Below are 57,671 nucleotides of genomic sequence, written 5' to 3'. Positions count from 1 at the left end.
GATGCATTATTAGTGGATAAGGCAATTCGCTATATTCACGAACAAAAAGTAAATACAGAGGTGATCAACAATGATTAATGATTTATTTCCAAATGTTGATTGGCCTAAAATGTGGGAAGCAACACTTGAAACATTATATATGACTGCCGTATCAACTATTTTAACGGCAATTATTGGACTAGTTCTCGGTCTTCTACTTTTCTTAACTAGTCCGCATCAGGCATGGGCGAACAAACTGGCTAATTGGTTAACTGGAGCGTTCGTTAATATATTTCGCTCCATTCCATTTATCATTTTGATCATTTTATTGATCCCATTAACGAAGTTTTTAGTCGGTACAATGCGTGGACCCAATGCAGCATTTCCCGCTTTAGTAATCGGAGCAGCTCCATTTTATGCACGTATGGTTTTAATAGCACTACGTGAGATAGACAAGGGTGTATTAGAAGCCGCAAAATCAATGGGTGCTAAAACTTCTACTATTATATGGAAGGTTTTATTACCAGAGTCAATGCCTGCTTTAGTATCAGGAATTACGGTTACAGGTATTTCACTAGTCGGGTACACGGCAATGGCTGGAATCATCGGTGCAGGCGGACTAGGAACTTTAGCTTTCTTAGATGGATTCCAAAGAGGTAGAACAGACGTAACATTAATTGCAACGATCTTAATATTAATCATGGTATTTATTATCCAGTGGATAGGCGATGTAATTACGACTAAAATTGATAAACGATAAATGGTGTTAGCGAGAATACTCGATCACATAGAAATAAAAGATAAAAAGGGAGAGATTTTAGAATGAAGAAGTTTTTAGCTGGAGCTTTATTATCAGTGAGTGCATTAGCACTAGCAGCATGTGGAGAAGAAGATAGTAGCAAGCTTGTAGTAGGTGCATCTAACGTACCTCATGCTGTTATATTAGAAGAAGTTAAACCTATCCTTGAAGAACAAGGAATTGAATTAGTTATAGAAACGTATCAAGATTATGTATTACCAAACAAAGATTTAGACGCAGGTGATTTGGATGCGAACTACTTCCAACATATCCCTTACTTTGAAGGACAAAAAGCTGATTTTGGCTATGACTTCGCTAAAGCTGGTGAAATCCATATCGAACCAATCGGTTTATACTCTAAAAAATATGGTTCTATCGAAGAACTTCCTGAAGGTGCAACTATTTTAATGAGTAACTCCGTTGCAGATCACGGACGTATCCTTGCTATGTTAGAAGCAAAAGGTCTTATTAAATTAGCAGAAGGCGTTGACAAAACAAAAGCAGAAGTTAAAGATATCGTAGAAAATCCTAAAAACCTTGAATTCGACGCAAACTATGAATCAGCATTGATGGTTCAGTTATATGAAAATGATGAAGGCGATGCACTATTGATCAACTCTAACTATGCAATAGACGCTGGTCTTAACCCATTAGAAGATTCAATCGCTATTGAAGAGTCTGATGAATCACCATACGTAAATATTGTCGCTGTAAACTCTGGTGACGAAGATAGTAAAGAGATTAAAGCTTTAGTAGAAGCATTAAAATCTAAAGAAATCCAAGACTTCATCCTAAGTGAGTGGGGCGGATCAGTAGTACCGGTAAAATAATAGTATTTTGAGAAAACAGACATCCTAGGGTGTCTGTTTTTTGGTGGGGTGTTGTGTCGAGGCGCATAGCCCATAAAGTTATGGAAATAGCCCATAAATGAGCAAGGATAGCCCATAAAACACCACATATAGCCCATAAACTTCGAAATAGCCCATAAATACATTAACATAGCCCATAAATGTAGTCGAATAGCCCATAAAACGTGAGTATAGCCCATAAGATATTTCTGGAATTATTATCTAAAAATTCTAACAACTACTTTCTTTAACAATCTATCTTTGGTAATCTATATGGGAGGTGATAATAGAGTGATTATTAAACCGTATTCCAACTCGGTTCATTTAGAAGCAATGGAGTTGTTAGCAAAAAGACTCCCTCTGATGCATCCGTTTTACAACAAACTACTCATCGAAATTCAAACTACACGAGCTGGAGATTATGGTGAGAAAATTGTATTTAAAGAATTAGAAAAACTGCAATTACCATTTAAATGCTTTGTTTTCCATAAAGTTATGCTTCGCACGGAGAAAACTTTTGAAATGGATGTTCTACTTATTACACCATATGGAGCAGTAATACTAGAGATAAAGAATATTACTGGAAAATTGGAATTTAAGGAGAATCCATCACAGTTGATTCAAACTAGGGATTCTGGGGAAGTCAACAATTACCCTTGCCCGGTAACACAGCTTACAGAATATAAATACTTACTCTCAAAATTCCTATCCGCTCATAACTTCTCTATTCCCGTCAATGGAGCTATAGTATTTGCAACACGAAAAAGTTTTGTGGAAACCTCTAGTAGTAAAGCATCCATTCTTTATACAAATGAAATACATTCTTATCTTCGAAATCTGCAAGATCATACTCCGGTTCTTACCAACTCACAAATTGATTTACTCAAGAAACTTATCTTAAAGAAAAACTCTCCTTTTTCTTATTTCCCGCTTACCAAACATTTTTATATTGATGCTAGTGATGTTATACGAGGTGTAGCGTGTCCGAATTGTGGACAAATCGGCATGCAAAAAATTCAAAAGAAATGGTATTGTCCACAGTGTTATTTGAAGGATTCAAAGGCACATATAGAATCACTTCGGACCTATTTTTTGTTGTGCAATAATTATATTACGAATAAAACCTGTCGAGAATTTTTGCTATTAAACAGTCGCTATGAAGCTAAAAGAATATTAATAAATTCTAGTCTAATTAAAATAGGAGATAAAAAATCAACCAAATATATAATGAAAAGCTCAATCCCCCGTGAATATAGCCCATAAATGTCATAGGATAGCCCATAAACCATCAATAATGGCCCATAAAATGAAATATAGCCCATACATTCAACGAAATAGCCCTTAATCGAATACAAATAGCCCATTAAATTGTGGATATAGCCCATAACCACATCAAACCACCCCTCCATTAATAAAATATTCCGTATATTATCCACCCTATTCACTTTAATAAGTGAGTGTGCTAAAGTATACAAATGCTTGAAATAATACATTTGTACGTTTGAGGAGGACAATATATGAAGAGGTTTGGTTTATTACCGAGAATAGTAGTAGCGATATTGGCTGGTGTTTTATTGGGGTTAGTAGTACCTAAAATAGTGGTTGAGGTAATGGCTACTTTTAATAGTATTTTTAGTGCATTTTTAGGTTTTATTGTTCCATTCATTATTATTGGATTTATCGTTCCGGGTATAGCTAAGCTAGGAAAGGGTTCTGGGAGATTACTGGGAATTTCAACCGGTGTTGCTTATTTATCTACAATTGTAGCTGGCTTAATAGCATTTTTTGTAGCTTCGAATTTACTGCCTATGCTTATCGGTGGTAAGGAGAGTGTTAAGTTAGAGAATCCGGAGGAATTTCTAATTGGTGGCTTATTTGAGATGCCGATACCTCCGATGATGGACATAATGACTGCGTTAGTGTTCTCATTTATCATGGGAATTGGGATTTCTAAGTTGAAAGGAAACACTTTGCTAAATGTGTTTGAAGAGTTTAGTGAGATTATTGAGAAGGTAATTTCTTTTATCATCATTCCATTGTTACCAATCCATATTTTTGGGATCTTTATGAATATGGCATACGGGGGACAAGTTGCAAAGGTATTATCTGTTTTTGGAGTCGTGTTTATCATGATTATAGCTTTGCATCTAGTAATGCTTGTTTTGCAATATACTGCTGCAGGTACGTTGACAGGGAAAAATCCTTTGAAGCTATTGAAAATAATGTCGCCAGCTTACTTTACAGCTTTAGGAACACAATCGTCAGCAGCAACTATTCCAGTAACGTTAAAACAGGCACAGAAAACAGGGGCTTCAGCAAAAGTAACTGACTTTACAATTCCCTTATTCGCAACAATCCATTTGTCGGGTAGCACGATTACGCTTGTCTCATGTTCCATTGGTGTTTTGCTTATTAATGGGCAAGGTATTGCGTTATCTACATTTATACCATTTATATTTATGCTTGGCGTAACAATGATTGCAGCTCCCGGAGTTCCAGGTGGAGCAGTTATGGCGGCACTTGGGCTATTGGAAACTATGCTTGGATTTAACGGGGCAATGATAGGATTGATGATTGCTCTTTATATCGCTCAGGACAGTTTTGGAACGGCGACAAATGTCACTGGTGACGGTGCTTTAGCTATAATCGTAGATAAGTTTTCTAAAAAATCTTAAACTATTTTTAAATTAATTGTTTAAAGCTAAAAATAGCGGGTATATAAGTTATGAACTAAAAAACAGAGAGGAATGATTCATTATCAGTTCGGACGATTTACCTTATACAGAACAGATGGACCACGCATTTAGAGGAGTACATGGTTTTGGGTACGATGAATTGAGACAAAGTCAGGAATTACGATTGCAAGTTGAAAATAAGCGACAAGAAGATCATGAAAAGTCTATGCAAATAGCGGCAAAAATTGATGCCCAGGCATTTAGGGGATAATATACAAGAATCCACGGAGAAGTTCTCCGTGGATTCTTTTGTTTTGTTTTCACTACATTCATAGTGAAATCGTTTCTCATTTAGCTTATTCTTATTGAAAACAAAAAGAGAATACTATTTGCCTATTAGTTTAGTGTAAATGTCAAGAGAAAACAGGAAATCTGTATATTCTACAATATTAAATAGAATATGCTCCAAATGATTTGCAAGGTACCTCCGTTTGGGTTAAGATTAGAATGATAATAAATTAGAATGATTATACATTCGTATTTACTTAATGGAGGTTATTAGATGTCGACTTTAGTTATTAAAGATTTACACGTTGCAATAGACGGTAAAGAGATTTTAAAAGGTGTTAATTTGACGATTAATACGAACGAAATTCACGCAGTTATGGGTCCTAATGGTACAGGTAAATCTACTTTAGCTTCTGCTATTATGGGTCATCCAAAATATGAAGTTACTTCTGGTTCAATCGAATTGGACGGAGAAGATGTTTTAGCGATGGAAGTTGACGAACGCGCACAAGCAGGTCTATTCCTAGCAATGCAATATCCAAGTGAAATTACTGGTGTTACAAATGCAGATTTCCTTCGTTCAGCGATCAACTCGCGTCGCGAAGAAGGTAATGAAATCTCATTAATGAAATTTATCCGTGAGCTTGATAGCAAAATGGAATTTTTAGAGATGGATTTAGATATGGCTCAGCGTTATTTAAATGAAGGTTTCTCTGGTGGAGAGAAAAAACGTAACGAAATTCTTCAATTAATGATGCTACAACCAAAATTCGCTATCCTTGATGAAATCGACTCTGGTCTCGATATCGATGCATTAAAAGTTGTATCTAAAGGGATCAATGAAATGCGCGGCGAAGGATTCGGTAGCTTAGTAATTACTCACTATCAACGTCTTCTTAACTATATTACTCCTGACCATGTGCATGTAATGATGCAAGGTCGCGTAGTAAAATCCGGCGGTCCTGAGCTTGCTCAACGTTTAGAGGCTGAAGGCTACGAATGGATTAAAGAAGAGTTAGGAATCGAAGATGAAACAGTTGGACAAGAAGCATAAGAAAGGGGACGAATAAGCATGACGGTTGAAACAAAATTGGCATTAACCGAGCAAGATATCCGCTCCTTTTCAGAAGGTAAACAAGAACCAAGCTGGATGACAGAAATTCGTCTAAAAGCACTTGGTGAACTTGAAGCACTTCCGATGCCAACACCAGACAAAACAAAAATTACTAACTGGAATTTCACAGAGTTTCCAGTTCATACTGTAGATAGCAGTAAATTTACAACTTTAGCCGAGCTTCCTGAAGAAGTGAAAGCAGTTGTAAATGCAGATGAGCAAAAAAATATTTACATTCAACATAATAATACTCCTGCTTTTCTTTCATTATCAGAAGAACTTAAAGCAAAAGGTGTTATTTTAACCGATATTTATACAGCAGTTAGAGATCACTCAGAGCTAGTTCAACAGTACTTTATGACAGATGGTGTCAAAGTTACGGAACATAAATTAACTGCACTTCATGCTGCACTATTAAATGGTGGTGTATTCGTATACGTACCTAAAAATGTAGTTATTGAAGAACCAATTCAAGTTATCTATTTACATGACGATAAAACTGCCTCGCTATTCAACCATACTTTACTAGTAGCAGATGACAATAGTTCAGTAACATATGTTGAGAACTACCTCTCTACTGTTGAGCATGCAGAAGGGCAAGCAAATATTGTGGCAGAAGTGATTGCCAAAGATAATTCAAAAGTTACATTTGGAACAGTTGATGTTCTAGCAAATGGATTTACAACATACGTTAACCGTCGTGGTGTAACAAGCCGTGATGCTGTTATTGAATGGGCATTAGGTATGATGAATGACAGTGATACAATTTCTGAAAACACAACGCATTTAGTTGGGGATAATTCAGAGGGTCATGTAAAAATGGTTGTTGTAGGTCGTGGAAATCAAAAACAAAACTTTACAACAAAAGTAATTCACTGGGGCAAGCATACAGAAGGTCAAATTCTTAAGCACGGCGTTATGAAAGACGAAGCATCATCTATTTTCAATGGTATTGGTAAAATTGAATACGGAGCAACTAAATCTAATGCTGAGCAAACTTCTCGCGTTTTAATGCTTAGTGAAAAAGCCCGTGGAGATGCAAACCCGATTCTTTTAATTGATGAAGATGATGTAACAGCAGGTCACGCAGCATCAGTTGGCCGAGTAGATCCACTTCAGCTGTATTATTTAATGAGCCGTGGTATTTCTCAACATGAAGCAGAGCGTCTAGTAATTCATGGATTCCTTGCTCCTGTAGTAAACGAATTACCTATCGAAGGCGTGAAGAAACAGCTGACGGAGGTTATTGAAAGGAAAGTTCGCTAATGCTGAATACTAAAGAGATTCGTAGCTATTTTCCGATTTTAGATCAAGAGATCAATGGACATCCATTAGTCTATTTAGACAATGGTGCAACTTCTCAAAAACCAATTCAAGTGATTGAAGCTATTAAAAAGTATTATGAATTTGAAAACTCTAATGTGCATCGTGGAGTTCACACACTTGGTAACCGAGCAACGGACAGTTATGAAGGTGCACGCGAAAAGGTTCGTAAGTTCATTAATGCTAAATCAACTAAAGAAGTTATTTTCACTCGTGGTACAACGACTGCTATCAATATGGTGGCGCAGAGCTACGGCCAAGCTAACCTTAAAGAAGGCGATGAAATTGTTATTACGCATATGGAGCACCATTCCAATATTATTCCTTGGCAGCAACTAGCTAAGAAAACTGGTGCCGTATTAAAATATATTGATTTAGAAGCAGACGGTACACTTTCTTTAGAAAAGGTTAGAGAAACAATTACTAACCAAACAAAAATAGTGTCGATTGTCTATGTTTCAAACGTTTTAGGAACAATGAATCCAATTAAAGAAATAACACAAATTGCACATGAACATGGAGCAGTTATGGTAGTTGATGGTGCACAGGCTGCACCTCATCTAAAATTAGATGTTCAAGACTTAGACTGTGATTTCTTAGCATTCTCTGGTCACAAAATGTGTGGACCTACTGGTATAGGGGTACTATACGGGAAAGAAGCATTATTGGATAAAATGGAGCCATTTGAATTTGGTGGCGAAATGATTGACTTCGTAGGTTTGTATGATTCTACGTGGAAAGAGCTCCCTTGGAAATTCGAAGGGGGAACGCCAATTATTGCTGGTGCCATTGGTCTTGGAGCTGCTATAGATTTCTTAGAGGAAATTGGCTTAGATGAAATTGAAAAGCATGAACATGAGTTAGCTGCTTACGCAATGGAAAAAATGTCTGCGATTGATGGTTTATCCATTTATGGACCTGTGGATCCTACAAAGCGTGCAGGAATTGTTACATTCAATTTAGATGATGTACATCCACATGATGTTGCAACAGTTTTAGATATGAGTGGAATTGCAGTTCGTGCAGGACATCACTGTGCACAACCATTGATGAAATGGTTGCAATGTGTGGCAACTGCTCGTGCTAGTTTCTATATATACAATTCAGAAGAGGATTTAGATCGTCTAGTTACTGGGTTGCTTTCAGCAAAGGAGTATTTTAACGATGTCTTCTAATTTAGATCAACTTTATCGCCGTGTCATTATGGATCATTATAAAAATCCTCGGAACAAAGGTAGTATTGAGGATGGCGCTTTGACAATTGATATGAATAACCCTACTTGTGGAGATCGCATTCATTTAACACTTCAAGTGGAAAATGGTAAAATCCAGAATGCAAAATTTGATGGTGAAGGATGCTCGATTTCTATGGCATCTGCATCTATGATGACACAAGCAGTGAAAGGAAAGTCTGTAGAGGAAGCTCTACAACTTTCTACAACTTTTTCCGAAATGATGCTTGGGAAAGATTACGATGATTCTCTAGAGCTTGATGATATAGAAGCATTAAGTGGTGTTTCTCAGTTTCCAGCGCGTATCAAGTGTGCAACATTAGCTTGGAAAGCGATGGAAAAAGGGGTTTCAGAGGAAAAAGAATAACAAACGAACGGAGGAAATACGATGGCTAAAAAAATGCCTGAAATTGGTGATTATAAATATGGTTTCCACGATAAAGACGTATCCATTTTCCGTTCTAAACGTGGCTTAACGAAAGAAATCGTTGAAGAGATCTCACGTATGAAATCAGAACCACAATGGATGTTAGATTATCGCTTGAAAGCGTTAGAAATTTTTTACTCAAAACCAATGCCTCAATGGGGTGGAGATTTAGGGTCATTAAACTTTGATGAAATTACGTATTACGTAAAGCCTTCTGAACAAACAGAAACTTCTTGGGATGAAGTGCCAGATGAAATCAAAGCTACATTTGATAAATTAGGTATTCCTGAAGCGGAGCAAAAATACCTTGCTGGTGTTTCTGCACAGTACGAATCAGAGGTTGTATATCATAACATGAAGCAAGAGCTACAAGACTTAGGGATTGTATTTAAGGACACTGATTCCGCTCTTCGTGAAAATGAAGATATATTCAAAAAACACTGGGGTACAGTAATTCCTTCATCTGATAACAAGTTCTCTGCTCTTAACTCAGCAGTATGGTCGGGTGGGTCATTTATATATGTACCACCAGGCGTAAAAGTGGAAACACCACTACAAGCATACTTCCGTATTAACTCAGAAAACATGGGTCAATTCGAACGTACGCTAATTATTGTTGATGAAGGTGCTTCTGTGCATTATGTAGAAGGATGTACAGCTCCTGTCTACACGACTAACTCACTGCATAGTGCGGTTGTTGAAATTATAATTAAAAAAGATGCTTATTGCCGTTATACAACAATCCAAAACTGGGCAAACAACGTTTATAACTTAGTTACAAAACGTGCTGTTTGTGATGCAAATGCAACAATGGAATGGATTGACGGAAACATCGGCTCTAAATTAACGATGAAATATCCAGCAGTTATTTTAAAAGGTGAAGGTGCTCGTGGTATGACCCTTTCTATTGCAATTGCTGGTAAAGGGCAACACCAGGATGCTGGTGCGAAAATGATGCATCTAGCTCCAAATACTTCATCTACCATTGTTTCAAAATCTATTTCGAAACAAGGTGGTAAAGTAACGTACCGTGGTATCGTTCATTTCGGACGTAAAGCTACAGGTGCTCGTGCAAATATCGAATGTGATACATTGATCATGGATAATCAGTCAACTTCTGATACTATTCCTTACAACGAAATCTTGAACGATAATATTTCTTTAGAGCATGAAGCAAAAGTTTCAAAAGTGTCTGAAGAACAATTATTCTACTTGATGAGTCGTGGGCTAAGTGAGGAAGAAGCTACTGAAATGATCGTAATGGGCTTCATCGAACCATTTACAAAAGAACTTCCGATGGAATATGCAGTAGAGATGAACCGTCTCATTAAATTCGAGATGGAAGGCTCTATCGGTTAATCTACCACTATATATAAAAGCAGCAAGGTGTAAAATTTCACCTTGCTGCTTTTTTAGCATTGTTAGTTTAAGTATACTCATACAGTGGTAATCATAATAGAGGATAAATCTTTAATCGAATGACCTAAGAGGAGCTAATAAAATGATTCTTTTTGAACGAGAAAATAGCTATGTAATGATCACGCAGGATGATCATGCGCAAGTATCGAAGAAAATTGCAGACCATTGTAAAGATGAATATTATTATGATGCTAAACACTTTGACGAAGTAATTTTAGCAATTCAAGAGCATGACCGTGGTTGGATAGAACCAGATAAGGCTCCACTTTGGAACGATAAATCAAAGCTTCCTTACTCTTTTATTGATTACCCTACGGATCTTAAAATTTCCTTTTACCAAAAAGGCTTAGATGAAGTGGAAGAAATGAGTAAATATGCTTGTTTGCTGTGTAGTTTACATTACTCTTCTTTTGTACAGGATGCAGAAGAAGCCGCTGTTCAGGAGTTTTGGGATTTAGAGAAGCAGAGACAGGATCGACTTTCCAAAGAGCTTGGCATAAGCGGTAATGAAGAGAAGAAAGAAGTATTGATGTATCATCTGGATCTGTTAAAATTTTCGGATTTTCTATCTTTGTTTATTTGTTTACACGAACCAGGAAAAAATGGGTCAAAACATCCTTTTTTCAAAAATGGATTTCCACAATTGTTTCTATTTGTGACGGATAAGCCAATTATCGCAAGTTGGGAAAACGAAGAACTCGTTACTTTATCGTTCTCACCATTAAAGAGCGAACTAATTGTAGAACTTCCTTATAAGGAAGTTCTGAAAGACCAGGTTGAAAAGGATGGGCTCTTGCAGGCATTTAAGGATACACCAGTTTCTATAAGAAAAGTTAAATTCAAATAATTTCAAAAAAACCAGTCAAAACACTTTGACTGGTTTTACCTTGCTTTAGGAATTTATAAAATCCTTGGCAGGTGGATAACTTTCTATAAGGTATTCTTCATCCAGACTCCAGCGCCTAACCCCTCGAGGCGCTTCAGACTTGCGAATAAAGGCAAAAAGCGCCTTTATTGCAATTCTTCCAGCGCTTTTCGGGGCTGACATAGGCGCTTGCACTTTTGTTCTTAAACCATTACAACAAATTGCGATGCAAAGGATTGTTCTTTTTCCAACTGTAATGCTTGAATTTTAGCAACTTCTTTTTTCCTAGTCGTTGCACAATCCGATAGATTGATTTGATTAATCGTATGGTGATCAATTAGACTTGCGAGAAAATCGGCATCCTTCAAGGCACTATTTAATCCAAAAGCTCCGGTTGGTGTCATCGTATGAACTGCATCCCCTATTAATGCAACGCCTTTTTTCCCCCAGTGTTCACTACTGCTGCTGTAGACATCTAATAACACGAAATCTTTCCACGACTGAATATTTTCACGAACGGTTTGTTCTAGCTCTGGAAAAGCAACAATCAGCTGTTCGATAAATGGTGTGAAAGGTAACTTTCTAAGTATTGGAAAAGATCCTTCCTCGATATTCCAGCCAATTTGAATAAAGCCGTTTGTTTGGCTAAATAAGGAAATTTGTTTATCGTCAATTAACGCCATTTTAATAGAGGGTTCCCAATTTTCAGGTGCAGGAATTCTTGCCCAAAGCAAATCATAGCCATGCTTGCGAGTTGTCACATCTAGATTTGCTTTTTTGCGAACGGTCGAATTTCGCCCATCTGCACCAATCACCAGTTCACTTTCAATGATTATTATTTCTTCACCATTCACTGCTTTAATACCAGTATACGTACCATTTTCATCCTGTAAAAGTTCATCAACCTTTGTATTTAGCATTAAATGGAATGCTGAGTATTGTTCAGCTGCTGCTATTAATACTTGCAGTAAATGTGCTTGGGGCACATGAATACCGAGATGGCCAACCTCTGGGTCTGGTAAAATGGTTTTAAATAGTTTGCCATTATGCCAATATTCCAGCTGTTCCATTCGTAATAATCCAAGCTGCTCAACTTCGTCAAATAAATTATATTTTTTTAAAATCGTTTCGCCTTCTTCATTTAAATGTTCTCCACGAAACGTTTTACCAATTTGATTTGTTCGCTCTATTAACACAACAGAAACATTTTTCTTTGCCAATAGATAAGCAAGAAGAGCTCCTCCTGGACCAGCACCTACGATACATACATCTACTTTCATTTATAATTCCTCCATTTGTTGCAATAAGCTTTCTGGGCTTTTCGTCAAAACATATACTTATATTAGCTAAACAAAAACATTTAATCCAATATTTCATATTGAAAGGTTTATTTCTATTGGACATCCAAGTAGAAACAGAACAATCTGAATGATATGATTGTATTTATAGGGAGGTGTTGTAAATGATTCAAATCGGCCTAACTGGCTGGGGAGATCACCCCGACTTGTACGTTTCCTCTGCAAAGGAAAGATTGCAAGATTACAGTTCACACTTTCCAGTTGTGGAATTAGACGCAGCATTTTACGCAATTCAGCCGATTAAAAATAGCTTAAAATGGATAAAAGAAACACCCGATAATTTTCAATTTGTTGTTAAATGCTATCAAGGGATAACTGGTCATTTACGTGGCGATTTTCCTTTTGATTCCACTGAGGAAATGTTTGAGTTATATCGGCAGTCGATTATGCCATTTAAAGAAGCGGGGAAGCTATCAATGGTCCTAGCCCAATTCCCTCCTTGGTTCCAGTGCAATAAAGAAAGTGTACAATATATACGGAAAGTAAGAGAAGAGTTGAAGGATTTTGATGTGGTCATTGAGTTTCGTCATCAATCCTGGTATGCTCCTGAATACAAAGCCTCCACACTTGAATTTCTGAAAGTGAATAACTTTCATCATAGTGTTTGTGATGAACCACAGGTTGGTGATGGCAGTATACCTTTAGTTCCTGTTGCCACTTCAAATAAAGTGCTAGTTAGATTGCATGGTAGAAATACTTTTGGCTGGGTTAATCCGGGTAATAATGTGAAGTGGAGAGAAGTAAGGTACTTATATGATTATAATAAAGAGGAACTTTCTTCTATTAAAAGTGTTTGTCAGCATTTAGAGAAACAGGCAAAGGACGTTATAGTATTATTTAATAATAACTCAGGAGGACATGCTGCAAACAATGCAAAGACATTTCAGCACATGTTAGGACTGGATTTTGTAGGTCTAGCTCCAAAACAATTAGATTTATTTGAAGGAGATTTTTAAATGGAATGGATTATACTTGCAATAAGTGGACTTTTCTCTGGAATTGTCGGAGCATTGGTTGGTTTAGGTGGTGGGGTTATTTTAGTGCCCGCTACGCTATTTTTTGGCGCAACTCTCGGGTTGATACCAAATATTACACCTCAGAGTGTGGTAGGGCTCTCTGTTATCATGATGATTTTCACAGGGTTATCTTCAACGCTTTCCTATATGAAAACCAAAACCGTTGACTTTAAAAGCGGATTTATCTTCTTCATTGGTAGTATTCCTGGAACTATACTAGGGGCATTTGTGAACAAAGGGTTGGACTTGCCTTCTTTTAATTTATATTTTGGTATTTTACTTGTTATTTTATCTACTTTGTTACTAGTGCGAGACCGCTTAAGTCCAGTTCGATGGTTTGTGGATAATGGAAAAAAGAAAACCTTTAATGATGGTGAAAAAACATATGTATACGGGTATCCAATTTGGTTTGCATTATTATTAACTTTTGGGGTTGGATTTGCATCAGGTCTATTTGGAATCGGTGGTGGATCAATCATCGTACCTGCCATGATTTTATTGTTCCTATTTCCACCTCATGTGGCTGTTGGTACGTCCATGTTTATGGTGTTTCTATCATCATTAGTGAACTCAGTCACTCATATTTCGTTGGGAAATGTCCCATGGCTATATACGATTCCCGTAATCCCTGCAGCTTATTTTGGTGCGAAACTTGGAGCAAAATTAAATAAAAAGTTGAATTCCGATATGCTCGTGTTGGCTTTACGAATTGTACTTCTATTATTAGGTATACGATCTATTTTAGATGGTCTACTTTGACGGGATAGGTGAAAAATGAGGGAGACTATTTATATTTATCATACAAATGATTTGCATAGTCATCTAGAAAATTGGCCAGCGATTCATCAATTTCTCTCAAGTAGTCGAAAAAACCTTGGGCCACAGGCATCCTTCTTAACATTAGATATAGGTGATCATTTAGACCGGTCAAATATATTTACAGAAGGAACGCTTGGAAAAGGCAATGTGCTTTTATTAAATGAAGCAAAGTATGATTATGTGACGATTGGAAACAATGAGGGGATAACTTTAAGCCATGAAGATTTGGAGAGCTTATACAAAGACGCTAATTTTGAAGTGATCGTCTCCAATTTCACAGATTTAGATGGGGAGATTCCTTCGTGGTTATTACCCTACAAAATACATGTGACCCCATCAGGTATTAAACTAGGGATTGTTGCGGCAACTGCTAATTACGACATTTATTATAAGAAGTTAGGCTGGCATGTTCAAGAGCCAATTCCACGTTTGAAAGAGGTATGTCATATGCTTCGTCCGCAAGTGGATATTATTATTTGTATGTCTCACTTAGGAATGTCGCTTGATGAAATAATTTCGTTGGAAATTCCAGAGATTGATTTGATACTAGGATCGCATACACATCATGTATTTGAAGAAGGCAAGGTGATAGGGAACACCTTGCAAGCCGCTACAGGTAAATACGGAATGAATGTAGGACTTGTTACAATGGAATTTGACCATTTAGCGAGAGGGATTCAATCGAAAAAAGCAGAATTGTTTCGTGCAGAATCCTTACCGAATCCAGCCGACGCCGAGGAACAACAGTTAATTTGGGAAAATGAAGGTATAGCTGAAATGTCTAGAATTGTTTTTTACAATCCTTCTGCACTAAAGAAGGAATGGTTCATGGAATCCGATTTATCTCATTTCTTCGGAAAAGCATTGCTTTCATTCACTAAGGCTGACTGCGCAATGTTCCCTGCTGGTATCTTTTTAAGAGACCTTCAGCAGGGACCAATTACTGCGAGGGACTTACATCAGTGTTTACCGCATCCCATTAATCCGTGTGTCATTACATTAACTGGTGCAGAGTTACTTGAGGTTATTCGTACGGGAAAAAATGAAAAATGGCCAAAGCTTGAAGTAAAAGGACTAGGATTTAGAGGTAATTATCTTGGAGCAATAATATACGAACAGCTTCAAGAGCTAGAAGATGGGACGGTGCTAATCAAAGAAAGACCTCTTGAACTGGAAAAAAGTTATACATTAGCAACGTTAGATATGTTTACATTTGGTTACTTTTTCCCTTCATTAAAATTTGCTCAAAAACAATATTTTATGCCAGAAATGATTCGAGATATTGTGAAATGGTATGGACGACGTGAAAAATTTGAATATGAGTCATGAAAATCCTCCTCCTTACATAAGTAGTAAGTAGGAGGATTGTTTTTGTTCTATCAAAAGAGGAAAAAACGATTTGCTATTTTCACTAGTCAACGCAAGTTAGCCATTTTTTTAACATGTTTTATGTTATCAATTGCAGGCATCATTTATTATATTAATGAGCAGCTGACCCCTACGTACTTAAGATATGCAGAAGTCCAAACAAATAAAATAGCATCCATGGTAATTAGCAAAGCGATTAACTCAAGGATTGCAAATGCACTGGATGTCAATGAAATAATTGAAGAAGTACCGTCTGATAGTACAAATATGGTAACAACTCGATTCAATACAGAAATAATTAATCGAATACTTGCTGATACAAATAGCTTAGTTCAATCTCATTTGGAGCAAGCAGAGCAGGGGAATTTGTCTAGCCTTCCATATTTGGATGATATTGAATATGACAAACAAACGATGGAAGACCAAGGTGGAATCGTATTTTTCGTTCCTATGGGGCAAGCGATGAATATTCCCATCATTGGTAACCTTGGCCCGAAAATACCTATACGCTTTCACGTAATCGGTAATGTACAATCGAATGTAACATCTTCGATAACTAAATTTGGTATTAATAATGCTTATGTTGAAATCAATATCCATATCAAGGTAAATGTACAAATAATCGTTCCTTTAGCTAGTAAAATGAGTACGGTTGAACAGAGTATTCCTGTTGCAATGGGGATTGTGCAAGGTCAGGTTCCTTATATATACACAGGTGGCGATGGGGATGCAGCTCCATCCATAGAAGTTCCACTTCCATTACCAGAAAAATAAAAAACCTTCAAAACATAGTATTTACTGCTATACTAGTAGAAATGAATAAGAATAGGTAGAGGCCGCATCACTTAAGAGTAGTTTACAGGAGAATGACAACTGTGATTGTAAACGGAAGGAAGTTTTGCCGAAATTAGATGTTGATTGTCAGACAAATCTAGTTGGGGTTATTTTGAACAGAAATAACACTGTCGTTTATACAGATGTATAAATGGAGAGCTACAGAGTATAAAATTATGCTTAAAATTTTAACTAAAAGCCAACCTATGTATATATATAGGTTGGCTTTTTATATTTGGGAGGACTTGCTTTGGAAAATACATTATTTTCGATTTTACCACCACTTCTAGCAATTGTTATGGTGCTAGTGACAAAAAGAGTTTTATTATCATTGGGGGTTGGAATTGTTTCTGCAGCCTTGTTAGTAGAAAGCTTTTCCCCAATTGATTCATTCATCATTCTTTGGGATTCCTTTATCACTTCATTCTGGGATAATGGATGGAATATGTATAATATTTATATATTGCTGTTCATATTAATGCTTGGAGTAATTACTGCTATTGTTAGTTTATCAGGTGGAAGCACGGCTTTCGCGGCATGGGCAGTGAAACGTATTAAAACAAACCGTGGCTCTAAGCTTTTAACAGCTTTTTTAGGAATTATTATTTTTGTAGATGATTATTTTAATGCACTTGCAGTTGGACAGATTGCTCGACCTATCACTGATTCTCATCGAGTATCTCGTGCAAAACTAGCTTATTTTATAGACTCTACATCAGCACCAGTTTGTGTAGTTTCTCCAGTATCTAGCTGGGGAGCATTCTTAATAAGTCAGCTTGGGGTTATTTTTGCTACTTATGCGATTACAGACTATACACCACTTGAGGCCTTTATGTTAATGGCTCCGATGAACTTCTATGTGATTGCTTCGCTTGCGATGGTATTTTTTACTGCATGGACAGAAAATGATTTAGGTCCAATGAAAAAGCATGAAAAACTTGCAAAAGAAACCGGTGTGCTTTTTGATCCAAATAAATCAAATCCAGGTGATTTACAAGGTAATTTCCCGGAAAATAATTATGGGAAAGTAAATGATTTAATCTTACCAATTGTTTCATTAATAGTTGTTACATTATTTACGATGTTTTGGACAGGTTACCAGGCTTCCGGAAAAGTGTTGAATATATTTGTTGTTTTTGAAAACACAGATGTCCCATTCTCTCTATTTTTAGGTGGGATAGTATCGACTGTTTTTGCTATTTTCCTATATACTCGTCAATTTAAAAGAAATCCAAAAGCTAATGTTGGATTAATTGGAAAAGCTATTATTTCCGGTATAAATTCGATGTTACCTGCTATTTTTATTTTAATATTTGCTTGGTCCCTTTCGTTTTTGATAAACGCACTCGGAACTGGTGAGTATTTAGCTAAGCTTGTGACAGATAATAATATTCCAGTTGGTATAATTCCAGTTTTACTATTTGTCTTAACAGCTTTTATGGCGTTCGCAACAGGCTCCTCATGGGGATCATTTGGTATTTTGTTACCAATTGGAGCAAGCATTATAATGGTGGTAGAGCCAGAATTATTACTTCCTGTTTTAGCTGCCGTTTTAGCTGGAGCCGTTTTTGGAGATCATTGTTCTCCTATTTCCGATACAACAATCATGTCAGCGACTGGAGCGGGGGTTAACGTAATAGACCACGTAACGACTCAACTTCCATATGCTATTATTAGTGCAGTTATTGCGGCAGTCGGTTATCTAGTTTTAGGTTTAACAGGCTCAGTTATGATTGGATTTGTAAGTGTAATTGTCATTCTTATCGTATTTTTTGTGGTTTGGAGTATTAATAGTAAACGAGCAGTTTAATTAAATTTAGATAGGTAATCTCTGTTTTTGTGTGGTTGTTTCTAACTAAATATTATGTTACATTGACAACAGTGTAGTTAGTTTATTTAGAATGGGGTCGAGTAAAAGTGACATCGTGTAAACCAACGAAAACAGAGTACCAAAGAAAACCAGATTGGTTAAAAATTAAGTTAAACACGAACGATGAATACAAAGGTTTAAAAAAGTTAATGCGTGAAAATAATTTAAATACCGTATGTGAGGAAGCTAAATGTCCAAATATACATGAGTGCTGGGGTTCGCGAAGAACAGCTACATTTATGATTTTAGGGGCAGTTTGCACCCGTGCATGTCGTTTTTGTGCAGTAAAAACTGGACTGCCTAACGAATTAGACTTGGCAGAACCAGAAAGAGTTGCAGATTCGGTTGTTATAATGAATTTAAAACATGTTGTCGTAACAGCAGTTGCGCGGGATGATTTAAAAGATGGTGGTTCTGAAGTTTTTGCTGAAACGATTCGTGCAATTCGACGCAAAAATCCTTTTACTTCTATAGAAGTTTTACCTTCTGATATGGGAGGTATTGAGCAAAACATTCGCAATATTATGGATGCAAAACCTGATATTCTTAACCATAACATCGAAACTGTTCGAAGACTCACTCCGAGAGTTCGTGCAAGAGCAAAATACGATCGTTCCCTAGAATTATTGCGTCGTGCGAAAGAAATGCAACCTAGCATTCCAACAAAATCGTCGCTTATGTTAGGTTTAGGGGAAACACATGAAGAAATACTAGAAGTGATGGATGACCTTCGTGCTAACAACGTTGATATTATGACGATTGGTCAATACTTGCAACCTTCTAAAAAACACTTACCAGTACTTAAATATTACTCCCCAGCTGAGTTTGGAGAATTACGTAAAATTGCTATGAGTAAAGGGTTCTCCCATTGTGAAGCTGGTCCACTTGTTAGAAGTAGTTACCATGCAGATGAGCAGGTTAACGCTGCAGCTAAGCAAAGACAATTGCAAGGCGAGGAACTTCTAGCTACTCCAAATAGCTAATGGATGGTGATTGAATGATAGTTGCAGAAGGCTTTACTTATGAGATTATAGAGAATTATCGTGAGGCATTTAAAGAAGAAGCCTTTTTGGATCGGTATAGTGAAATATTAACTAAATACGATTATATTATGGGTGACTGGGGTTATGGTCAGCTTCGTCTTAAAGGCTTCTTTGAGGATCGTAGCCACAAAGCTACATTTGATACGAAAATAGGGACGCTTAAAGATTATTTATATGAGTATTGTAATTTTGGTTGTGCCTACTTTGTCGTGAAGAAAACTGGCGTAGCCCCTAAAATAGTACCTGTAGAAGCTACAATAGAAGTAAGTGAAAACCTTGAGCAAGATCAACTATGATCTGCTCGAGGTTTTTTGTTTTGTCGGGTTCTTATGGGCTATAATTCGATTGTTATGGGCTGTTTTTGCTGACTTATGGGCTATCCTTCATGATTTCAGGGCTATCAATAGCTATTTCAACAATTGTGCCAAGTTTATGGGCTATCTTTTAGTTTTTATGGGCTATCCCAAAGTCTAGCACCAGAAGCAAAAAAGCTAGTCATGAATATAATCATGACTAGCCGTTTTATATTAACTTAATAATTCTCGTAAATAATCACGTAATTCTACTGCTTCTTCCTCTGATCTATTAAACACATGCTCTAGATAGCCCGGTTCTTCTACATCATCTGATCCAATAATAGCAGCTCGTCCATATTGTATGTCCATCACTAGTACTTTTCCGAAAAATCGAGAGCTTTGGGAAATAGCTAAATCGTATCTCTGGGATTCCCCTGTAAAGCCGACAAATCTTGTTTTAGTATCTTCTACATCATCGTACAAATAAAATCGTTCCACCACGTGTCACTCCTTCCTACCTTAGAATTATGGTACTATAGAATAGGAGTACATATCAACTGAACAACAATTAGGAGGCTTTTCAATGTATTTTGTAGATAGAAAAAAAATTGCTTTAACATTGGCTCATATGAATCAGTTGTTAAACCTTATAGAGACAAAAAAAGATTGGCAAGCAGATGAAGTATCCAAATTAGCGTTTGAGCGAATTGGTCATAATATTATAGAATCAATTATCGATGTAGGTAATTCAATGATAGATGGCTTTATCATGCGCGATCCAGGTGGATACGATGATATTATCGATATTTTAACAGATGAAAAAGTTATCTCAGTAGAGATGGATGGTCCGTTGAAAGAAGTAATCAGTTATAGAAAAGTTCTTGTTCGTCAATTTTATGCGGTAGACCATGCAAAACTACATGAAGTTCTAACGAAGAATTTGCAATACCTGAAGCAATTTCCTACATCAGTGGATACCTATTTAGTAGAAGAGTTAGGTCCGGTTTCTGCTTTTTTACCTGAGGATTCAAATGTTAAATTATAAGGCATATTTTATTGATTTAGATGGAACCGTTTATAGGGGAAAAACGCCAATTCCTGAGGCTGTGGAATTTGTTCATTATTTGCAAAGCAATGGAACCCCGCCTTTTTTCGTTACGAATAATTCTTCGATGACGCAAAAACAGCTTCAGGAAAAGCTAGCAATGATGGATATCCATACAGACAAGGAACATATTATTTCATCAGCAATTGCTGCAGCTAACTATATTAACGAGTATATACCAGGCAAAGAGGTATTTATGATTGGTGAACTTGGATTGGAAGATGCGCTTAAAACGAGAGGCATTTCCATCACTACTGGAATGGCGGACGTAGTTGTCCTAGGAATTGATCGCGCTATTAATTATGAAAAGCTAGCTACTGCTTGTCTTTCTATACGTGCTGGAGCAGCATTCTTATCCACCAATAGTGATCATGCTTTTCCATCAGAAGTAGGATTTTTACCTGGTAATGGGGCATTTACAAAATTAGTGGAGCATTCTACTGGAGTAGAGCCTTTATATTTGGGTAAACCACAACCTTTTATGTTAGAGTTCATACAAAAACAATATGGATATATTAAAGAGGAAATGGTTATGATCGGGGATAATTATCAAACAGATATTTTGACCGGAATTCGTTTTGGAATTGATACAGTGCATGTGAACAGTGGGGTAAATAGTACCGAAGAGGTGAAGCTTCAAGCACAGCAACCTACTTATTTTTTAGAATCTTTACGCGAGTGGACAAAATAAAAAAGACTGTAGATTAAAATCTCAGTCTTTTAAAATAAAGGATTATCCTCTATATATTGATAAATGTTTGCAACAAGTTCACTTGGGGTATTTGCTTCTACAACTTCACCATTAACTATGGCAAATAAAGTTTCAGAACAGATGGAGCAATAACTCAGGCAACCGTATTCTAAAACATCTAAATTGGAGTCCTGTTCCAATATGTCAAAAGCTTCTTGGGAACCATTTGCAAGGTTGCTTATGCAAAATTCAACCATTGGATTCACAGCTGTTCACCTCACTACAAGGTCATGCTACTCTTTTTTAAAGAAAACGTCAATTAAGATGTTCTATTGTGAAATGTATCACAATCTATTATAATTTGAGATGACATTAAATTTAAGGGAGAATATTATGCGAAAATTAGTCTTGTTAGGTGGGGGATATGGGAATATGCGAATATTACTTCGTTTATTGCCAAATAATATCCCTGATGATTTAGAAATTACTTTAATAGATAGAACACCGTTTCATAGTTTAAAAACAGAATTTTATGCGCTTGCAGCAGGTACCTCTCCGGATAGTGGTATCCGTGTTGCATTTCCGGAGCACGAAAAGTTAAAGATAACTTACGGGGAAATTATTGAAATAGACGTAGAAAGCAAACAAGTCCTATTAGCAGATGGACAAGCAATTTCTTATGATGATCTTGTAATTGGTCTTGGATGTGAAGATAAATACCATAACGTGCCTGGGGCAGATGAATTTACTTATAGCATTCAAACAATTGGTCGCTCTAGAGATACGTATAATAAAATCGGAGGTTTACCTTCAGGTTCGGTTGTAGGTATTGTTGGAGCAGGATTAAGTGGAATTGAACTAGCAAGTGAACTACGTGAAAGCCGCCCGGACTTGTCCATAAAATTATTTGACCGCAGTCCACGTGTTTTAAGAGACTTCCCAGAAAGATTAAGTAATTATGTACAAAAGTGGTTCGACACGAACAATGTAGATGTTGTCAGTAATTCGAACATTACGAAAGTAGAGCCGAACAAATTATATAATCATGAAGAAATAATTCCTGTAGACGTAGTAGTTTGGACAGCTGGTATTCAACCAGCGGCTGCTGTAAGAGCTCTACCAGGAGAAAAAGATAAAACGGGTCGCGTTATTTTAACACAATATCACGACTTACCAAGCTATCCAAATGTATATGTTGTTGGTGATGCTGCATCTCTTCCTTTAGCACCGAGTGCCCAGTTGGCAGAAGAACAAGCAGAGCAAATTGTTAAAGTGCTTCAAGCTCGCTGGAAAGATGAGCCACTTCCTGAAAAGATGCCAGAAATCAAACTTAAAGGATTCATGGGATCTCTTGGGAAAAAACAAGGTTTTGCATATTTGGCAGATATCTCGGTAACTGGACGAATCGCACGCTTGATGAAATCAGGCTTACTTTGGATGTATAAGAGACATAACGGATAATATAAAAAGCTTCGAAGGCGCTATTTTGAGCCCTTTGAAGCTTTTTGTCATTATATTATTATTCCGTATAGCCATATTTCTCTAATGCAGCATAAATCGGTTTCAGCTGGATATAGCCTTCTCCAATCATCTCACCATTAATCATCACGAGTGGATAAAAAAATTCATCCTCTGTTATTCGATTGGCTATTTGTTGCTGTTTTTCATTCTCAATTGGCTTTTCGATATCGATATAACTGAAAGTAACTTGGTGATTTGGGAATTTACGGTCGATAGCAGCTTGTAGCCATTCATATGTATCCTTTGAAGACGGAGCATTTACGCAACTAGCACAAACAATATCTGCTCCATAAATTTCTATATTTAAAGATTGAAACGACACATTGGTGACCTCCTTAGAATTCTTTAATGGATTTTTTCTCTCCTTCACATTATAATGATTATAGTGAAAGGAGTCGATAGATATGACTGATACAATAAATGAACAAGTTCAAGAAGTTTTAGATAAATTGCGTCCATTTTTACTACGTGATGGAGGAGACTGCGAACTTGTAGACGTTGAAGACGGTATTGTAAAACTGCGCCTTTTAGGAGCTTGTGGGAGCTGCCCAAGTTCAACGATTACACTTAAAGCAGGTATTGAACGCGCACTTTTGGAAGAGGTTCCAGGAGTAGTAGAAGTAGAACAAGTATTTTAATAAAAAACAAAAGTATAACAAAAAAAGAAGCCTTTCAACGGGCTTCTTTTTCTTTTTGAGCTCTAATTTCTTGCCACCGATCTTTTGCCATATCAATTACTTTTGGTTCAATAGAAGAGTTCTGTTTTTCAATTACCTTTGAGAAAAAACGTGTTGCATATTCTATATCACCAATCTTTCTGGATAACTCTGCTATTAAGTAGAGGATACGAGTTTCAGACATTTGAGTGCCATTATAATCATCACTTGAATAGGAGTCGGCATAGCGATCACGAGCAATTTCCATAAATCGAATTTCCTCTTCATTCTTATCCTGTAAACGATACAACCATGCTGTACGAAGGGCTAATCCAGCTATACTTACAAACTTTTCTTTTTTTAACTTACCAGATAGAATTCCTAGTTTATATGCCATAATTCCCTCTACTATCGACCGCTCATTGCCAAATGACCTTGGTGTCCATTTACTAGCAACTTGTTCTTGGATTATTTCCTTAACTCCAGGAGCAAAATATTTTGTGAAATCATCTGTAAACGAAAAGCCACAATGCTCACATACAAATATGTTATATAATAAAGGATTTACTTCTTTGTTCTCGTATATAGGTCGAAAGTCTGTGTCATGTTCTACAACCTTTATAAATTTTGAACGGACCTTAGTCGTTTTAAACTTTAACTTACAATGTAAGCATTCAATATCCTTTTGATAATAGGGAGTTAGTTCCACCTTAAGTCCTCTTTTCTCGCGTTCTATGAATAGTTCTATTATACCTGATACACGTCTTGAAAGCGAAATAAATATTCAAGTAGTTTTCCTTGTGTACATAGTAAAAACATTGATATGATAGAAAGAAGAAAGGGAAGGTGATTCAGATGTCAGAAGTAGTTATTTTATCTGAAGCGGCAGCTTACCGTGTGAAAGAAATGATGACGCATAACGGAGAAGAAGGCTCTGCCCTTCGTGTATCAGTAAATGGTGGTGGATGCAGCGGTCTTTCTTATGGTATGGGATTTGATAAAGAAAAACAGCAAGAAGATATAGAGCTTCATCAGCATGGAATTGATATATTAGTGTCAAACGAAGACGCTTCAATTCTAAACGGAACGACCATCGATTATAAGGAGTCATTAATGGGAGGCGGGTTTACGATTGAAAACCCTAATGCCATTGCATCTTGCGGTTGTGGTACTTCATTCAGAACTGCTAAAAAAGAAGGAACTCCAGAAAGCTGTTAAATACTCGTAAGAACATTTTCTTTTATTGGAAATGTTCTTTTTTTAAGAATAAATAATACTCCATCTTTCCGTTTCAAGTGTACGCTTTCCGTGGGAGAATGATGAGGGTTTTGACTTTTGAGGTATCTGATGTTTTATTTTTCACTTTTCTTATTCTACTTTAAATCTTATTTTTATTATCTAGTATTGTATGAGTTATTAGCTGTATTTTCAGATGTTTACAATTACGCAACATTGTATTGAAATCGTGTGAGAAAAGGTCTAAAATAGAAGTTAAGGGTTTTTGTCGAACAATAGACAAAGATGAAGAGTTTAATGATGTATTTTTTGTGTCATAACTTTTCTTAAAAAATATAAAAAGGTGGTTGCGATCTTCGTGAAAAGACCAACAATTCTAGTATTAGGTGCGGGTTATGGTGGATTATCTACAGTAGTAAACCTTCAAAAATTAGTAGGTGCAAATGAAGCGGATATTACTTTAATCAATAAAAACGATTATCATTATGAATCTACTTGGTTACATGAAGCTTCTGCTGGTACATTAAGTCCAGATCAAGTTCGTTATGATGTGAAAAGTGTTATCAATTCTAGTAAAGTAAACTTTATAAAAGCAACTGTTGATGCAATTGATGTTAATACGAAAAAAGTAACAACTAGTGCTGGTGAGTATACATATGACTACCTAGTAATTGGTTTAGGCTTTGAAGGTGAAACATTCGGCATACCAGGCTTAGATAAATATGCACTTTCAATCGCTAATGTAAATGCAGCTCGTCAAATTCGTGATCATATTGAATATCAATTTGCTACATGGTCAACAGAAGAAGTACAAGATGATACTCGCTTAACAATCGTAGTAGGTGGAGCAGGATTCTCTGGTATTGAATTCCTAGGTGAACTAGGTAATCGTGTGCCTGAGCTTTGTAAGGAGTATGATGTACCTCAAGAGAAAGTTCGTGTAGTTTGCGTAGAAGCAGCTCCAATGGTATTACCAGGATTCGATCCAGAGCTAGTTGAATATGCAGTAAGACAATTAGAAGCTAAAGGAATTGAATTCTCAATTGGAACTCCAGTAGTAGAAGCAACTCCAGAAGGCGTAAAAATTAAAAAAGGCGAAGAGGAATTCGAATTCATCAAAGCTGGTACAGTTGTATGGGCTGCAGGAGTTCGTGGGAATCGCTTAATCGAAACATCTGGTATTGAAAATATGCGTGCTCGTGTTAAAGTTGATAAAGATATGAGAGCTCCTGGGTTCCCAGATGTCTTCATCGTTGGAGATTGCGCTCTAATGATCAATGAAGAAGCTAACCGTCCATATCCACCAACAGCACAAATTGCAATGCAACAAGCAGTAACTGTAGCGAAAAATATTGTTGCACTTATGAATGGTAATGCAACAGAAGAATTTACACCAAGCTTAAAAGGAACTGTATGTTCTTTAGGTGAACATGATGCAATTGGCGATGTAATGGGAAGAAAACTTACAGGTACAAAAGCCTCTATCATGAAAAAAGTAATCGATAATCGTGCACTTTACATGATCGGTGGAATTCCATTAGTAGTGAAAAAAGGTAAATTCAGCTTATAATCGAAAGTCATTATGAAAGCTCCTACTTATTTTGTAGGAGTTTTTCTATTTTATAATACTTCTCCTTTACAAATAAATTTGCACATGGTATATTATCAGAATATTAAAAATAGGGTGAAAAGGAGACGATTAATATGACAAAAATGAGTACACAAACGAAAAATACGCATTGTCCTTATTGTAAAGGGGAGGGTTACTTCCAACTGCGATTAGGGGGATCAGAAACTTGCAATTGTTGTAACGGTTCAGGGAGGAAGTAAAGTAGATTATGACAAAAAAGTGAAAACAAATATGTTCATTGAATACTAACCTCCGTTAAGGTAAACTATTTACAGATGTTACGGAGGTTATATAAAATGGAGTTTATGTTAGTTCAAATGATACTTTCAGTTGTTATATTTTTTGTCATGTTTTTTGGGATCGCCTTCTTATTGAATATGTTGCTTCGTATGACATGGTTCATGGCCATTCTTTATCCGATTGTAGTTGTACTTATAATTGATGAAGTTGGATTTTTTGATTACTTTACAAAACCAGGCTCGGCTTTTTCTGCTCTAGGGGAAAAAATTGTTTCTCTTCATGCTGCAGATATAATTATTTTAGCAGGTGGTCTTGTAGGTGCAATAGCTGCCGGCTTTGTCATAAAATATTTAAGAAAAAATGGATACCAGATGTTTTAATAGTAAAAGAGGCTGGGACAAAACCTATCTCAAAATCAAAAGCAGTCCGAATTTTACGATAAGTAAAATTTGGACTGCTTCCTTTTTTATTTCAGCTTCATCGCCGTTGTTCTTCGTTACGGCGGACGCTTTCCTGGGGCACGGCTCGAGCCGTGCCCACGGAAAGCGTCCGACCTGAGCGGAAATCAGTGGCATATGGGGCGTTTTTTACCCGGGTTTTCTTTATTGAATAAAGGTATAAATTATAATGGAAATCAGTATACCTGTAATGGCTCCCATGAAAACTTCAATTGGTTTATGGCCAAGTAAGGTTTTCAGTTCTTCCATTTTTTCTTCGTTTTTTTTATGTGACCAATCTTTCGTTTGCTCTACGAATAATTGAAAATCAACGCGCATCTGATTGATCATAATTGCTTGTTGACCAGCTTGAAAACGGACTCCTGTTGCATCGAACATAACGATTACGGCAAATACGGTTGCAACTGCAAATAATGGAGAACCAAGTCCTGATTCATAAGCAATAGCGGTACATAAGGACGTAACTGCAGCAGAGTGAGAACTAGGCATTCCACCAGTAGAAGTGAATAACGACCAATCCAGTTTTCTAGTCATCAAAAAGTGAATCGGAATTTTGACGAATTGTGCAAAGAAAATAGAAAAAAGTGCAGCCATAAGTGGAGTGTTTTGGAGGATTGCCAAAGTAGACACCGCCTTTCATTTGAAGTTATCTTATGGATAGTATAACACACTCAAACAATTCGAAAAATACGAAAGGTTCCTATATAATAAGATTATATTCAAAATAGTAGGGGGAAAAATAATGATTATCCATACAAATGAAGTATTATTTGAAGAAGTGCAATCAGAAACGCTAGTAGTAGGTGTCTCTAAGCACGTTGAAAACACACCGAAATGGGATACTTTCTTAAAAACTTTTGGGGAGCATATTGGGGACTGGGTTAAGAGTGGAGATATTTCTACGGAATTAAAGAAAATCGTTAAAATTCCAGTATCCAACCATGAGGGCGTAAAAAGAATACTTTTTGTTGGACTCGGTGATCGAAAACAATTAACACAAGAGAAAGTGCGAGAAGCTTTTGGACTTGTCGGGAAGGAATTACTAATTAGTAAGCCAGAGTCCTTAGGAGTTTGGATACCATCATTTACTACTGAAGCAATAACTGTAGCAGATGTTGCATATTTAGCAGCAGAAGGTATTGGTATGGGTTCATTTACATATGAAGGGTATAAAACAACTTCGAATGTTCCCGATTATTACTTGCCGTCTATAGAATTGTTAATGGACGAAGAGGATGACGAAGTCGTTTCATATTTTGAAGTAGGTACTATTTATGCAGATGCAGTTAATGAAGCAAGAATACTTGTAAATACGCCTGGAAATGTATTAACTTCCACTCAATTAGGAGAATATGCGAGAGAGCTTGGAGAAACATACGGATTTGAAACAGAGATTCTTGGGAAGAAAGAAATTGAAGAGCTTGGCATGGGCGCACTTCTTGCAGTAAACCAAGGTTCCGTTGAAGAACCACGTCTTATTGCCTTAAAATATCAAGCAACAGATGATTGGACGGATGTTGTAGCTTTAGTAGGGAAAGGTATTACCTTTGATACAGGTGGATATTCTATTAAAACGAAAACAGGAATCGTTGGTATGAAGGGTGATATGGGAGGAGCAGCAGCTGTTTTAGGAGCAATGCAAATTATTGGTGAGCTTCGTCCAAACAAAAACGTTATCGCTGTCATTGCTTCCACAGACAATATGATTTCAGGAAATGCGTTTAAACCAGATGATGTTATTACATCTATGAGTGGCAAAACGATTGAAATTTTAAATACAGATGCTGAAGGACGCTTAGTTTTAGCAGACGCTGTTACTTATGCAAAACAACAAGGTGCGAATTATATAGTGGACGTTGCTACGTTAACTGGCGGTGTAATTACGGCATTAGGTTACGATAAAACGGGTGCATTAACGAACAATGAGGAATTCTTCGAAACGTTCATGGAATCCTCTCTTGAGACTGGCGAATTCGTTTGGAGATTGCCTCTAACTGAAAACGATAAAAAACGTATTCGTAAAAGTGATGTAGCAGATCTTAATAATTCACCTGGTGGAGATGGTCATATGATTTTCGGTGGTGGATTTGTTGGGGAATTTGTAGAGGAAACTCCGTGGATTCATCTGGATATTGCTGGTACATCTGATTCAAAATCTGCTCATGACTTTGGTCCAAAAGGTGGTACTGGTGTCATGGTACGTACACTAGCTACATTAGTGGAAAGAATGGCAGACCAGGAGTAGGGCAAACACACAGACTCACTTTCCCCAGTGGCATACACTGAGAGGAAAGGAGGAGTAGCATGGTAAGATTTCGGGGAGGTTTTAGGGGTCCTGGATTTGGCGGTTTTGGTGGCCGAGGCTTTGGAGTCCCATTTGTTGGTGGCTTAGTAGGAGGTCTTGTAGGTTCTGCGTTATATGGAGGATACGGAGGGTATAGACAGCCATACCCATATTATCCGTATTATCCGTATTACCCGTATCCATATCCATATCCTTATTACTATCCATATACACCATATCCTTATTAGACATACAATGGTGGTTATTAATAATAAAAACTGTAACTAGAAGAAGGCTTTTGTATCCTCGGGTAATTCGTGGGTACAGAGTCTTTATTTAATTATTTTAGGTAGACAAATAAGAGCGTGTTTTGAAAAAATATACTTTTCAAAACACGCTCTTTAAATTAATTAGAAAATAACCCTATTGAAGCTTTTCTCTTTTCTTTTTAACGACTTCAGCTAAATCATCACGTACCGTTTTATCGGATAATTTCACACCTGATAAATAAGCTGCACGACCCATCATATGACCACCAACTGGTCCAGTGATGAATAAAAAAGCAATTCCTAGTAGAATTCGAGAATTGAAATGACCTTCGATTAACCAAAAATGAATAAATACCCCTAGTAAAATGCTCATAACACCTAAAGTTGCGCTTTTTGAAGCGGCGTGCGCTCGAGAGAAAGCATCGGGTAATCGGATTAAACCAATAGCAGTCACTATTATGAAAATAGTTCCAAAAGAAATAGTTGCAATGATAAGTATATTAGCTATTACGGTCACGTTGAATGATTTCTCCCTTCTCCGTGAATTTAGAAAAAGCTACTGTCCCGATAAAGGAAAGAACTGCTAGTAGCAATATAACCTCTAGGAAAAAGATAGTATCGAACAGAATGGATATTAACCCAATTAGCGTAATAAGTCCAACACCTATAGCATCTAAAGCAATAACGCGGTCTGGAGTAGAAGGACCCTTCACTAGGCGATATACAAAACCTAGAACACATAAACTAATTAACACAACAATTATCCATAGAAAAGTTGTCATGATCTACTCACCTCCAAAATTGCTTTTTCAAATGTATTACGTATGGATTCTATTGCTTCATCAATATCTTCAAAATCGATTGAGTGGATATACAATGTTTTATTGTCATCTGAAATATCAATAACTATTGTACCTGGTGTTAGGGTGATTAAACTAGATAAAAGAGTAATTTCCCAATCTTGTTCAAGTACAGTCGGCATCGCAAAGATTGCAGGACGAATAGGCATGGTTGGCTTTAATATTAACTTCAATACAGAGATGTTCGACAACACAAGCTCTTTAATAAATAAAGTGCCTAGTTTGATGACTGCCCATAGACGATCCATATAAAATCTGGTACTTAGGGATTTACGCAGCATGAACAACATGAGCAAACCGAGTATATAACCGACAATAAACGTTGTAGGTTTAAATGATACAGATAGGAACATCCACGTAAATGCGATTAGTACATTCAATAAGATTTGGAAAGCCATAATTATTTCACCCCTTCGAATACAGAATCAACATATATAGAAGGGTCAAGGAGTACATTAGTGGCATCGGACATAAATGGTACTAAGTATTCTGCCCCTACTCCGTAAAGGACCGTTATCCCTGCTAATGTGATGGCTGGAGCCAATAAATGACGATATTTTTTCTCGCTTATAAGATGATCTCCTTTTTCCTCACCCCAGAATGCGTAAATGAAAATACGAATTACTGAGAGTAAAACTAGAAGACTGGATGCCAGGATGAAAATGCTTTGCCATAATAGCTCTCCTTCAAATCCACCTTGCACGATTAAAAGTTTCCCTATAAAACCACTAAGCGGAGGAATACCAGCTAATCCGAATGCAACGATTAAGTAGCTCCACGCAAGCAATGGATATCGCTTCATGAGACCACCCATTTTACGTAAATCGGCTGTGCCTGTTATTTTAATAATTATTCCTATGAATAGAAATAACGCACCTTTGATGAGAATATCATGTATCAAATAAAATACAGAGCCCATCATTCCGTTTTCATTCATAACCGATGCTCCAAACAAAATCACACCGACTGCTATAACTATATTGTAAATAATAATTTGTTTTACATCAAAATACGCTAGCGCTCCTATGCAACCCACCACAATAGTAATTATCGATAGAATCATCAATAAGCTATGCGTATATCCTACATCGGTTGTGAAGAACAGGGTATATGTTCGGATAATTGCATATACCCCAACTTTTGTGAGCAATGCTCCAAACAGGGCAAGTACGGGCACAGGTGGGGCAGCATAGGAGCCTGGTAACCAGAAGAATAACGGGAATATACCGCCTTTTATACCAAATACGATAAGGAACAACACCGCTATAACAGTCACGATACCTGAAGGACCTATTTCTGCAAGTTTTACAGAAATATCCGCCATATTCAGCGTACCAACTACCGAATACAAATAGCCTACTGTAATAACAAATAACGAGGAAGATACGATATTAACGAGTATGTATTTAATCGACTCTTTTAACTGAATTTTTTCTCCTCCTAAAACGATCAAAACATAAGAGGACATTAATAACACTTCAAAGAATACAAACATATTGAAAATATCACCAGTAGTAAATGCACCATTCACACCTGTAAGCATAAATAGTATCGCTGGGTAGTAGAATGCTTTTTCTCGTTCTTCGCCGATCGCAGTAAAACTAAACCACACGACAAATAATGCGATGATTAGAGAAGAAGTAACCAATAAAGCAGAAAACATATCAGAAACCATCGTAATTCCAAATGGTGGTGCCCAGCTACCTAATGTCAGCGTTTGTACTCCATCCACTTTTACTTTGTAAAGTAAAACGAAGGAGGAAGTTAAAGCGAATAATAAACCAATCATTGTTACAATTCGCTGAGCTTTTACTTTTTTAGGAAAAAGTAATAAAACAGCAGCAAACAGAAAAGGAATTAGGACAGGAAATAATAATAAGTTAATCATTGTCTTCATTTCCTTTCATCAAATCCATATTGTCAGTGCCCACAACTTTATATGCGCGGTAAGCTAAAACGAGTGAAAATGCAGTTACACCAAAACTAATAACAATAGCTGTTAATATAAGTGCTTGTGGTAGGGGGTCTACATAATCAGTAATTCCATCTGCTAAAACCGGAGCAGATTCTCCACCTAATCCACCCATTGTCAGTAACAGTAAATGTGTTCCATGACTTAGAAGGCCTGTGCCAATTATTATACGTAGTAAACTTCTAGAAAGTATTAAATAGACGGCAGCCATAAATAGAAAGCCGATTAAAATGGACATAAGAATCTCCATTATTCATCTCCTCCTATCATCTGAATGATGTTCATCGTTACGCCTACAACTACTAAGTATACGCCTGTATCGAAAAACATAGCAGTATGGATAGAGGTTTCTCCGAGCAGTGGTAAGTTAAAGTAATCATAGACATGAGTGAAGAAAGGAACATTAAAGTAAATGGAACCAGCTGCGGTTAATAAAGAAATTAACAAACCGATGGCAGTAATTACTGTGTAATTGAACGGTAGCATGTCCCGAACCGTTTTCAAATCAAAAGCTAGCATAAGTAAAACGATTGCGCTTGACATGACAAGTCCGCCAACAAATCCTCCACCAGGTGTATAGTGACCAGCAAAAAAGATATGAATGGAGAATAGAAAGATAATGAAAAATACTACTTTTGTAGTCGTTTGAATAATTAAATCATTTGTTTTCAACTTTTCTATCTCCTTTCTTTTTTGCCAGACGAACTGTAATCATACCGATAATTCCCAATGATGCAATCGTAAGTACACTAATTTCAAATAATGTATCGAAGCCACGGTAATCTACTAAAATAACATTTACAATATTCCCTCCACCAGCCTCTGAATATACCGTTTCCTTGTAGTACTCTGAGATGGATTTAACTAGCTTTTGCGAATGTGAAGCAATAGCTATTAGGGAAACCATTACCCCTACTCCTAAAGCAATAAGGAAATTATTCAAGCGGAAAAGACGATCTTCTTTTCCTTTTTCATACTTATCCATTTTAGGCAGATGATAAAACGCTCCTAAGAATAGGGCAACTGAAACAGTTTCAATCACTAACTGAGTTAGAGCAAGGTCAGGCGCTTTAAAGATGATGTAAAATAACGCGACCGTGTAGCCAACAGCTCCAAGGGAAATAATTGCAGTTAGTCTTGACTTGGTAACTAAAATAGTAATTGTGCTTATAATTAACACAACGGAGATTAATATCTCAAAGAATTGAATTGGTGCTAAATTGGTTAAATTTATAACAAATGCATCTTTTGTCCACATCGTGAAAGCCAATAGAGCAATAACCGCTGCGAACATATAGATTAAGTACGATCGAATAGAGCCAGTCATATAACTTGAGGATAGGCGATTGGCGCCTTTATCTGAAAGGTTCATCAACCAATCGTAAAATCCGTTGAGGGACATCCTAGCTGGTAACATTCCGTATATAGGAGTCCATTTTGCAATTGATTTGTACAAAAGGAAACCTATTAAAAAGACGCCCAATGTCATATACAATGCTATAGAATCAAAGCCGTGCCATGCTTTAATATGAAAGCCAACATCTGCGGGAACTTTATACGCAAGTGGCTGGATGGCAGCTACTGCAGGTTTTATAAAAGTATTTCCAAAATAGTTTGGTACAAAGAATATGATAATCACTAATACTGCTAATACTGCTGGCGAAATAAGCATACCAATTGGTGCTTCATGTGCCTTTTTCGGTAATAAATCAGGTTTATATTTACCACGGAAAGTATGCAACACGAAGTACAGGCTATAAACGAAAGTGAAGACACTCGCAATCCATGCGACTATTGGAAATAGCATCCACCATGACTCTAAAGAATGGACATTAAAATGCTGTAAAGAAAGAGTGGCATCTAAAAACATTTCCTTACTTAAGAATCCGTTAAATAGTGGAATACCGGCCATTGAGAAACTTCCTATCATAGCAATTGTAAAGCTAATAGGCATCAAGCTCATCAACCCGCCGAGCTTACGTATGTCTCGTGTGCCCGTTTCATGATCAACAATACCTGCAATCATAAACAAGCTACCTTTAAATGTAGCATGATTCATTAAGTGGAAAATCGCTGCAAAAGAAGCAAATGTAAAGATAGTTACTAAATCTCCAGTAACGTGATAGGAAATAGAGCCGATACCTAGTAAGGACATTATTAGTCCAAGCTGACTGACTGTAGAGAAGGCTAGTATAGCCTTTAAATCGGTTTGCTTCACAGCAAAGAAAGAGCCCCATAATAATGTCAGTAATCCTACACCGGTTACGAGCCAAACCCAGACTTCAGATAAAGCGAATATAGGTGTGAATCTTGCAACTAAATATAGACCTGCTTTAACCATTGTTGCTGAATGTAAGTAAGCACTAACCGGAGTTGGTGCTTCCATTGCATCCGGTAACCAAATGTAAAAGGGGAACTGTGCTGATTTCGTAAATGCGCCTATTAGTACGAGCACTAGTGCTAATATAAAGAATTCTTGTCCAACAAGTGTTGGTGCTTGTTCTATCAATTCACGAATAGAGAATGTTTCTCCCATGATTCCTAGTAAGACAAATCCCCCAAGCATCATCAGACCACCGAAAACAGTTATCATCATCGATTTTAAAGCGCCAAAACGAGAACGATCCTTTGTATACCAATATCCAATAAGTAGGAAGGATGATATAGAAGTTAATTCCCAGAAGAAATACAAACTAATAAGGTGATCTGATTGAACAACTCCAAGCATTGCACTCATAAATAGTAAAAGGTAAACGTAAAAGTTACCTAGTTTCTCTCTATCTTTATCCAGATAGAAGACAGAGTATAGAACGACTAATGCCCCAATTCCTGTTATGAGTAAGGAAAACAGTAAACTAAGCCCATCTATATATGAAACCACCGATATATCCAATGATGGAATCCATTCAAATTTGTCTATATATGTAGTTCCATCCATAATAGCGGATATATAAGTTACATAATGACCAACTAAAACAACGGGTACTATTAATACAAACCAGCCTGTATGGATACTTGAAATTTTCTTGAATAAAAATGGAATCACAATAGCCACAAGGATGGGTAAGAAAATTGCAAAAATTAAGGACAACGTAATCCTCCTCTCAAGTGTATGTATTTATATGCATCTCTAAAATTATAACGCAATTAAGCATTATTTGCATCGGAAAGTTACTGTTGCTATTGCATATAGACTCTATCTTTCGATATGATATTTAGGAATAGTTAAATAAGTAGAACTAGATTATTTTAATGTGTCACTAAAAATTCACTTGCTTCTACAACAGTCTCGAAAAAAGAAATATAACAGTAACAATCTATCAAAGGAGTACATATGAAGAACCCTTATGTGTTTGGCTTTTTACCATTAATAACAATTCTATTATTCAGTTTGTCATTTGCGCTTTTTACGATGAATAAAGTAATAGAGCTTTTTAAAGTAATTGGTGTATATAGTGGAATGAGAGAATTTCTTTCAGATGTAGAACTAAAACTATTTTTATTAATTATATTGGCATTAATCTACTTTATGGTTTTTTCTGCATTGAAATTAATTGCTGAGACAATACATGAAATAGGTATGTTATTCTTCTCGAAGGATTATGAAGGAAAAACGATGGCACAGGCTCGTGGCGGCTTTGTTATCTTTTTTGTAGGGTCTATTATTTCAGCAGTTGGATTTCAATCGATTCAACTATTGCTTATAATCTTTTTGATAACTACGTTTATCTATTTTGTTTATGTTGTATATAAATTAAGCAGTTCGATGAGTCTTGTCGGTACTTTAGGATTAGTAATGTTTGAAATCATCGTCTGGAGTCTTTTTCTAGCACTAGTTATTTATATAGTTATTAAATTGTACAATGGGATTGTTGCAAGTCTTCCATTTCTATAGATGGAAGCTTTCCACCAGACGGCTCGAATGAACGAAACCCCCCAGATGATTTAGATTTAGGGGTATTAGAATTGTAAAAAATATTTTTTTATTAAAATTCTCTTTTTTGTGCTACTGCTAACAGGGAAGATTAGTCCCAAAATTTTGAATGGAGTTGTCTAATGAAGAGGTTAGTAATTATGACGGTCGGAAAGACGCATAGTGGAAAAACGACTTTTGCCAGAGCATTAGAAAAAGAGCTTGAGAACTCAGTTGTAATTGATCAGGATAATCATGCTGAGTTCCTTCATACTTATTACCAATCTTTATTACCTAAGCAGGGGAGTAACACGATAAAATATGCAATTACAAAAACGATTGTCCATCATGCAGTACATGAGACCAATTGTCATGTTATTCTTTGCAATTCAAATCGTAATCGTGGAGGACGATTGAGACTAATAGATTATTATCAAAACAAAGGATTTACTTGTATCCTCGTAAATTTTGAAATTCCGGATTATATTTTGAAAGAGAGAATTACGAATAGTAAGCGTAGTACGTCGATTTTAAGAGTTGCTTCTACTTTTGACGAAGTACTCTCTAGGCAACTGGAAGAGACGGATACAGGTGAAATAGTAGCACCGAGTGAAGAAGAAGCTGATTATTTATTTGTTATAAAGGATTCAGATGATATACAGTCTGTTATTCAAAAAATAATAGAAACTGTTTAATAAAGAAGCTACAGAGCCAATACTAGAAAAGAAAAGCTGGTCGTGACGTTAATCACGACCAGCATTTTTAAAAAATCATTCGGTAACACCCTGTTTTTCTCAGTTCATTATTTTATTAAATATTTTATGGTGAATCTTTTTAGCTTCTATTAGTTTCATATTGTGCGGCATATCATAGCCAATCCACACTGCTGCTGTGTATTTATCAGTCAGTCCCGTAACCCAGTAATCATAATAGTCATTCGTCGTGCCTGTTTTAGCCCCGACATAAGTGGAGTTAACATTTACCCCTTTTCCGGTTCCGTTTACTACAACATCCGCTAACAAATCTCTCATTATAGTAACAGTTTTAGGAGACCATACTTCCTTCTTTTCTTCTTTCCACTCATAAAGAATTTCACCATGCTTATTGGTAACTTTTCGAATAGCATGAGTAGGCTTGTACATTCCATCTATAAAACCTGTATAAGCATCCGCCATCTCAAGTACGGTTACCCCATTTGTTAAACCACCAAGAGCAGCAGGGAAAGTATGATCTTCCACTTCCAAATGTTCAAATCGGAATTGTTCTAATTTCGCAAATGCCTCTTCAATCCCAACATTTTGTAATAATCTCACTGCAGGAGTGTTATGACTAAAACGAAAAGCTTGTTTAAGTGTAACGTCACCGTATACAGCTCCTCGATAATTTTGAGGACAATAATGTGAGATACATAATTTTCCTCCATTGATCTTATTGTTAGGAGTTAAAGAAGTCATTTCAAAAACTGGACCATATACTAGTAAGGGTTTTAAAGCAGAACCAGGTTGTCGAACTGCTTGATTTGCCCGATTAAAATCAAATTTACGATAATCCTTTCCGCCAAACATGCTGACAATTTCTCTTGTCTCATTATTAATCACTACAGAAGCAGCTTGTAAATCTTTTGTATTGTCTAAAAGTTTATCAATATAAACAACATCTTCCTTTTGTTTCTGCGGATCCAAAGCAGTATGAATGGTTAGTCCCTGGGAAATTACTTCATTCACACGGGTTTGTAATTCATTTTTGAAAAACATTGCCTGCTGCTCATTAGAAGCAGATTCGATTTTCTCTTGAAATCCTTCGCTAGAACTTATTAATGATTTTAGCTCGTCAAATACATATGTGCTATAAACAGGGTATAATTGAGTTTTTGTTTTTGTTTGAAGAACGATTCGCTCATTTTTTAATGTATTTCCATGCTCGGATGAAATTTTATCGTTTTTCACCAAAATATCAATTAACAATTCTTGCCTCTTTTTCGTTGCTTCAAAATTTTCCAATGGATTATATAGGGACGGGTTATTTGGAATAGCGCTTATAAAGACTTGCTGGGCTTCCGTTAACTCACTTAATGGTTTTCCAAAATAATAGGTTGCTGCAGCTCCAATACCATAAACCTGATTGCTGAAGTAAATTTCGTTTAAATAGTTTTCTAGTATTTCTTCTTTATTTGATTGTTTTTCCATCTCGTAAGCATAGACCAGTTCGGTCACTTTCCGTTCATATGTTTTTTCCGTTGATAAGTAACGAAGTCTCACTAATTGCTGAGTGATTGTACTTGCACCCTGGTCACTTGCATTGGCTGCTGCATTAGCAAAAACAGCACGGAAAATCGCACTAAAATTAAAGCCAATATGACTATAAAACTCTGCATCCTCGCTTTGTATAAGTACTTCTTGTACGAAAAGAGGGATAGAATCTAGAGCTAATGGATCTCGCCACTCCACGTAATTTTCCGAGAAAATGCGATTATCTTTGTCTAAAAGAACAATTGGCGATGTAATAACAGGTGTATTAAGTGGGATAGCCTCTTTCAAATCCTCTTTAAATTCTGAGGCTACTAAAATCTCACTATGGATAAATGAATATAAAATCCATATGAGTGGAAAGCAAAGAAAAACGAACATATATCCTATTGCTTGACGCATGAGTTTGTTGCACTCCAATTCTTTTTTTCTAATAAAAAGAATAGCACACTTTCGGCGTGGAAAGTGTGCTATCTTCATGATAATTTTGCATGCATTTCTTCTTCTATTAATACATCCTCAAAATCTATCCGAGGTTTCTTTCTAGCAAAGTATATAATCACAAACGCGATTAAGAATAATGTCGCTGTAACGAAAAAGACGGATGATATACCGATAAATCCACTTATAAAGCCGCCAAACATTGGCCCGATAATATTGCCTAAAAAGCGGAAGCTTGTGTTATAACCCATAAGTTCTCCTTGAACCTCTATCGGAGCCTCTCTACGTATTAAAGCAGTCGTAATAGGTATTAGCCCACCTGAGGCAATGCCAAATAAGAAACGTAGAATTACGAGTTGCCAAAGGTCTGTTACGAATGCTTGTGGAACGATAAATATGAAAGCAAGAATTAGAAGGAAGGATAATATTCTTTCATATCCATGTGAATCTCCGAGCTTACCCCAAATCCTAGCAAACAAGAGACTTCCGACTCCTGTCGCACTAAAGGTTATACCCGCAAGAAGTGCAACTTCTTTAGAATTTGTTAATTGAGAAACATATAAGGACAAAAGTGGCTGAATACTAAACAAACCAATTTGTATCAATGATGTAATCATAAGAACATTTAAAATTAAACGGTGATGAAAAATACTAGATATCACTGTTTTTCTTGAATATTCATGATCGCCAGCTTTTTTCTCTTTGCGAATTTCATGAATACCAAAGAGCACCATTAAAGCAGCAATTGAAACTGCTGTTGCTGTAATTATGAATGTATATTGGAAACCGAACGTATCTGCTAGAAATCCACCGATAATTGGACCGAATAATGTCCCGGAAACACTGCCCATCTGTAGAGTTCCCATTGTCTTACCAGCAATATTCTTTGGAGTTTGAGAGCTTATAAAGGCTAAAGAGGTAGGGATAAATCCAGTAACAATTCCCATAAATAAACGAAGGACAAAGAAGGCTTCTACAGAATTGACAAACCCCATTAGCAAAACACTAATCGCAATCCCAAATCCGTTAATGATTAAAATTGGTTTATATCCATATTTATCTGCGATTCTTCCCCAAATTGGTGACATTAGAAATGCGGATACAAATGTAGCACCAAATACAAGTCCTGACCACTTTTGAACATATGCTTCAGAGAAATCACCCATCGTATTTATATATAAAGACAAGAATGGCATGATCATCGTCATTGTGGCAGATACTAGAAAGTTAGAAAACCACATGATCGTAAAATTCCGTTTTTGTACGCTCACTGAAATCCCTTCTTTCTATAGTTACATAACCTTTTAATAATCATTATAGAACATTTAGTGTGTCGAAGAAAGTTAGATACTTTGTCACTGAAATAGGAGTAGTAGTTATGGTAAACTAATTTGGGGTGATTAATTCGTGAAAAAGATATGGTTAATACTTGGTATAGCAACAACGATTCTCTTTTTAAGTGCCTGTGGATCAAAAGATTCTAGTGCACCTAAAGAAGAAGTTGAAAAAGAAGAAACTAATGTAAGTACAGAGACTAAACAAGAAGGAGAGATAACTATGTATCCACAACTTTCTAAAGAAGTTGCTTCCAATGAAGCCTTAGTTACGATGAATACATCAATGGGACCAATTAAGATTAAGTTATTCCCTGAACTAGCACCAAAAACAGTGGAGAACTTCTTAACACATGCAGAAAATGGATATTATGATGGGCTGATTTTCCACCGAGTTATTCAAGACTTCATGATTCAAGGTGGAGATCCAACTGGTACAGGTATGGGTGGAGAAAGTATTTACGGGGCGGAATTTGAGGATGAGTTTTCTATGAATCTCTTTAACTTAAGAGGAGCTCTTTCCATGGCAAATGCAGGACCAAATACAAATGGTAGTCAATTTTTCATCGTTCAAGCTACTGAGCCTCCAGCAACAGCACAGCAAATGATCGATGGTGGATGGCCAAAAGAAATTGCAGAAGCTTATGCTGAAATGGGCGGTACACCGCATCTTGATCAAAAGCATACAGTATTTGGACAAGTGATCGAAGGTTTAGAAATAGTGGACCAAATGGCAGCAGTAGAAACTGGGGCTAACGACAAACCAGTTGTAGATATTACAATAGATTCTATCGAAATTGTTCAGAAATAATTAGAGGAGTGTATATATGTTTTCGTTTTTACAACTAGCTTTTTTGTATTTTCCAGAAGACAAGTCGGAATATATACCTGTCGTAATCGAATTAGCTGTTTTAATAATTGTTTGTATATTCGTCTTTAGATGGTTACAGAAAAAGTCTAAAAAAGATGCAGAAAAAGCAAAAGTATTAGAAGATAAAATTATGCAAGCCAAAAAAGATAAACTTAATAGATAAAAGATGAAAACCCTAAAAAGACCTTTCTTGTTGGAGGGACTTTTTAGGGTTTTCGTGTAAGTATGGTAGTAAAGTGGTCCTTATATATTTGGGGATAATAACCTATTCCAACTAAAGCGACTAATATTCCAACTAAACTCTTCAAAATTCCAACTAAATAGGAAACCTGAAAGTAAATCAACTAAAGATGACTACTTTATACGTAACTTTTGATGAAAGCTCCGTTTTAGCTCAAAAATAAAAAGTGGAGAATATGACATCAGTCATAAATCTCCACTTTATTGTTTCTAACGATATCTATTGAAGTGATTTAACGAAACGTGCCACTCCATCCTCCACAGTAGAGAGTGGACAGGCAACATTCATGCGCAGAAATCCTTCTCCGCCTTGACCATACTTAGAACCAGGTTCCAGAGCAAGTTTACCTACAGTTAGAAGTCTATCCATTATCTCTTCTTCGGAAAGACCTGTCCCACGATAATCTATCCAAACTAAATAGGTGCCCTCAGGTTTGGAAACTTTTATGCCCTCAATTTTCGATAGATGCTCCACAACATAGTCCATATTCAAAGACAATACGGCTAACAGTTCCTCTAGCCAAGGGGTGCCTTGTTCGTAAGCGGTTTGAAGTGCTGTAAGTGAAAATACATTCAAGCCCATGTATCCACGAATCATCGCGAGATTCTCTATCACTTGTCGTTTTTTATCATCTGGAACGATCATAGCTGCAGCTTGGATTCCTGCAAGATTAAATGTTTTTGTTGGAGCCATAAGTGTAATGATGTTATTTGGAACATTAGCTACACTTAGCATAGGAATATGTTTATTTGGCTCAAAAATTAAATCTGAATGAATTTCATCGGATAACACTAACACATTATATTGCTGACAGAGTGTAGCCATTTTCGTTAAGTCGTCCTTGCTCCATACTTTTCCACCTGGATTATGTGGATTGCATAAGATGAAAACTTTAACATCCTTACTCAAACATTCTTCAAATGATTCCCAGTCAACTACATAAGAATTGTCTTTCTCTATTAACTGACTAGTAACTACTTGTCTGTCTAAATTTTTTGGTACACTCATAAATGGTGGATACACGGGAGTGTGTATAAGCACTTTGTCCCCAACCTCCGTAAAAGCTTCAATCACTTCAACTATTCCTGGTATTACTCCTTGGCGAAACATAATCCACTCATTTTTTATCATTAGCTGATGTTTATCTGCGACCCAGTTTTTAAGTGCTGACTTTGTTTCTTCTGGTGTAATTCCATAACCGAAAACAGGATGTTCCAATCGTTTTTGTAATGCATCAATAATAACGGACGGGATGGCAAAATCCATATCTGCTACCCACATAGGCAGTATCTCCGAAGCATCAGGAATTGAATATATTTCTTCTAACATATCCCATTTTGCAGAATATGTATTTCGTCGATTAAAAACAGTAGAAAAAATTGACATAATAATTTCCCCTTTCAATTTATATTTATTATGTTATTATAACCCTATCTAATAAATCTAGATAGGTGAAGGTAAAAATGGACACAATTGAAATGAATAGAAAAGCAGTTTGGACATTGCAACAATGGGATCCTTTTCATATTGGAGAACATGCCTATGAAACAGAAACGGCAGATGTAGTCGCATATTTGCAAAACATAGATCATCCATCTGAATTGGCGAAAAAAATTCAGGAAATTTATGAGCATTCTTTTGAAGAATGGATTCCTTTAGAAAAATGTATGGATATTTCTTATAAGCTAATCGCGCTAAAATACGAAATGAAATGTATTATATAAATGAAAAAAAGCTTTCGGTTTAGATGCCGAAAGCTTTTTCTTATTATTACGCTTCTTGTATGCCGTCTAATAAATTAGAAGCTGGAACTTCCAACGCATTGGATAATTTCAAGATTGTTTGTACGGATGGAGTTTCTTTTCCTGACTCATAAGCTTCAAGCTTTCCTGTACCAATTCTTGTTTTTAATGCCAAAGTTTCTAATGTTATACTACGTTCTTCTCTTAATTGACGTAATTGTACATGTAAATCTTTTTTCATAATTCCATCCACCCCTGTCTTAATTATTATTATATTATAACACAATTTATTTTAGTACCCTTGATAATAATGTCAGAAAAAGTACAATTATTACATTAAAAGTTTCATGACACCTTGGACCAAAACGATTATTATTGCCATCGGTGCTGCAAAACGTATGATGATATACCAAGAATTTAAAAGGAAATTATTCACATTAAGATCATGGATGAGCATAGATTTTGAAAAATGAAAGCCCGCAAATACGGATATAAATAATGCTCCTAACGGTAGACCGATACTACTAGTTAGGAAATCGGCAAAGTCAAAAACAGACATACCTAACAAGCGAACATCTGAAAGTATGCCAAAGGACAAAGCACTAGGAATTCCTAATAAGAATATAAGAAATCCATATACCCAGGCAGCCCTTTTCCTTCTATCATATTTAGTTTTAATGCCAATTGATACAACTATTTCTAACATACTGATTGAGGAGGTAAGTGTTGCAAACAAAAGTAGAATAAAAAATAATATCAGGAAAAATTGACTGAACATAATTTGGTCAAATACGGCAGGGATAATGATAAAAGCTAATCCAGGTCCTGCATCGGGTGAAAAACCTAATGCAAAAACAGCTGGGAAAATTACGAGTCCTGCCATAATGGATATTCCAATGTTCAGTAAAGACACACTTAGTGCAGAAGTACTTATGTTTGTTTCTTTTGGCAAATAGGACGCATACGTAATCATGCCAGAAACACCTACACTTAAAGAAAAGAAAGCCTGTCCTAAAGCAAGTAAAGCTGTTTCCCATGTAAAATAGAACCAATTCGGAACCAATAAAAACTTGATCCCTTCAAAAGCACCGTCTAGTGTTAGGGAGCGAATAGCTAATATGACAAAGAATATTAGCAATAGCGGCATCATCCACTTACTTGCTTTCTCAATTCCTCCTTTAATCCCACCCGATACAATCCAAATCGTTAGCAGTATGAAGGTTGCTTGAGCAATTACTACCTCCCAGGGATTGGAAATTACTGTATTAAATAAATCATTAAAGAATGTTTCTTGACTCCCACTTAAGCTAAATGTAATGGAACGGAACAAATACGATAAAATCCACCCGCCGACAACACTATAGAAGGATAATATGATAAAAGAAAAGACAAAACCGGTACATCCGATTAAAAACCATGGTCTCCCCGGTGCGAGTTTTTTAAAGCTTGTTACTGCATCTGCTTGACCTTTTCAATGATAAATTCAGCAAGTAGTATTGGTAGACCAATAAGTAGCGTACAGAGAATAAACAAGATTACAAAAACACTTCCTCCATTAGTTCCTGCTATATATGGGAATTTCCAGATTGCGCCTAGGCCAATTGCACTTCCAGCTGCTGCTAATATTAATCCGATTTTAGAACTAAAATGTTCTCGGTTCGACACGATAACCCCTCCGTTTTATAGGACAGTCTTATTCTATACGGGGATTTAAAGAAAATGCAGGGAAATGTGAAACAATTTAAAATAATCTTTCGTATCATTATTAGAGCAACAGAGAGAGAGGGAGGACTATGGTAGAGCTTGAGTTAATTGAGCGAGCACAACAGGGGGACAAAGCTGCATATACAGAACTAATACACATACATCATCGGACAGTTGAAAAATTTGCGTTCCAGTGTGGCGTTCGGGTCAATGATATTCCAGATGTCACTCAAGAAGTATTTGTAAAGCTTTATCGATTTTTACATCAATTTCAGCGAGAACGATTTACGACGTGGTTATATAAAATCACTTTAAATACTGCAAGAGATTATTACAGAAAAGAAACAAAAGAAAAAGTGAAGGAACAGAAGTTAAATTTTGAAGGTGGATTAAATTATACGACCAAATCAGCAGAAGACCGAGTTTTAATATTTGAAGAAGACCGAGAACTCCATAATGCCATTCAGACACTCGATGAAAAATATCGTCATCCTATAGTAATGTTTTACTTCCATGAATTATCATACGAACAAATTGCTGAAGTATTAAATGTTCCGTTATCGACGATTAAAATCCGTTTAATGAGAGCAAAAGCATTATTAAAATCAGCATTGCAAATGAATGGAGGAGTTAAACATGGACGATAAACAATTAGAAGAACGCTTAAACCTTTTAAAATCATCCTATGATCGTTTACCTTCATCTGTAGATACTGATGAAATTTTAAGGAAGATAGAAGATGAAAATAGGATGGCTCCAATTGAAAGGAAAGATAAAGGATTCAAGTGGCAAAAAATTACTGTGTGGGCAGTTAGTATAGCTAGTGTGTTTATCATTGGGATTTTGGGAACAACTTTTCTACATGATATTAACGAAGGGACCACAAATGATCAAACATATAGTGAAGATGATATAAAGAAATTGGAAACACAATATGAAAGGGAACGGTTAAAACGTCAACAGATGCTCCAATTGGATAAAGAACAATTTGCGACCTTGGAATTTGTTCAATATGCAGACACTATTTTCGCTGCACAAATAAGTCCTGGGACTTTGGAGGGGAAAAATGACGACTTATCTATAAAAGACGGATACCAATTTGCTATGGAAAGATTAAAGTTGCCGTCTGAAATGGTTGAAGAAACGATTAACAAAGGAAAACTCGATGAAGGTCAAAGTATCAGTTTTATACACGAATTTATAGCTAAGTCAGAGCATTTAATTAATTTTTATGAATCTCTGCTATATGATCACGATGCACTGGTCCAATCTGCGAAACACGATGGAAAACTTAGTGAGCATATTCTCATTGCAAATCGTTATAATATGCCGGAAGAAATACAGAGCATGATTGAAGTGTTACCTAAGCAGGGATTAAAATTGACTGTTAATGCAGATGGAACGGCATTTCAGGTTGTACCTGATTGGGCCTTATTTACAAGAGATCTCTTTACTGTTCTAGATGAAAATGAGTCACGCTATTTGTCACTTTATAGTTCGATTCCTGGTTATGGAATAGCTAATTTGCTAGAGGAACAAGATTTTTCTGTCCTAGGCTACTATTTAGGAGAAATAGAATTTACACTATTAAATACAATGCAAGATACAGGTATGCATTTCCGATTTGAAAATTATTACTTTGATCTTGCAGAGACTATTCTTTTTCCTTCAGATATAAACGAAATGTTCAATGAAAACAATGAAATAAATACGGACACACGTATGGTTTGGGAATCGCTAGTTAATATCCCAGGTGTATCTCCAATTGCTACATTGATGAAGCCTGTTGTTGCATCTATGAATGCGAGTGATTGGAAATACAACGAAACTTATAAATTATTAGACATAGAGCAACTTAGAGATTATTACATTATGGCTTTAGAAGGTTCGCTTGAAACAACAAAATTAGATTGGTTTTCAATATTACCGGATGGAGAAGAGAGAAGTTTAGAAACTCCCTATGCTTTGTATGGTGTACATGAATTATATAAAGAATTTAACCGAAACTTCGATCCATTAGTACTTCATGGAGTTGGTCCGATAGAAACCATTCTCTTATATTATTATGCAGACGGTGAAAATAACCGTGAAGTAATGTGGGAGTTGATGAGTAGTGCATTTAAAAAAGAGCATGATAAAAAAGATTTCATAGATAATCCGACTCTACAGAATATTATACGAGAAGGCTCTAAAAATCTTTACTTTAATAAAGACCATTTAATCCAAGACGAAAAATATTTAAAGACTTATATCGGGCAAGAGAAAGGAAATCAAGTTAGCTACGATTTACTTCTCTATCTAGAAAGTGATGATATTTGGAGAATCCATGGGGTAGAGGATTACTTTGTAAGTAATCCAACTCTAGTGGACGAAAATTTTGTCCAACAAGTCCATGGATTATATAAATTATTCGCTGGAACGCATGATCAAACTATATTAAAAGAGGCTACACCTGAGGAAATTGTAGGGTTGTATTATTACTCAAACCAGCTTAAGGACTATGAAACACAGTATGCATTGTATATTAAAGACGAAGAGTGGATACAGATACCAAAAGAAGAATACATGAGCGCGCCACACCTGAATATAGACGATATTAAGTCTGAATTTACAAAAATGGAATTTGAAGAAACCTCTAAGGGGGAAGGATACGTAAAGCTTACAAGAAATCCCGATTCGCGTAATTTTGGAGATGAAAAGGTAATTGGTTTTCAGCTCATTAAAACTGAAAACGGATGGAGACCACCGTTTATGCCAACTCAGTGATTTTTGCCGTCATACTTCCTCCTATGTTATAATTTAACATGACTATAACGTATATAAGAAAGTAGGAAGGGATTATGACTCAAAAATACAAGGTGGGAGATGTTGTCACGGGTAAAGTTACAGGGATTCAGCCATACGGTGCCTTTGTAGGCTTAGATGAGCAAACACAGGGCCTCGTGCATATTTCGGAAATCACATACGGCTATGTAAAAGAAGTGGAAGAATTTTTAACTGTAGGGCAAAAGGTAGAGGTGAAAATTCTAGAGATTGACGATGAGGCTGGGAAAATTAGCTTATCGATGAGAGAGCTCCAAGAAAAACCAACACTACCTAAACGTGATGATAGACCTCGGAAATCACTTCAAGATCGTGTAGATGAACATGACGAAGAAGGGTTTAATACATTAAAAGAAAAATTAGCCGACTGGATTAAAAAATCGGCACTATAAAAAGGAGTTCTACAGTAAAGAAAGTCACTGTAGAACTCCTTTTTTCTTGTAGTAAATTTTGCGGTTTTTAATAGAATACAATTATTGCTGGTTTCGGTCTGGAGCAGAAATCAACGTTGATCGGATTTCACTATTTAATATGCTTAAATGAGATCTATAGTTTTTATTTCTTCATCTTACGTATTCTGTATTGTAAATTTTGCCTGCTCATACCTAGTGCTTCAGCAGCTTTTGTAATATTGCCGTCGAATTTATCTAACGCTTTTTGTAAATAATATTTCTCTGCAGAACGCAAATATTCATCAAGTGGAAGCAATTCTTTATCGGAAGTAATGACAAAATCCTCTGCTTTCCTAGAAGTCTCATTAAAATCCTGAACTTTAAGCTTGAAGTGTAAAGGCAGCATATCAAACTTTAGTACTTGCTCCGTTGTAACCATTGAGCTAATTTCATCCAGTAGTAATTCCAATTCTTTAAGATTACCAGGCCATTCATACATCAAAAAAGCTTGGATTACATCCTCATCAATCTCCTGAATGGTGGATCCATAGCGATTTAAATAACGATTAAAGTAATCATTCATAAAAGGAAGGATATCCTCCGTGCGTTTCCGTAAAGGTGGAATACTTATTGTTACCTGTGCAAAATAGTAATATAGCTCTTTACTCAACTTGTTCGAAGATATTAAATCTACCGGATCTTCACCAATACTTGCAATATATAAATTTTGTCCTGCTTCATTTGCAGAAAGAATTTGCAAGAGTTCATTTTGCAATTCAAGGGATAATAAATCAATTCTTTCACAAAATATTGTACAGTACGACATATCAGAAAGCTCTTTTTTAAATTTACTGATTAAAAAACTATCTGAGCTATGGCAATAGAGTGAGATAAACTGTTTATTTACGGGCGAAAGCTGATTGTGAATACCTTCAGCTATTAAATCCTTGCCAGTACCAGCTTCTCCCACTAAAAGTACAGGTAGACGTACATGCGCAGCCTTGATCGAGCGTTCTAGTACTTCCTGCATTTCCATCGACACTGCTGTAATGCTAGAAAGGGTGATTGCTTCATTGTAACGCTTTAAAGGCTGATAAATTAGACGTTCTAAAGCGGTAATATCACGAGAAAATTCAACTGCCCCTACAAGTTTTTCATCTTGCAGTATAGGGTAAGTATCATTAATAGTAGTTATTTCTTGTCCATTTCGATTCCAGTACGTCTGTTTAGCACGTAAAACTGGTTCTCCGCTATGTAATACTTTAAGTAATGTACTTTCTTGTTGTTCAAATTGGAAAAGTTCAAAGATAGATCGGTCGACAACGTCTGTTAAATTTAGACCTTCAATTTCTTTCATTTTTTCGTTATAAATAATGGTTTTACCAGATAGGTCAATAGCGTGAATTCCTACTGCTACATGCTCTGCTGCAAATTTATAAAAGGGTAGAAAATCTTTTATTTGTTCGTCCAAGTTGCTCACCTCAAAAAAATATTTCACATTTTAGAATTTTTTACTTGAAAAACGCAACAATCTTTTGCATTATTATATATGTAAACTAAAAGAAACTGCAAATATTTTTTGCACACCACTTAAAGGAGGATATACATTTGATACCTTATAAACACGAACCATTCACAGATTTTTCGAAAGAGGAAAATAAAAAAGCCATTCAAGAAGGATACAAAGTAGTAGACGCATACCTAGGAAATGATTTCCCATTAATAGTTGGTGGAGAACGTATTACTACAGAAGCTAAAATAAAATCTTATAATCCAGCAAAAAAAGAAGAATTAGTTGGTGCTGTTTCTAAAGCAACACAAGAAATTGCTTCTAAAGCGATGGATATTGCTGATGAAACATTCAAAACTTGGAAAAAAGTAAAACCGGAAGTTCGTGCAGACGTACTTTTCAAAGCTGCTGCAATTATACGTCGTCGTAAATTCGAGTTCACTGCTCTATTATCAAGAGAAGCAGGAAAAACTTGGGTTGAGGCTGACGTTGAAGTGGCTGAAGGAATTGACTTCTTAGAATATTATGGTCGTGAAATGTTACGTATTAAAGATGGAGCACCTGTAGAAAGTCGTCCTGGTGAATATAACCAATATAATTATATTCCACTAGGTGTTGCTGTTGTTATTTCACCTTGGAACTTCCCATTTGCAATTATGGCTGGTACTACAGTTGCAGCTATGGTTGCAGGTAATACTGTATTATTGAAACCAGCTTCTACAACTCCAGTCGTTTCTTATAAATTTGTAGAGGTATTAGAAGAAGCGGGTATGCTTCCAGGAGTAGTTAACTTCATTCCAGGTTCTGGAGCTGAAATAGGTGACTTCATGGTTGAACACCCACGTACTCGTCTAATTAGTTTCACAGGCTCACGTGATGTTGGTCTAGGAATCGTAGAAAAATCTTCTAAATTAGCTCCAGGGCAAATTTGGATTAAACGTTCTATTCTTGAGATGGGTGGTAAAGATACAATTGTAGTTGATAAAGAAGCTGATTTAGAATTAGCTGCTCAATCAATTGTGAAATCTGCATTTGGTTTCAGTGGTCAAAAATGTTCTGCATGTTCACGTGCAGTAATCGTTGAAGACGTTTATGAAACAGTGTTAAATCGCGTTGAAGAGTTAACAAACGCTCTAACAGTAGGTATTCCTGATAATGATGAGCATTTCGTTGGTCCAGTAATTGATGGAGCTTCATTTAAAAAAATCATGGATTATATCGAAATTGGTAAAGAAGAAGGTCGTCTAGTTACAGGTGGTACTGGTGACGATTCTAAAGGATACTTCATCCAACCGACTGTAATTGCAGACTTATCACCTACAGCACGTATTATGCAAGAAGAAATCTTTGGACCAGTTGTTGGTATTACGAAAGCAAAAGATTTCGACGAAGCATTAGATATTGCAAATAATACTGAATATGGATTAACTGGTGCGGTAATTACAAATAACCGTTTAAATCTAGAAAAAGCACGTGAAGATTTCCACGTTGGTAACTTATATTTCAATCGTGGATGTACTGGTGCGATAGTTGGATACCAACCATTCGGTGGATTTAATATGTCTGGTACAGATTCAAAAGCTGGTGGACCAGATTACGTTCAACTTCATATGCAAGCAAAAACAACATCTGAAATGCTTTAATATTTTCAAGGCAGACTTAGTTTAAAGTCTGCCTTCACTTTAAATAAAAGGGGTAATGCATGTATGACTATTTCATCACAAGTGATTGAACAAACGAATAAATTTGGTGCTAACAACTATAACCCACTTCCAATAGTAGTATCAGAAGCTGAAGGAGTATGGGTAAAGGATCCTGAAGGCAACAAATACATGGATATGCTGTCCGCATATTCTGCAGTAAACCAAGGACACCGCCATCCGAAAATTATTCAAGCATTAAAGGACCAAGCGGATCGTGTTACATTAACTTCTCGTGCATTTCACAATGACCAATTGGGGCCGTGGTATGAAAAAGTTAGTGAATTAACAGGAAAAGACATGGTATTGCCGATGAATACTGGTGCTGAAGCTGTGGAAACTGCATTTAAAGCAGCTCGTAGATGGGCTTATGATGTAAAAGGCGTAGAAGCAGATCAAGCAGAAATTATTGCTTGTAATGGAAACTTCCACGGTCGCACAATGGGTGCGGTTTCACTTTCATCTGATCCTGAATACAAACGTGGATTTGGACCGATGCTACCAGGTATTAAATTAATACCATACGGTGATTTAGAAGCACTAAAAGCTGCAATTACACCTAACACTGCAGCATTTTTAATCGAACCAATCCAAGGAGAAGCTGGAATTATTATTCCACCAGCTGGTTTCATGAAAGCTGCTCTAGAATTATGTCGTGAAAATAATGTATTGTTTATCGCTGATGAAATACAAGCTGGACTATGTCGTACAGGTAAAATGTTTGCATGTGAATGGGAAGAAGTAGAACCAGACATGTACATTTTAGGAAAAGCATTAGGTGGAGGAGTATTCCCGATTTCATGTATCGTTGCAAACAAAGAAATTCTAAACGTATTTAACCCAGGTTCTCACGGTTCTACATTTGGTGGTAACCCGATGGCATGTGCTGTTTCTTTAGCTGCATTAGACGTTCTAGTAGATGAAAAATTAGCTGAAAGCTCATTGGAATTAGGTAATTATTTCATGGAAGCGCTGAAAGATATTAAACATCCTTCTATTAAAGAGATTCGTGGTCGTGGATTATTTATCGGTATGGAACTGACAGAAGAAGCTCGTCCTTATTGTGAAGAATTAAAGGAATTAGGATTATTATGTAAAGAAACACATGATACTGTAATTCGTTTTGCTCCTCCTCTAATCATTTCAAAAGAAGAATTAGATTGGGCGATCGAAAGAATTCAAAAAGTATTCACTAAATAATAATTCATAAAGAAATATCAACAATAATATGTTACAATGATTCCGAAGAAATATTAAAACTAAAGAGGCGAAAAAATAAAATGGCTGAAAATTTAAACCTGTTCACTTCAACTCAGGCTGTTATTAAAGAGGCTCTGAATAAACTTGGTTATGACGAAGCAATGTATGACTTATTGAAAGAACCACTACGTATGTTAGAAGTTCGTATTCCAGTACGTATGGATGATAACACAGTGAAAGTTTTCACTGGTTACCGTTCACAGCATAATGACGCTGTTGGTCCTACAAAAGGGGGAGTTCGTTTCCATCCAGGTGTAACACCAGATGAAATGAAAGCTCTTTCTATGTGGATGACTTTAAAAGCGGGTATTGTTGACCTTCCTTATGGTGGAGGTAAAGGTGGAGTTATTTGTGATCCACGTGAAATGTCAATGGGAGAGATCGAACGTCTAAGCCGTGGGTATGTACGTGCTGTTGGGCAAATCGTAGGACCAACAAAAGACATTCCAGCTCCAGACGTATTTACGAATGCTCAAATCATGGCATGGATGATGGATGAATACAGTCGTATGGACCAATTCAACTCTCCAGGTTTCATCACAGGGAAACCGCTTGTACTTGGTGGTTCACAAGGACGCGACCGAGCAACAGCTCAAGGTGTTACGATTATTATTAACGAAGCAGCTAAAAAACGTGATATTGATATGCAAGGTGCACGTGTTGTTATCCAAGGATTTGGTAATGCAGGAAGCTTCCTAGCTAAGTTTTTAAGTGATCAAGGTGCAAAAGTTATTGCTATTTCTGATGCTTACGGAGCTCTACACGATCCAAACGGATTAGATATTGACTATCTATTAGATCGTCGTGATAGCTTTGGTACAGTAACGACTCTATTTGAAAACACTATTTCTAACCAAGAGCTATTAGAATTAGAATGTGATATTTTAGTTCCAGCAGCTATCGAAAACCAAATTACAGCTGAAAACGCTCATAATATTAGAGCTACTATCGTAGTAGAAGCTGCAAATGGACCAACTACAACAGAAGGTACTAAAATCCTTTATGATAGAGGAATTCTATTAGTTCCTGACGTTTTAGCAAGTGCTGGTGGAGTAACTGTTTCTTACTTTGAGTGGGTACAAAATAACCAAGGTTATTACTGGACTGAGGAAGAAGTAGATGAAAAACTAGTGAAGAAAATGGTAGATGCATTTGAAAATATTTACGAAGTTGCAACAACTCGTAATATTGATATGCGCCTTGCTGCTTATATGGTCGGAGTACGTAAGACTGCTGAAGCATCACGTTTCCGTGGTTGGGTGTAATTAATAGTAAGTTGAACCACTTGTATTTTACAAGTGGTTTTTCTATTATTAAGAAAGTATGAGTAAGGAAAGAGGAGGATGTTGTATGAATGCTTTTTCGTTTTATAACCCAGTGAAATTGATATTTGGTAAAGATCAAATAAGCAAACTTAAAGGGGAGTTAGCTCCTTACGGTAAAAAAGTTCTTGTAGTATATGGTGGAGGAAGTATCAAGAAAAACGGCTTGTACGATACGGTTATGACCGAATTGAAAGATGCAGAAATGGAAGTTTTTGAACTAGCTGGTGTAGAACCTAATCCAAGACTTTCAACGGCTAAAAGAGGAGCAGAAATCTGTAAAAAAGAAGGAATTGACCTAATACTTGCAGTCGGTGGAGGTTCAGTAATAGATTGTACTAAACTTATTGCTGCCGCAGCAAAATATGACGGTGATCCTTGGGATTTTGTTACGCGCAAAGCTGTTCCACAAGAAGCACTGCCATTTGGAACTATATTAACTTTGGCAGCAACTGGCTCTGAGATGAATTCTGGATCTGTTATTACTAATGAAGAAACGCTTGAAAAATATGGCTGGGGAAGTCCTTTAGTTTTTCCGAAATTCTCTATATTAGATCCAGTGAACACATTTACAGTCCCTCTAGATCAAACAGTTTATGGAATAGTGGATATGATGTCCCATATGTTTGAGCAATACTACAACAATGCGACAAACACACCAGTCCAAGACCAATTAATAGAAGGAACTCTACGTACAGTCATAGAAGTTGGTCCAAAACTGATTAAGGATTTAACAAATTATGAGCATCGTGAAACGATTCTATTTGCTGGTACGTTAGGATTAAATGGATTCCTACAAATGGGTTATAACGGCGATTGGGCAAGTCATAATTTAGAACATGCAATTTCAGCAGTATATGACATTCCGCACGGGGGAGGACTAGCTATCGTTTTCCCAAGATGGATGCGTCATAATGTAAAAGTAAATCCACAGCGTTTTGCTAAGCTTGCGACTAACGTATTTAAAGTGGACGCTGAGGGTAAATCAGCAGAAGAGGTTGCTTACGAAGGAATTAACCGCTTAGAGGAATTTTGGAAGTCATTAAGTGCTCCGTCCAAATTAGGGGATTATAATATAGATGAAAGCAAAATCGACCTTATGGTAGAAAAAGCTATGGTCTATGGAGATTACGGTAATTTCAATAAGCTAAATGCAGAGGATACAAAATCTATACTTACTGCTTGTTTGTAACAATATGAATCCAAAAACCCCCATGACGGAGTTCGTCATGGGGGTTTTTAATGAATTTTAAAGATTTTATAAAACTCTAGTTACGTGTTTTTAGGACAGTACGTTGATCCTTATGTTGCGTCCACGTTCTAATACCATCATCTTCATCAAATGAGATGGTAATATCTGTTACACCTTGCTGACTTAAAATTAGTTCTTTAATATTGTCTCTAATATCGTCCACCTCAGCAAATGTATATTGAGGATCGATCTCTATAATTATTTCTACATGTAAATATTCGCCTTCTTTTATAACCTCTAGCTTTTGAATATCCTTTACATGCTGATTTTCAGACACTAAATGTGCGATGTGTACAAGCATTTGTTCATCCGTTTCCCCAAGTGCTCCTCGAGCGTTATCCAGGAATACTTTTCCTACTACATAGAACATCATAATACCGATCATAATAGAAGCGATACCCTCTGCTTGTAAAAAACCAGTGAAATGAGAAATTAAAACAGCAACAAAGGCTAATATACCTCCCGATGTTGCAACTAAATCCTCCATAAAAACGAGTTTTGTAGCAGGTTTTGCCCTACCCAAGTTAGCAAAACTTGTTGTTAGAGGAGAAAGCATAGTACCCTTAATGCCTACTTCGTGTAAAATTTCTTTTCCTGCCTTATACAAAACAACAAATTCTAAAATAATGGCAATAGCTAGTACGCTAAGGGTTATTGCTACACCAGAAGATTCCGTTGGATGTTGAATATGATGCCAACCTTCTATAATAGTCTCATAAGATAAAATACCAACAATAATTACTGCGCCTAAACAAACGAGGTTTACAAGACGCCCAAAGCCATTTGGAAATCTTGGTGTGGGTGCTTTTTTAGATAACGATGAACCGATGTAAACAAAGAATTGGTTTGCGGCATCTCCGATTGAGTGCATCATTTCTGCGAACATCGCTACGTTTCCTGTAAAGAAAAATGCTCCACCCTTTAATAATGCTATTACCGTATTTACAATAGCAGCTAATAAAGAAGGTTTGTTACCGTTTTTTAACAAATTTAATAAGTCTCCCATATAACTACTCCTTTTATATAGATTCTACATCTACCGACTCGATGAATTTTTGTTTTTTTATAATAGCGTAAAAATCGACTATATTTTTTTTCGTAATAATAGATAATCTCATTTCAATTTCGTGTTTAACTATATTATTGTCTAAAATGATGTCTTTAATGCGAATACTTTCTATATAAACACCACTTCCCTGTAAAAAGTCATATACCTTGGCGATGCTTTCTGGATTTCCTACCAAAACGGTAAGTGATAATTCCTTAGATCTTAATCGTTTTGGTCCTATTCTAGTTAGCAGTGGAGGAATTACTTCAATTCCCACTATTACAATAATTACGCTTAAAGCAGATTCAAGATAAAACCCTGCACCAACAGCTATTCCAATTCCACCTGCTCCCCAAATCATAGCCGCGGTTGTTAATCCAGTGATATTATCATTTCCTTTGCGTAATATAACACCCGCTCCGAGAAAGCCTATCCCACTTACTATTTGTGCTGCTAAACGTAAAGGGTCCATCGTGATGTTTATAGCATCATTGTGGACAGCTTTATAAGCAGCTTCTATGGATATGTAGGTTAAAAGACAGCTGAATGTGGCTATCACTATACTTGTCTTCAATCCAATAGGTTTCTTCTTTAGTTCCCGTTCTATACCTATTATTAAACTTAATAATGCTGCAAAAATTAATTTAAATATAATTTCACTGTAATCACTAAAATAGGTTAACCATTCCATCAAAAATTCCTCCTCCATTTCTTTTATCTGGTGATGGGCTTTTTTATATGATCTACTATATTGCCCTTATTTATGGAATAGCATAGGCTGGTAGTTTTGTTTCTATTATTATAAGGACAGAGGTAGTTAAAATAAAGCTCTGTTGTTTTATTCTTATTGTAGAGTGAACTACTTATTTTAGAACCACTCTTAATATAGATGGATAGGATTCTATTACTCAAACTTATATTTTATAACTTGAACAGAATCTATTTTTTTAAGATGGGGAGTGACCAATGTTTTGATTGAGTAAAGTAAATCCTTTATAGAATGAGGTAAGAAACTCAATATTTTAATATATATTTAAGTTTTTTTATAAAAGGGGTTGCTTTTATGTTTTAAACGATGTATATTAATACTTGTCCTTCGGAACGAGATACAAACAACTTGAAAAACTTCAAAAAAATGTTTGACATCAAATCCGAAATAAGTTATATTAATAAAGTCGCCAAAACGACTTGAACAACATGAACATTGAAAACTGAACATGCAAAACGTTAAGAAATATAGCTTGAAAGATTAACTTGATTAATCTGATAGCAAAACAATTTGGACATCATTTAATGATGATGCCAGCAAAACAAAATGAGCTTTTTAAGTTCTCTATTATGGAGAGTTTGATCCTGGCTCAGGACGAACGCTGGCGG

General features: G+C 36.3%; 60 protein-coding genes, 1 pseudogene and 1 riboswitch (1 of these 62 running past the window's edge). Of the genes and pseudogenes, 40 read left to right on the top strand and 21 right to left on the bottom strand.

Going from position 1 to position 57,671, the window contains the following annotated elements; translation table 11 throughout:
• From BLR36_RS15115 to BLR36_RS15065, 11 genes are all read left to right on the top strand, one after another.
• A protein-coding gene (locus BLR36_RS15115; RefSeq protein WP_093062578.1) for a methionine ABC transporter ATP-binding protein crosses the window boundary here: on the top strand, positions 1–78 show its end. The gene continues 948 nt to the left of window position 1, outside the view; only the last 78 of its 1,026 coding nucleotides appear in the window; the start codon falls outside the window, past its left edge; its stop codon occupies positions 76–78.
• The gene (locus tag BLR36_RS15110; protein WP_093062577.1) at positions 71–739 is read left to right on the top strand and encodes a methionine ABC transporter permease; all 669 of its coding nucleotides are present in this window, start codon (positions 71–73) and stop codon (positions 737–739) included. The genes BLR36_RS15115 and BLR36_RS15110 overlap by 8 nt, the downstream gene beginning before the upstream one ends.
• A gap of 62 nt (positions 740–801) precedes the next feature.
• Positions 802–1,608 (top strand): MetQ/NlpA family ABC transporter substrate-binding protein, encoded by an 807-nt coding sequence (locus tag BLR36_RS15105; protein ID WP_093062576.1) that lies wholly within the window; start codon positions 802–804, stop codon positions 1,606–1,608.
• Between the two features lie 309 nt (positions 1,609–1,917).
• Positions 1,918–2,889 (top strand): nuclease-related domain-containing protein, encoded by a 972-nt coding sequence (locus BLR36_RS15100; RefSeq protein ID WP_175454095.1) that lies wholly within the window; start codon positions 1,918–1,920, stop codon positions 2,887–2,889.
• Positions 2,890–3,143: 254 nt separating this feature from the next.
• On the top strand, positions 3,144–4,301 hold the full coding sequence (locus tag BLR36_RS15095) for a dicarboxylate/amino acid:cation symporter (RefSeq protein WP_093062574.1): 1,158 nt from the start codon (positions 3,144–3,146) through the stop codon (positions 4,299–4,301).
• Between the two features lie 562 nt (positions 4,302–4,863).
• Positions 4,864–5,643, top strand: a complete 780-nt coding sequence (sufC, locus tag BLR36_RS15090) for a Fe-S cluster assembly ATPase SufC (RefSeq protein ID WP_093062573.1) — start codon at positions 4,864–4,866, stop codon at positions 5,641–5,643.
• Between the two features lie 18 nt (positions 5,644–5,661).
• Positions 5,662–6,969 (top strand): Fe-S cluster assembly protein SufD, encoded by a 1,308-nt coding sequence (sufD, locus tag BLR36_RS15085; RefSeq protein WP_093062572.1) that lies wholly within the window; start codon positions 5,662–5,664, stop codon positions 6,967–6,969.
• On the top strand, positions 6,969–8,201 hold the full coding sequence (locus tag BLR36_RS15080; protein WP_093062571.1) for a cysteine desulfurase: 1,233 nt from the start codon (positions 6,969–6,971) through the stop codon (positions 8,199–8,201). The genes sufD and BLR36_RS15080 overlap by 1 nt, the downstream gene beginning before the upstream one ends.
• Complete coding sequence (gene sufU / locus BLR36_RS15075; protein ID WP_093062570.1) at positions 8,191–8,625, top strand: Fe-S cluster assembly sulfur transfer protein SufU; 435 nt, start codon at positions 8,191–8,193, stop codon at positions 8,623–8,625. Before BLR36_RS15080 ends, sufU begins: the two co-directional genes overlap by 11 nt.
• 21 nt (positions 8,626–8,646) lie before the next feature.
• Positions 8,647–10,044, top strand: a complete 1,398-nt coding sequence (gene sufB, locus BLR36_RS15070) for a Fe-S cluster assembly protein SufB (RefSeq protein WP_090567075.1) — start codon at positions 8,647–8,649, stop codon at positions 10,042–10,044.
• A 142-nt stretch (positions 10,045–10,186) separates the two neighbouring features.
• Entirely contained in the window at positions 10,187–10,951 is a 765-nt protein-coding gene (locus BLR36_RS15065) for a DUF3891 family protein (protein WP_093062569.1), read from the top strand.
• 221 nt (positions 10,952–11,172) lie between these two features.
• Here BLR36_RS15065 and BLR36_RS15060 read toward each other — a convergent pair whose 3' ends face one another.
• Positions 11,173–12,249, bottom strand: coding sequence for an FAD-dependent monooxygenase (locus BLR36_RS15060; protein WP_093062568.1), 1,077 nt, complete (start codon positions 12,247–12,249; stop codon positions 11,173–11,175).
• Between the two features lie 182 nt (positions 12,250–12,431).
• Between BLR36_RS15060 and BLR36_RS15055 the strand changes: the two genes are divergently transcribed.
• The 7 genes from BLR36_RS15055 (at position 12,432) to BLR36_RS15025 (ending at position 19,573) form a co-directional block, all read left to right on the top strand.
• Positions 12,432–13,283 (top strand): DUF72 domain-containing protein, encoded by an 852-nt coding sequence (locus BLR36_RS15055; RefSeq protein ID WP_093062567.1) that lies wholly within the window; start codon positions 12,432–12,434, stop codon positions 13,281–13,283.
• Entirely contained in the window at positions 13,284–14,102 is an 819-nt protein-coding gene (locus BLR36_RS15050; protein WP_093062566.1) for a sulfite exporter TauE/SafE family protein, read from the top strand.
• 15 nt (positions 14,103–14,117) lie between these two features.
• Complete coding sequence (locus BLR36_RS15045) at positions 14,118–15,491, top strand: bifunctional metallophosphatase/5'-nucleotidase (protein WP_093062565.1); 1,374 nt, start codon at positions 14,118–14,120, stop codon at positions 15,489–15,491.
• Between the two features lie 42 nt (positions 15,492–15,533).
• On the top strand, positions 15,534–16,304 hold the full coding sequence (gene yunB / locus BLR36_RS15040; protein ID WP_256371037.1) for a sporulation protein YunB: 771 nt from the start codon (positions 15,534–15,536) through the stop codon (positions 16,302–16,304).
• 48 nt (positions 16,305–16,352) lie between these two features.
• A riboswitch (Lysine riboswitch) is annotated at positions 16,353–16,534 on the top strand.
• Positions 16,535–16,614: 80 nt separating this feature from the next.
• On the top strand, positions 16,615–18,174 hold the full coding sequence (locus BLR36_RS15035; protein ID WP_093062564.1) for a Na+/H+ antiporter NhaC family protein: 1,560 nt from the start codon (positions 16,615–16,617) through the stop codon (positions 18,172–18,174).
• 107 nt (positions 18,175–18,281) lie between these two features.
• The gene (gene lipA, locus BLR36_RS15030; protein WP_093062563.1) at positions 18,282–19,217 is read left to right on the top strand and encodes a lipoyl synthase; all 936 of its coding nucleotides are present in this window, start codon (positions 18,282–18,284) and stop codon (positions 19,215–19,217) included.
• A 14-nt stretch (positions 19,218–19,231) separates the two neighbouring features.
• A complete protein-coding gene (locus BLR36_RS15025) occupies positions 19,232–19,573 on the top strand; it encodes a YutD family protein (protein ID WP_093062562.1) in 342 nt (113 codons plus the stop codon).
• Between the two features lie 231 nt (positions 19,574–19,804).
• On the opposite strand, the gene BLR36_RS15020 is transcribed toward BLR36_RS15025, so the two are convergent.
• Positions 19,805–20,071 (bottom strand): DUF3055 domain-containing protein, encoded by a 267-nt coding sequence (locus BLR36_RS15020; RefSeq protein ID WP_093062561.1) that lies wholly within the window; start codon positions 20,069–20,071, stop codon positions 19,805–19,807.
• A gap of 85 nt (positions 20,072–20,156) precedes the next feature.
• Between BLR36_RS15020 and BLR36_RS15015 the strand changes: the two genes are divergently transcribed.
• Positions 20,157–20,618 (top strand): DUF86 domain-containing protein, encoded by a 462-nt coding sequence (locus BLR36_RS15015; protein WP_093062560.1) that lies wholly within the window; start codon positions 20,157–20,159, stop codon positions 20,616–20,618.
• A complete protein-coding gene (locus tag BLR36_RS15010) occupies positions 20,605–21,369 on the top strand; it encodes a TIGR01457 family HAD-type hydrolase (protein WP_093062559.1) in 765 nt (254 codons plus the stop codon). The genes BLR36_RS15015 and BLR36_RS15010 overlap by 14 nt, the downstream gene beginning before the upstream one ends.
• A 29-nt stretch (positions 21,370–21,398) precedes the next feature.
• Here BLR36_RS15010 and BLR36_RS15005 read toward each other — a convergent pair whose 3' ends face one another.
• Positions 21,399–21,635 (bottom strand): YuzB family protein, encoded by a 237-nt coding sequence (locus BLR36_RS15005; RefSeq protein ID WP_093062558.1) that lies wholly within the window; start codon positions 21,633–21,635, stop codon positions 21,399–21,401.
• Between the two features lie 127 nt (positions 21,636–21,762).
• On the opposite strand from BLR36_RS15005, the gene BLR36_RS15000 reads away from it, so the two are divergent.
• Complete coding sequence (locus BLR36_RS15000) at positions 21,763–22,830, top strand: NAD(P)/FAD-dependent oxidoreductase (RefSeq protein WP_093062557.1); 1,068 nt, start codon at positions 21,763–21,765, stop codon at positions 22,828–22,830.
• Between the two features lie 58 nt (positions 22,831–22,888).
• On the opposite strand, the gene BLR36_RS14995 is transcribed toward BLR36_RS15000, so the two are convergent.
• The gene (locus tag BLR36_RS14995; RefSeq protein ID WP_093062556.1) at positions 22,889–23,212 is read right to left on the bottom strand and encodes a YuzD family protein; all 324 of its coding nucleotides are present in this window, start codon (positions 23,210–23,212) and stop codon (positions 22,889–22,891) included.
• Between the two features lie 82 nt (positions 23,213–23,294).
• Between BLR36_RS14995 and BLR36_RS14990 the strand changes: the two genes are divergently transcribed.
• Positions 23,295–23,528 carry a NifU family protein gene (locus BLR36_RS14990; protein WP_053588508.1) on the top strand — a complete coding sequence of 78 codons (234 nt, stop codon included), beginning with the start codon at positions 23,295–23,297 and terminating at the stop codon, positions 23,526–23,528.
• 34 nt (positions 23,529–23,562) lie between these two features.
• On the opposite strand, the gene BLR36_RS14985 is transcribed toward BLR36_RS14990, so the two are convergent.
• Positions 23,563–24,255 carry a DUF2225 domain-containing protein gene (locus BLR36_RS14985; protein WP_093062555.1) on the bottom strand — a complete coding sequence of 231 codons (693 nt, stop codon included), beginning with the start codon at positions 24,253–24,255 and terminating at the stop codon, positions 23,563–23,565.
• Positions 24,256–24,401: 146 nt separating this feature from the next.
• On the opposite strand from BLR36_RS14985, the gene BLR36_RS14980 reads away from it, so the two are divergent.
• From BLR36_RS14980 to BLR36_RS14970, 4 genes are all read left to right on the top strand, one after another.
• Positions 24,402–24,764, top strand: a complete 363-nt coding sequence (locus BLR36_RS14980; RefSeq protein WP_093062554.1) for a HesB/IscA family protein — start codon at positions 24,402–24,404, stop codon at positions 24,762–24,764.
• Positions 24,765–25,140: 376 nt separating this feature from the next.
• Complete coding sequence (locus tag BLR36_RS14975; RefSeq protein ID WP_093062553.1) at positions 25,141–26,352, top strand: NAD(P)/FAD-dependent oxidoreductase; 1,212 nt, start codon at positions 25,141–25,143, stop codon at positions 26,350–26,352.
• 134 nt (positions 26,353–26,486) lie between these two features.
• Positions 26,487–26,612, top strand: a complete 126-nt coding sequence (locus tag BLR36_RS18870) for a YuiA family protein (protein WP_175454094.1) — start codon at positions 26,487–26,489, stop codon at positions 26,610–26,612.
• Between the two features lie 96 nt (positions 26,613–26,708).
• A complete protein-coding gene (locus BLR36_RS14970; RefSeq protein WP_093062552.1) occupies positions 26,709–27,032 on the top strand; it encodes a YuiB family protein in 324 nt (107 codons plus the stop codon).
• 222 nt (positions 27,033–27,254) lie between these two features.
• Here BLR36_RS14970 and BLR36_RS14965 read toward each other — a convergent pair whose 3' ends face one another.
• Positions 27,255–27,731, bottom strand: coding sequence for a divergent PAP2 family protein (locus BLR36_RS14965; RefSeq protein WP_093062551.1), 477 nt, complete (start codon positions 27,729–27,731; stop codon positions 27,255–27,257).
• A 121-nt stretch (positions 27,732–27,852) separates the two neighbouring features.
• Between BLR36_RS14965 and BLR36_RS14960 the strand changes: the two genes are divergently transcribed.
• The gene (locus tag BLR36_RS14960; protein ID WP_093062550.1) at positions 27,853–29,355 is read left to right on the top strand and encodes a leucyl aminopeptidase; all 1,503 of its coding nucleotides are present in this window, start codon (positions 27,853–27,855) and stop codon (positions 29,353–29,355) included.
• Between the two features lie 59 nt (positions 29,356–29,414).
• Positions 29,415–29,642 (top strand): hypothetical protein, encoded by a 228-nt coding sequence (locus BLR36_RS14955; RefSeq protein WP_093062549.1) that lies wholly within the window; start codon positions 29,415–29,417, stop codon positions 29,640–29,642.
• A gap of 175 nt (positions 29,643–29,817) precedes the next feature.
• Here the strand turns inward: BLR36_RS14955 and mnhG are convergent, their stop codons facing one another.
• The 7 genes from mnhG to BLR36_RS14920 are packed head-to-tail and all read right to left on the bottom strand — an operon-like array spanning position 29,818 to position 35,586.
• Complete coding sequence (gene mnhG, locus BLR36_RS14950) at positions 29,818–30,180, bottom strand: monovalent cation/H(+) antiporter subunit G (RefSeq protein ID WP_093062548.1); 363 nt, start codon at positions 30,178–30,180, stop codon at positions 29,818–29,820.
• Positions 30,164–30,445, bottom strand: a complete 282-nt coding sequence (locus tag BLR36_RS14945; RefSeq protein ID WP_093062547.1) for a Na(+)/H(+) antiporter subunit F1 — start codon at positions 30,443–30,445, stop codon at positions 30,164–30,166. The genes mnhG and BLR36_RS14945 overlap by 17 nt, the downstream gene beginning before the upstream one ends.
• Positions 30,442–30,921 carry a Na+/H+ antiporter subunit E gene (locus tag BLR36_RS14940; protein WP_093062546.1) on the bottom strand — a complete coding sequence of 160 codons (480 nt, stop codon included), beginning with the start codon at positions 30,919–30,921 and terminating at the stop codon, positions 30,442–30,444. Before BLR36_RS14940 ends, BLR36_RS14945 begins: the two co-directional genes overlap by 4 nt.
• 2 nt (positions 30,922–30,923) lie before the next feature.
• A complete protein-coding gene (locus BLR36_RS14935) occupies positions 30,924–32,411 on the bottom strand; it encodes a Na+/H+ antiporter subunit D (RefSeq protein ID WP_093062545.1) in 1,488 nt (495 codons plus the stop codon).
• On the bottom strand, positions 32,404–32,745 hold the full coding sequence (locus BLR36_RS14930; RefSeq protein ID WP_093062544.1) for a Na(+)/H(+) antiporter subunit C: 342 nt from the start codon (positions 32,743–32,745) through the stop codon (positions 32,404–32,406). Before BLR36_RS14930 ends, BLR36_RS14935 begins: the two co-directional genes overlap by 8 nt.
• A complete protein-coding gene (locus tag BLR36_RS14925; RefSeq protein WP_093062543.1) occupies positions 32,745–33,167 on the bottom strand; it encodes a Na(+)/H(+) antiporter subunit B in 423 nt (140 codons plus the stop codon). Before BLR36_RS14925 ends, BLR36_RS14930 begins: the two co-directional genes overlap by 1 nt.
• Positions 33,154–35,586 carry a Na+/H+ antiporter subunit A gene (locus tag BLR36_RS14920; RefSeq protein WP_093062542.1) on the bottom strand — a complete coding sequence of 811 codons (2,433 nt, stop codon included), beginning with the start codon at positions 35,584–35,586 and terminating at the stop codon, positions 33,154–33,156. Before BLR36_RS14920 ends, BLR36_RS14925 begins: the two co-directional genes overlap by 14 nt.
• A gap of 243 nt (positions 35,587–35,829) precedes the next feature.
• On the opposite strand from BLR36_RS14920, the gene BLR36_RS14915 reads away from it, so the two are divergent.
• Together BLR36_RS14915 and BLR36_RS14910 are read left to right on the top strand one after the other, a co-directional pair.
• Positions 35,830–36,390: a DUF5366 family protein gene (locus BLR36_RS14915; RefSeq protein ID WP_093062541.1), complete on the top strand. Its 561-nt coding sequence runs from the start codon at positions 35,830–35,832 to the stop codon at positions 36,388–36,390.
• A 161-nt stretch (positions 36,391–36,551) separates the two neighbouring features.
• Positions 36,552–37,103, top strand: coding sequence for an AAA family ATPase (locus BLR36_RS14910; protein WP_093062540.1), 552 nt, complete (start codon positions 36,552–36,554; stop codon positions 37,101–37,103).
• 99 nt (positions 37,104–37,202) lie between these two features.
• On the opposite strand, the gene BLR36_RS14905 is transcribed toward BLR36_RS14910, so the two are convergent.
• Both BLR36_RS14905 and BLR36_RS14900 read right to left on the bottom strand, forming a co-directional pair.
• Positions 37,203–39,056 (bottom strand): transglycosylase domain-containing protein, encoded by a 1,854-nt coding sequence (locus BLR36_RS14905; RefSeq protein ID WP_093062539.1) that lies wholly within the window; start codon positions 39,054–39,056, stop codon positions 37,203–37,205.
• 74 nt (positions 39,057–39,130) lie between these two features.
• Complete coding sequence (locus tag BLR36_RS14900; protein ID WP_093062538.1) at positions 39,131–40,366, bottom strand: MFS transporter; 1,236 nt, start codon at positions 40,364–40,366, stop codon at positions 39,131–39,133.
• A 280-nt stretch (positions 40,367–40,646) separates the two neighbouring features.
• On the opposite strand from BLR36_RS14900, the gene BLR36_RS14895 reads away from it, so the two are divergent.
• Complete coding sequence (locus BLR36_RS14895) at positions 40,647–41,240, top strand: peptidylprolyl isomerase (protein ID WP_093062698.1); 594 nt, start codon at positions 40,647–40,649, stop codon at positions 41,238–41,240.
• A 16-nt stretch (positions 41,241–41,256) separates the two neighbouring features.
• Positions 41,257–41,463, top strand: coding sequence for a hypothetical protein (locus BLR36_RS14890; protein WP_093062537.1), 207 nt, complete (start codon positions 41,257–41,259; stop codon positions 41,461–41,463).
• Between the two features lie 297 nt (positions 41,464–41,760).
• Here BLR36_RS14890 and BLR36_RS14885 read toward each other — a convergent pair whose 3' ends face one another.
• A complete protein-coding gene (locus BLR36_RS14885; protein ID WP_093062536.1) occupies positions 41,761–42,927 on the bottom strand; it encodes a MalY/PatB family protein in 1,167 nt (388 codons plus the stop codon).
• Between the two features lie 77 nt (positions 42,928–43,004).
• On the opposite strand from BLR36_RS14885, the gene BLR36_RS14880 reads away from it, so the two are divergent.
• Positions 43,005–43,265: a DUF1871 family protein gene (locus BLR36_RS14880; protein WP_093062535.1), complete on the top strand. Its 261-nt coding sequence runs from the start codon at positions 43,005–43,007 to the stop codon at positions 43,263–43,265.
• Positions 43,266–43,311: 46 nt separating this feature from the next.
• Here the strand turns inward: BLR36_RS14880 and BLR36_RS14875 are convergent, their stop codons facing one another.
• Both BLR36_RS14875 and BLR36_RS14870 read right to left on the bottom strand, forming a co-directional pair.
• The gene (locus BLR36_RS14875; RefSeq protein ID WP_093062534.1) at positions 43,312–43,524 is read right to left on the bottom strand and encodes a helix-turn-helix domain-containing protein; all 213 of its coding nucleotides are present in this window, start codon (positions 43,522–43,524) and stop codon (positions 43,312–43,314) included.
• Between the two features lie 90 nt (positions 43,525–43,614).
• Positions 43,615–44,948: pseudogene (locus BLR36_RS14870) on the bottom strand (sodium-dependent transporter).
• Between the two features lie 128 nt (positions 44,949–45,076).
• Here BLR36_RS14870 and BLR36_RS14865 point away from each other — a divergent pair.
• The 3 genes from BLR36_RS14865 (at position 45,077) to yugI (ending at position 48,202) form a co-directional block, all read left to right on the top strand.
• Positions 45,077–45,634 (top strand): RNA polymerase sigma factor, encoded by a 558-nt coding sequence (locus BLR36_RS14865; protein WP_093062533.1) that lies wholly within the window; start codon positions 45,077–45,079, stop codon positions 45,632–45,634.
• Positions 45,624–47,753, top strand: a complete 2,130-nt coding sequence (locus BLR36_RS14860; protein WP_093062532.1) for a hypothetical protein — start codon at positions 45,624–45,626, stop codon at positions 47,751–47,753. The genes BLR36_RS14865 and BLR36_RS14860 overlap by 11 nt, the downstream gene beginning before the upstream one ends.
• A 74-nt stretch (positions 47,754–47,827) precedes the next feature.
• Entirely contained in the window at positions 47,828–48,202 is a 375-nt protein-coding gene (gene yugI, locus BLR36_RS14855) for a S1 domain-containing post-transcriptional regulator GSP13 (RefSeq protein ID WP_093062531.1), read from the top strand.
• Between the two features lie 163 nt (positions 48,203–48,365).
• Here the strand turns inward: yugI and BLR36_RS14850 are convergent, their stop codons facing one another.
• On the bottom strand, positions 48,366–49,673 hold the full coding sequence (locus tag BLR36_RS14850; protein ID WP_093062530.1) for an AAA-type ATPase lid domain-containing protein: 1,308 nt from the start codon (positions 49,671–49,673) through the stop codon (positions 48,366–48,368).
• A gap of 137 nt (positions 49,674–49,810) precedes the next feature.
• Here BLR36_RS14850 and pruA point away from each other — a divergent pair, with 137 nt between their 5' ends.
• From pruA to BLR36_RS14830, 4 genes are all read left to right on the top strand, one after another.
• A complete protein-coding gene (pruA, locus tag BLR36_RS14845) occupies positions 49,811–51,355 on the top strand; it encodes an L-glutamate gamma-semialdehyde dehydrogenase (protein WP_093062529.1) in 1,545 nt (514 codons plus the stop codon).
• A 63-nt stretch (positions 51,356–51,418) separates the two neighbouring features.
• On the top strand, positions 51,419–52,612 hold the full coding sequence (locus BLR36_RS14840) for an ornithine--oxo-acid transaminase (RefSeq protein ID WP_093062528.1): 1,194 nt from the start codon (positions 51,419–51,421) through the stop codon (positions 52,610–52,612).
• An 80-nt stretch (positions 52,613–52,692) separates the two neighbouring features.
• Positions 52,693–53,937 carry a Glu/Leu/Phe/Val family dehydrogenase gene (locus BLR36_RS14835; RefSeq protein ID WP_093062527.1) on the top strand — a complete coding sequence of 415 codons (1,245 nt, stop codon included), beginning with the start codon at positions 52,693–52,695 and terminating at the stop codon, positions 53,935–53,937.
• Positions 53,938–54,022: 85 nt separating this feature from the next.
• Positions 54,023–55,186: an iron-containing alcohol dehydrogenase gene (locus tag BLR36_RS14830; RefSeq protein WP_093062526.1), complete on the top strand. Its 1,164-nt coding sequence runs from the start codon at positions 54,023–54,025 to the stop codon at positions 55,184–55,186.
• A gap of 76 nt (positions 55,187–55,262) precedes the next feature.
• Here BLR36_RS14830 and BLR36_RS14825 read toward each other — a convergent pair whose 3' ends face one another.
• On the bottom strand, positions 55,263–56,252 hold the full coding sequence (locus BLR36_RS14825; RefSeq protein ID WP_093062525.1) for a cation diffusion facilitator family transporter: 990 nt from the start codon (positions 56,250–56,252) through the stop codon (positions 55,263–55,265).
• A gap of 13 nt (positions 56,253–56,265) precedes the next feature.
• Positions 56,266–56,985: an MgtC/SapB family protein gene (locus BLR36_RS14820; protein WP_093062524.1), complete on the bottom strand. Its 720-nt coding sequence runs from the start codon at positions 56,983–56,985 to the stop codon at positions 56,266–56,268.
• Positions 56,986–57,671 lie beyond the last annotated feature (686 nt).

The organism is Psychrobacillus sp. OK028 (assembly GCF_900103605.1).
Taxonomy (GTDB): domain Bacteria; phylum Bacillota; class Bacilli; order Bacillales_A; family Planococcaceae; genus Psychrobacillus.
Note: the sequence above shows the minus strand (reverse complement) of the source record. Positions and strands in the feature narration are given on the sequence as shown.

What these genes read in the sequence shown, in the direction of transcription:
- BLR36_RS14875 (WP_093062534.1), bottom strand. Translation starts at nt 43,524, where the DNA reads ATGAAAAAAGATTTACATGTACAATTACGTCAATTAAGAGAAGAACGT.
- BLR36_RS14940 (WP_093062546.1), bottom strand. Translation starts at nt 30,921, where the DNA reads ATGGCTTTCCAAATCTTATTGAATGTACTAATCGCATTTACGTGGATG.
- BLR36_RS14830 (WP_093062526.1), top strand. Translation starts at nt 54,023, where the DNA reads ATGAATGCTTTTTCGTTTTATAACCCAGTGAAATTGATATTTGGTAAA.
- sufU (WP_093062570.1), top strand. Translation starts at nt 8,191, where the DNA reads ATGTCTTCTAATTTAGATCAACTTTATCGCCGTGTCATTATGGATCAT.
- sufB (WP_090567075.1), top strand. Translation starts at nt 8,647, where the DNA reads ATGGCTAAAAAAATGCCTGAAATTGGTGATTATAAATATGGTTTCCAC.
- BLR36_RS14910 (WP_093062540.1), top strand. Translation starts at nt 36,552, where the DNA reads ATGAAGAGGTTAGTAATTATGACGGTCGGAAAGACGCATAGTGGAAAA.
- BLR36_RS15060 (WP_093062568.1), bottom strand. Translation starts at nt 12,249, where the DNA reads ATGAAAGTAGATGTATGTATCGTAGGTGCTGGTCCAGGAGGAGCTCTT.
- BLR36_RS15105 (WP_093062576.1), top strand. Translation starts at nt 802, where the DNA reads ATGAAGAAGTTTTTAGCTGGAGCTTTATTATCAGTGAGTGCATTAGCA.
- BLR36_RS15025 (WP_093062562.1), top strand. Translation starts at nt 19,232, where the DNA reads ATGATAGTTGCAGAAGGCTTTACTTATGAGATTATAGAGAATTATCGT.
- BLR36_RS14840 (WP_093062528.1), top strand. Translation starts at nt 51,419, where the DNA reads ATGACTATTTCATCACAAGTGATTGAACAAACGAATAAATTTGGTGCT.
- BLR36_RS14860 (WP_093062532.1), top strand. Translation starts at nt 45,624, where the DNA reads ATGGACGATAAACAATTAGAAGAACGCTTAAACCTTTTAAAATCATCC.
- BLR36_RS14905 (WP_093062539.1), bottom strand. Translation starts at nt 39,056, where the DNA reads ATGCGTCAAGCAATAGGATATATGTTCGTTTTTCTTTGCTTTCCACTC.
- BLR36_RS14865 (WP_093062533.1), top strand. Translation starts at nt 45,077, where the DNA reads ATGGTAGAGCTTGAGTTAATTGAGCGAGCACAACAGGGGGACAAAGCT.
- BLR36_RS14890 (WP_093062537.1), top strand. Translation starts at nt 41,257, where the DNA reads ATGTTTTCGTTTTTACAACTAGCTTTTTTGTATTTTCCAGAAGACAAG.
- BLR36_RS14885 (WP_093062536.1), bottom strand. Translation starts at nt 42,927, where the DNA reads ATGTCAATTTTTTCTACTGTTTTTAATCGACGAAATACATATTCTGCA.
- BLR36_RS15110 (WP_093062577.1), top strand. Translation starts at nt 71, where the DNA reads ATGATTAATGATTTATTTCCAAATGTTGATTGGCCTAAAATGTGGGAA.
- BLR36_RS14935 (WP_093062545.1), bottom strand. Translation starts at nt 32,411, where the DNA reads ATGATTAACTTATTATTATTTCCTGTCCTAATTCCTTTTCTGTTTGCT.
- BLR36_RS15015 (WP_093062560.1), top strand. Translation starts at nt 20,157, where the DNA reads ATGTATTTTGTAGATAGAAAAAAAATTGCTTTAACATTGGCTCATATG.
- BLR36_RS18870 (WP_175454094.1), top strand. Translation starts at nt 26,487, where the DNA reads ATGACAAAAATGAGTACACAAACGAAAAATACGCATTGTCCTTATTGT.
- sufC (WP_093062573.1), top strand. Translation starts at nt 4,864, where the DNA reads ATGTCGACTTTAGTTATTAAAGATTTACACGTTGCAATAGACGGTAAA.
- BLR36_RS14945 (WP_093062547.1), bottom strand. Translation starts at nt 30,445, where the DNA reads ATGACAACTTTTCTATGGATAATTGTTGTGTTAATTAGTTTATGTGTT.
- BLR36_RS15080 (WP_093062571.1), top strand. Translation starts at nt 6,969, where the DNA reads ATGCTGAATACTAAAGAGATTCGTAGCTATTTTCCGATTTTAGATCAA.
- BLR36_RS14930 (WP_093062544.1), bottom strand. Translation starts at nt 32,745, where the DNA reads ATGGAGATTCTTATGTCCATTTTAATCGGCTTTCTATTTATGGCTGCC.
- BLR36_RS15095 (WP_093062574.1), top strand. Translation starts at nt 3,144, where the DNA reads ATGAAGAGGTTTGGTTTATTACCGAGAATAGTAGTAGCGATATTGGCT.
- BLR36_RS15045 (WP_093062565.1), top strand. Translation starts at nt 14,118, where the DNA reads ATGAGGGAGACTATTTATATTTATCATACAAATGATTTGCATAGTCAT.
- BLR36_RS14990 (WP_053588508.1), top strand. Translation starts at nt 23,295, where the DNA reads ATGACTGATACAATAAATGAACAAGTTCAAGAAGTTTTAGATAAATTG.
- BLR36_RS14880 (WP_093062535.1), top strand. Translation starts at nt 43,005, where the DNA reads ATGGACACAATTGAAATGAATAGAAAAGCAGTTTGGACATTGCAACAA.
- BLR36_RS14820 (WP_093062524.1), bottom strand. Translation starts at nt 56,985, where the DNA reads ATGGAATGGTTAACCTATTTTAGTGATTACAGTGAAATTATATTTAAA.
- BLR36_RS15050 (WP_093062566.1), top strand. Translation starts at nt 13,284, where the DNA reads ATGGAATGGATTATACTTGCAATAAGTGGACTTTTCTCTGGAATTGTC.
- BLR36_RS14955 (WP_093062549.1), top strand. Translation starts at nt 29,415, where the DNA reads ATGGTAAGATTTCGGGGAGGTTTTAGGGGTCCTGGATTTGGCGGTTTT.
- BLR36_RS14915 (WP_093062541.1), top strand. Translation starts at nt 35,830, where the DNA reads ATGAAGAACCCTTATGTGTTTGGCTTTTTACCATTAATAACAATTCTA.
- BLR36_RS15065 (WP_093062569.1), top strand. Translation starts at nt 10,187, where the DNA reads ATGATTCTTTTTGAACGAGAAAATAGCTATGTAATGATCACGCAGGAT.
- BLR36_RS14825 (WP_093062525.1), bottom strand. Translation starts at nt 56,252, where the DNA reads ATGGGAGACTTATTAAATTTGTTAAAAAACGGTAACAAACCTTCTTTA.
- BLR36_RS15055 (WP_093062567.1), top strand. Translation starts at nt 12,432, where the DNA reads ATGATTCAAATCGGCCTAACTGGCTGGGGAGATCACCCCGACTTGTAC.
- BLR36_RS14960 (WP_093062550.1), top strand. Translation starts at nt 27,853, where the DNA reads ATGATTATCCATACAAATGAAGTATTATTTGAAGAAGTGCAATCAGAA.
- BLR36_RS14970 (WP_093062552.1), top strand. Translation starts at nt 26,709, where the DNA reads ATGGAGTTTATGTTAGTTCAAATGATACTTTCAGTTGTTATATTTTTT.
- sufD (WP_093062572.1), top strand. Translation starts at nt 5,662, where the DNA reads ATGACGGTTGAAACAAAATTGGCATTAACCGAGCAAGATATCCGCTCC.
- yugI (WP_093062531.1), top strand. Translation starts at nt 47,828, where the DNA reads ATGACTCAAAAATACAAGGTGGGAGATGTTGTCACGGGTAAAGTTACA.
- BLR36_RS15000 (WP_093062557.1), top strand. Translation starts at nt 21,763, where the DNA reads ATGCGAAAATTAGTCTTGTTAGGTGGGGGATATGGGAATATGCGAATA.
- BLR36_RS15010 (WP_093062559.1), top strand. Translation starts at nt 20,605, where the DNA reads ATGTTAAATTATAAGGCATATTTTATTGATTTAGATGGAACCGTTTAT.
- BLR36_RS14980 (WP_093062554.1), top strand. Translation starts at nt 24,402, where the DNA reads ATGTCAGAAGTAGTTATTTTATCTGAAGCGGCAGCTTACCGTGTGAAA.
- BLR36_RS14835 (WP_093062527.1), top strand. Translation starts at nt 52,693, where the DNA reads ATGGCTGAAAATTTAAACCTGTTCACTTCAACTCAGGCTGTTATTAAA.